This is a genomic window from Thermus tengchongensis (assembly GCF_021462405.1).
In the GTDB taxonomy this organism is placed as follows: domain Bacteria; phylum Deinococcota; class Deinococci; order Deinococcales; family Thermaceae; genus Thermus; species Thermus tengchongensis.
Window position 1 is genome coordinate 160780 of the sequence record NZ_JAKEDU010000003.1, and the last position, 53101, is coordinate 213880.

The following is a 53101-nucleotide window of genomic DNA, read 5'->3' on the forward strand; positions in this document are numbered from 1 at the left end:
GAGGGCCGGCCCCATGCTTTTTGACAGGGTAGTGGCCATGGAAACCGTTCCCCACGGGGGAAGGGTGTACGACCTCTCCATGGACCATGAGGGGCATAACTTCGTCGCCGAAGGGTTTGTGGTCTCCAACTGCGGGGTACGCCTCCTCGCCTCCCACCTCACCCTCGAGGACCTCCTTCCCCGCCAACGGGAGCTGGCCGATACTCTCTACCGCCTCATCCCCTCGGGGGTGGGGAGCGAGCGCAAGGACGTGCGCTTCAGCAAAAAGGAGCTCAAGGAAATCCTCAAGGAAGGGGCGGGCTGGCTCATCCGCAGGGGCTTCGGTTACCCGGAGGACCTGCGCTTCATCGAGTCCGAGGGGCGCCTTCCCTGGGCTAACCCCGACAAGGTTTCGGACCGGGCCTTTGAGCGGGGGGCCCCCCAGATCGGCACCCTGGGAAGCGGGAACCATTTCCTCGAGGTGCAGTACGTGGACGAGATCTACGATGGCGAGGTGGCGGAAGCCTTTGGGCTTTTCCCAAACCAGATCACCGTCCTCATCCACACGGGAAGCCGGGGCCTGGGCCACCAGGTCTGCCAGGATTATGTGGAAAAATTTCTAAAAGTAGCTCCCCGCTACGGGATCGAGCTTGTGGACAAGCAGCTGGCCGCGGCCCCCATCAGGAGCCCCGAGGGGGAGGACTACCTCCAGGCCATGGCCGCCGCCGCCAACTTCGCCTTCGCCAACCGCCAGCTCATCGCCCACTTTGTGCGGGAGGCCTTCGAGGCGGTGGGCTACGCCCCCAGGGACCACGGCCTAAGGGTGCTTTACGACCTGGCCCACAACAACGCCAAGTTTGAGGAGCACGGGGGAAAGAGGGTCCTGGTGCACCGCAAAGGAGCCACCCGGGCCTTCGGCCCCGGAAACTCCGAAATCCCCCTGGAGTACCAGCATGTGGGCCAGCCCGTGCTGGTGCCCGGGGACATGGGCCGCTATTCCTACGTGCTGGTGGGAACGGAAAAGGCCATGGCGGTTTCCTTCGGCTCCAGTTGCCACGGGGCCGGGCGCAAGATGAGCCGCCACCAGGCCAAGCGGGTGGCCCGGGAGCGGAACCTGGTGAAGGAGCTGGCGGAAAGGGGCATCCTGGTGCGGGCAGCCACCCGGGCCACCGTGGACGAGGAGATGCCCGAGGCTTACAAGGATGTTTCTGTGGTAGTGGAGGCGGTCCAGGGAGCGGGGATCGGAAGGAAGGTGGCCCGCCTCAGGCCCCTCATCGTGGTCAAAGGCTGAAGGGGTATCAGCTTCCTCTCACCCCCTTCTGCTTTCATGGGGAGATGAGGCGCCTTCTCCTCCTCAGCTTCCTGGCCTTTCTCCCTTTGGGCCTTGGCCAGAACCTTCTGCCCGCTGGGGTCTTCGGCTTGACCTTTCGCGAGGAAGGAGGAGCTTGGGTGTATGAGGGGGCAGGCGTACGGCTGGCGTACGCGCTGGGGGTGGGATGGGCGGAGCCTGCCGATCCCTCCCTACCGCCCCCTAGCGGAGAGCTCCTGCCCCTGCAAGCCCTGAAGGCCCTGGGGTACTTCCAGGTCCCAGAAGCCGGGACCCGCTTTGGGACCCAGGGCCGGGCCTTCCGGGTGGTCCTGGACCTTCCCACCCCCTACCCAGGTCCCCCCCAGGAAGCGCAGGGGCAGGAACGCCTCACCCTCCTCCTCCCCTACCTGGCCCCGGGGGTCCTCCAGGCCCCCTGGCCCCAGGGCCTGCGGGCAGGGGTGCGCCTCCTCCCCCAGGGGACTGAGCTTCGCCTCGAGGCCCCAGGCCGGCTCCTCCGCCACCGCCTCTTCCCCCTCCAGGACCCCCCCAGGCTGGTCCTGGACCTCTACCTCCTGGCTCCCGAGGTGGAGGAGGCCCTGGCTCCCGGGGTGCGCTACAAGGAGGTCTGGGCCTTCGCCCCCGAGCCCCTCAGGCTCCACCTGGTGGAGGCCACCGGGGGCCGCCTCCTGCCCGTGGGGAAGCCCGGGGTGCGGGACCTGCCCAAGAACCTGGCCCCGGGGGCCCTGGCGGTCCTCAACGGGGGCTACTTCGACCCGGCCAGCGGCGCCCCCATCGGGCTTTGGGTGCAGGACGGGGTCACGATCTCTTACCCCTTCGGCCGGGTGGCCCTCCTGTGGGAGGGCTTTCGCTTCTTCCTGGACTTCCCCCGCTTTGAGGCGGTGGTGCGGGGGCCCCAGGGGGAACGGGTGCGGGTGGGGGTGAACGCCTCCCGTGCCCGCTTCACCGCCTACACCGTCCCCGGTCCTGTGGGGCGGGAGGGGGAGGAGGTGGCCCTGGTACGGGGGGACCGGGTGGAGGCCATCCTGCCCGCCCCCCAGGAGCTCTCCCCGGGGGCCTGGGCCCTCAGCTTCCCCCGGGGAGGGCCTCCCTTCCCCATGAAACCCGGGGACCCCCTAAGCCTCTACGGCCGCCTGGACCCTCCCTTCGCCTACGCCCTGGAGGGGGGGCCCCTCCTGGTACGGGAGGGCCAGTACGCCTTCGACCCTTCCCGGGAGAACTTCCGCGACCCCCGGCCCCTCCAGGCGGTGGCCCCCCAGGCGGCGGTGGCCTGGACCCGGGAGGGCAGGCTTTGGCTTTTGGTCTCCGAGCCCACCACCCCCGGGGTTTTGGCCCGGGCCCTCCTCTCCTTGGGGGCCTGGAACGCCCTCAGGATGGACGGGGGAGGCTCGGCCCAGCTTTGGGTTCAGGGGAGGCTGCGAAGCCCGTACCAAGGCCCCCCCAGGCCGGTGGTGAGCGCCTTGGCCCTTTACGCCCCCTAAAGGGCGCCTCCTCCCGCGGGAGGGCTCACGCCGAAATTGGGCTTGCAAAAAGGCATTACCGGGGCCCCCACCCTGGCAGGGCCAGGGTGGGGTAGCATCAGCTCACCCGCTCCACCCGGATGAGGTTGGTGGTCCCCCGCACCCCAAAGGGTACTCCCGCGGCGATCACCACCCTCTCCCCCACCTGGGCCAGCCCGCAGGCCTTGGCCTCCTCCAGGGCGATGCGCACCATGTCGTCGGTGTCCTGGGGGTCGGGGGCCAGGTGAGGGAGAACGCCCCAGACCAAGGCCAGCTGCCGCTCCACCTCGGGGTTGGGGGTGAGGGCCAGGATGGGTACCCGGGGCCGGGTACGAGCGATGCGCCTGGCGGAGCTTCCCGTGGCGGTGAAGACCACAATGGCCTTGGCCTCCACCGCCTCCACGATGTCCTCCGCCGCCTGGGCGATGGCGTCTTGGGTGGTGGGGGTGGGGGCCGGGCGTAGGACGTTGAGCTTTTGCAAGAACTCGGGGGAGGACTCCACCACCCAGGCGATCCGGGCCACGGTGGCCACCGCCTCCACCGGGTAGGCCCCGGCGGCGGTTTCCGCGGAAAGCATGACGGCATCCGTACCGTCGAAGATAGCGTTGGCCACGTCGGAGGCTTCGGCCCGGGTGGGGCTCGGGTTCTGCACCATGGACTCCAGCATCTGGGTGGCGGTGATCACCGGCTTCCCGGCGGCGATGGCGCGGAGGATGAGGCGCTTTTGCACGATGGGCACCTCCTCCAAGGGCATCTCCACCCCCAGGTCTCCCCGGGCCACCATAATGCCGTCGGCTTCTTCCAGGATCTCCTCAAAACGGTAGACGGCGGAAGGCTTCTCGATCTTGGCCATGAGCCGGGCCCGGGAACCATACCGGGCCAGGTAGTGCCGGGCCAGGAGGAGGTCGTCCCGGGTGCGCACGAAGGACACCGCCACCCAGTCCACCCCCAGCTCCGCCCCCAGGGCCAGGTCCTGGATGTCCTTTTCCGAAAGGGCGGGGAGGGAGAGATCCGAGCCGGGGACGTTAATCCCCTTGCTGTCGGAAAGCACCCCACCCAGTTCTACCACGGTGTGGATCTCATCCCCCTGGATCCTTTCCACCCGAAGGCGTAGGCGGCCGTCATCCAAGAGGAGCGCCTGACCGGGAGCCACGTCCTCCGGAAGCCCCTTGTAGGTGATGGAAACCCGGGTCTCGTCCCCCTCCACGGGAGCCCGGGTGAGAATGAAGGGTTGGCCCACCTTAAGCTCCACCCGGCCCTCCTTGAGCCGGCCGATGCGGATCTTAGGGCCCTGGAGGTCCTGGAGGATGGCCAGGGTTTTGCCCAGTTCCTTCTCCACCTCCCGCACCCAGGCCACCCGCCTCCGGTGCTCCTCGTGGGTGCCGTGGCTGAAGTTCAAGCGAAAGACATCCGCCCCCGCCTCCGCCAGGGCCCGGATGGCTTCCTTGGAGTCCGAAGCGGGCCCCAGCGTGGCCACGATCTTGGTGCGCTTAAAAGGCCTCATACCCTAAAAAGCGCGCCGCACGCCCCAGCTCCTCCTCGATGCGCAAAAGCTGGTTGTACTTGGAAAGGCGGTCGGATCGGGAGAGGGAACCGGTCTTGATCTGCCCGGCGTTCACCGCCACCGCAAGGTCGGCGATGAAGCTATCCTCGGTTTCCCCAGAGCGGTGGCTGATCACTGCCCGGTAGCCGGAGCGCTGGGCTAGGCGGATGGCCTCGAGGGTCTCCGAAAGGGTGCCGATCTGGTTCACCTTCACCAGGATGGCGTTGGCCACGCCCCGCTCAATGCCCTGGCGAAGCCTTTCCGGGTTGGTGACGAAGAGGTCGTCCCCCACCAGCTGCACCTTCTCCCCAAGCTCTTGGGTGAGGAGCCGCCAACCTTCCCAGTCGTCCTCCGCCAGGCCGTCCTCAATGGAGCGGATGGGGTATGTGTCCACCCACTTGGCCCAGAACTCCACCATCTCCTCCGAGGAAAGGACCCGCCCTTCCCCTTCCAGGTGGTACCTGCCGTCCCGGTAAAGCTCGCTGGCCGCCGGGTCCAGGGCCAGGGAAACCTCTTGCCCTGGGGTGTACCCCGCCCGCTCAATGGCGAGGAGGAGGAGCTCGATGGCCTCCTCGTTGCTCCTCAAGTCCGGGGCGAACCCTCCCTCGTCCCCCACGTTGGTGCTGTAGCCCTTCTCCTTCAAGACCCCTTTGAGGGTGTGAAAGACCTCAGCGCCGATGCGCAAGGCCTCCGAGAAGCTCTCCGCCCCCGCGGGCACCAGCATGAACTCCTGGAAATCCACCCGGTTGTCCGCGTGCTTTCCCCCGTTGATCACGTTCATAAGGGGAACCGGCAAAGTAACCGCCTGAACCCCCCCCAAATAACGGTATAAAGGCAGACCTAAGGCCTCCGCCGCCGCCCGGGCCGTGGCCAGGGAAACCGCCAGGAGGGCATTGGCCCCCAGGTTGGACTTGTTGGGGGTTCCATCCAGCTCCAGCATGGCCCGGTCCACCCCCTCTTGGTCCAGGGCATCCCGGCCGATGAGCTCGGGGGCGATGCGCTCCAGGATGTGGGCCACCGCCCGGCGCACCCCCTTCCCCAGGTAACGCTTGCCCCCATCCCGTAGCTCCAAGGCCTCATGGGTGCCGGTGGAGGCTCCGGAGGGCACCATGGCCCTGCCCTTGGCACCTCCTTCCAGCTCCACCTCGGCCTCCACCGTGGGAAAGCCCCTAGAGTCTAAAACCTCCCTGGCTTTCACGTTCACGATCGTGGTCATGGACTCCTCCCCTAAGGGTTTCTGGAAGCGCTTCCCGCCCCCCAGTCAAAGCTTACACCCGCAGGGGGACCACCACTGCCTGGTACCCCTCCCCTATCTCCGCTGGGGAAGCCTCTCCTGGACGCACCAGGCTAGGGCTGGTGGGCCCGGAAAGCAACAACAGCGCCTGGCCGGATAGGGGGGAAAGGGCCTCCAGAAGGTAGCGGGCATTGTAGGCCACCGCCAGGGGCACGCCCTCGAGGTGCACGGGAACCTCCTCCTGCCCCTTGCCGTAATCCCCCTCAGCGGAGAACAACACCCGCCCCTCCTCAAAAAGAAGGTCTACCCTATGGTTTTGCCGGTCAGAAAGGACGCTCACCCGGCGCAGGGCCTCCCGGAAGGCCTCCACCTCGAAGGCTGCCTTCAGGGGGAACTCCTTGGGGATCACCCGCTCATAATCGGGGAACTCCCCTTCCATAAGCCGGACAGCCATGCGCAGCTGTCCCTTTCCGGTGGCGGCAGCGCCTTGCGAACCGCTGGTGGCGAGGCCCAGAACCCCCGGGCCCAGGGCCAGGGCTACCTCCCCCTCGCCCATACCCTTCAGAACCCTCACCATCTCGTCTACACTGCGGGCAGGCACCACCACCTTCTTGGCAAAGGGTTGCGGCCTGGCCAGCCTGTAAAGGGCTAGGCGGTACCCGTCGGAGGCCACGGAGCGAAGCCCTCCCTCGGAAAACTCCAGCTGCACACCCCGGAAGATCGCTCGGTACTCCTCGTTGCTGGCCGCATAGCGCACGTAGGATAGCGCCTTAAGAAGCTCCTCCACCGGCAAAAGGGTTTGCAGGGGATAGGGTTCTGCAGGGCCCTCCAGGCTGGGAAAGAAGAGCTCCGGGTAGCCTTCGTCGGGGGCGAGGCTCAGCCGGGTGCTGAAGGAACCCGAGGAGAGGGAAAGCTCCGCACCGAAGTCCAGCTCCACCTGATCCCCGGGAAGGCTGCGCACCAGCTGGAAGAAAGGCTGGGCGGGAACCAAAAAACGCCCCTCCCCCTCCGTGGGAAGCTTCAGGCATACTTCCAGGTCCACCTCGCCGTTGGTTCCGAACAACACCAGGGTATCTGGGGTAAGGGCTAGGCCCAGGTAGGTAAAAAGGGGGTTGGAGCTTCGCGTGGGAATGACCCGTTCCAGCAAGGCCACGTGTTCGGTCAACAGGGTTTTTGGAACTTTCACCTTCACGGGGTTTGCCTCCTCTCTACTGCTATTACTACGGGTTTTTTAAGATCTTAAAAGGATAGCAGTCGTAGTAGTAGGAGCTGTGGATATGTGGATAAGGGGTAGAAAATACCGTGTGGGAGCAAAAAGGGCTTGTGGAAAACTTCTGTGGATAACTGGCCTTGGGTTGTGGATAAGCTGTGGATAACTGACCAGTTATCCACAGGCTCCGAAGGGGGGTCACTTTTCCACAGGTTGTCCACAAGGTTATCCACAGGAAAGCCGGGGTTATCCACAGGGTTATCCACAGGTTATCCACAGGGATCATGTCAGGGCCTCTTTCAAGCTGCGTAGGAGCTTTTGCACCTCACGGTCGCTTTCCGAAAGCTCCTGAACCTTTTGGATGGCATAGAGGACGGTGGTATGGTCCCGTCCTCCGAAGAGCTGGCCGATTTCCGGGAGGGAGGAGCGGGTGAGTTCCCGCACCAGGAACATGGCGATCTGACGGGGTAAAACCACCTCCTTCCGTCGGCCACCGCCCACCAGGTCCTCCGGGCGCAGGGCAAAGTACTCCGCCACCTTGCGCACGATCTCGTGGGGATCCACCTCCACTTCCCTGGGGGCGAAGATGTCGGAAAGCGCCTTGGCGGCCACGGCGCGGGTGAGTTCCACCCCGTTTAAGGAAGCGTAGGCGATGGTGCGCATCAGGGCTCCCTCCAGTTCGCGGATGTTGGAGGTTACTTGCCGGGCTATGTACTCCAGCACCTCCTCGCTGATTCGCAAGCCCCGTTGTTCGGCGTTCATTTTCAGGATGGCGATGCGGGTTTCCAGGTCGGGGGGCTGGATGTCGGTGATGAGGCCCCATTCGAACCGGCTTCGCAGGCGGGCCTCGAGGGTCAGGATATCCTTGGGAGGCCGGTCGGAGGAGAGGATGATCTGCTTGTGGGCCTCGTAAAGGGCGTTGAAGGTGTGGAAGAACTCCTCCTGGGTGCGCTCCTTGCCGGCGATGAACTGGATGTCGTCCACCAAGAGAAGGTCCACGGAGCGGTAGCGCTCGCGGAACTCCGTCATGCGGTCCTCGCGGATGGCGTTGATGAGCTCGTTGGTGAAGGTCTCCGTGGAGACGTACTCGATTTTAAGGTGGGGAAAACGCTTGGCCACGGAGTGCCCCACGGCGTGCATGAGGTGGGTCTTGCCCAGGCCCACGCCCCCGTAGATGAAAAGGGGATTGTAGGCCCGCCCCGGGGACTCGGCCACCGCCACCGCCGCCGCATGGGCCATGGAGTTGTTGGGCCCCACCACGAAGTTTTCAAAGGTGTACTTGGGGTTGAGGTTGGGCTTGGCTGTTTCGGAAGGGGTAGGGGTGTGGAAGATGTCCTCCTGTACGGCCACGCTGGGGACCACCTTGAGCTCAAACCGGGGCGGCTGGGCTCCCAGGAGGCCCAGAGCTTCCTGGATTAGCTCGGCGTAGTGGCGCTTGATCCAGTCCAGGGCGAAGGAGGTGGGCACCGCCAGCTGAAGTACCCCATCCTGGATGCCCAAGGGGCGGATGCGCTCGAACCAGGTGTGGAACTCCACCTCGGTGATGTTGCGGCGGATGTGTTCCAGGATGTGTTGCCAGACGGCCTCGTGGGTCAAGGCTACCCCCCCGCGTTTCCGGAGGAACATTCTACGCCAAGGCCTTGGGTAAAGTGGAGGGTGGGATGCGTTACGACGTGGTGGTGGTGGGAGGGGGACATGCGGGGCTGGAAGCGGCTTGGGCAGCTGCGGCCCTCGGGGTGCGGGTGGCCCTGGTCACGATTAATCCCGAGCGCATAGGCATGATGCCCTGCAACCCGGCGGTGGGCGGACCCGGAAAGAGCCAGCTGGTGGCGGAACTCACCGCCCTGGGGGGGCTTATGGGCCGGGCGGCGGACGCCACCGCCATCCACACCCGGGTGCTGAACTGCTCCAAGGGACCGGCGGTGCAAAGCCTGAGGGTCCAGGTGGACCGGGATCTCTACGCCCTTAAGGCCCAGGAAATCCTGGCGGAAAGGCCCATTGAAGTGATCCGGGGGGAGGTGGCGGGCCTCGTCGTAGAGGGAGGAAGGCTTTTGGGGGTGCGCACCGTGGATGGCCGGGAGATCCCCGCCAAGGCGGTGGTGGTGGCGGGGGGAACCTTCCTGGGTGGGGTGGTCTGGTACGGAAGGCGTTCCCGGCCGGCGGGGCGGCAGGGGGAGCCTCCTGCGCGTTTCCTCTCCCAGAGCCTGAGGGCGGTAGGCCATACCCTGCGGCGCTTTAAAACCGGCACCCCGCCCAGGATCCGGGCGGATTCCGTAGAGTTTACCGAGTTGGAGGTGGTGCCCCCGGAGGTGCCCCCGGGAAGCTTTACGGGAAGCCCAGGACCCCATGCCGCCAAGCTTCCCACCTGGCAGACCCGTACCACATCGCGCACCCACCGCCTGATCCTGGAGAACCTGCACCTGTCTCCCCTCTATGCGGGGGACATCGTGGGCATCGGTCCCCGTTACTGCCCCTCCATCGAGGACAAGGTGGTGCGCTTTTCCGACAAGGAGAGCCACCTCCTTTTCGTGGAGCCCGACGGGCTCGCCACCAGCGAGGTGTACCTGCAGGGGTTCTCCTCCAGCCTGCCTCCAGAGCTCCAGGAGGAGATGGTGAAAAGCCTGCCGGGGTTTGGGCGGGCGGTGATCCAGCGCTATGCCTATGCGGTGGAGTACGACAGCCTGGATCCCAGGGAGCTCACCCGCGGGCTCCAGTCCCGCTTCCTCCCCGGACTGTTCGCCGCCGGGCAGGTGAACGGCACCTCGGGGTACGAGGAGGCAGCGGCCCAAGGCCTCCTAGCAGGGCTGAACGCTGCCCGGTATGCCCTGGGCCTTCCTGAGGTTCATCTCCCCCGGGAAAGCGGCTACATGGGGGTGATGGTGGACGACCTGGTGGGCCGGGGCACAGACGAGCCCTACCGGATGATGACCTCGAGGGTGGAGCTCCGCCTCCTCTGCCGGGCGGACAACGCGGACGAACGCCTGGTGCCCTTGGCGGTGGAGTGGGGCCTGAGGCCCAGGGAGGACCTGGAAGCGGTGAGGGAGAAGTACCGACGGGTGGAGGAGGAGCTGAGGCGCCTCGAGGCCTTGCGGGTGGAGGGGGTGAGCGGCCTGGTGTGGCTTAGGCGTCCAGAAAACACCTACCAAGTCTTGGCGGAACGTTTTCCCCCGCCCATCCCCTTGGGTCCCGAAGAGGCCTACCAGGTGGAGGTGCGGGCCAAGTACGCGGGGTACATCGAGCGACAGGAGCGGCTACGGGAGAAGCTGAGGGACCTGGAGGCCTTTCGCATACCCGAGGGTTTGGAGTTCCCCCGGGTCCCAGGCCTTTCCCGGGAGGCGGTGGAAAAGCTTTCCCGGGTGAGGCCCCGAACCGTGGCAGAGGCCGCCCGGGTCCCTGGGATACGGGACTCAGATCTCACGGCCTTGCTGGTGCACCTCAGGGTGCTTTCCCGGTGAGAGGGGATGTTTCCCGTGAAACATCGGGGGTGGGGGTGGGTCTAAGCCCAAAGGGCGTTCAGCTTCTTCTGGAGGGTGGAAAGGCCTTGGGGCTGGACCTCGAGGCCCACCTTTCCGCCTTTTCCCGCTTTTACGACCTCCTCATGGAGGCCAACCGGCGCACCAACCTCACGGCCTTGCGCACGGAGGAGGAGGTGGTGGTCAAGCATTTCCTGGACTCCCTCACCCTCCTCACCCTGCCCCTCTTCCAGGGGTCATGGCGGGTGCTGGACCTGGGCACGGGGGCGGGGTTTCCCGGGCTTCCCCTGAAGATCGTGCGCCCGGAGCTGGAGATCACCCTCCTGGACGCCACCAAGAAGAAGGTGGCCTTCGTGGTGGAGGCGGTGGAGGCTCTGGGACTGAAGGGGGCCTATCCCCTTTGGGGCCGGGCGGAGGAGCTGGCCCATCGCCCCGAGTACCGGGAGGCCTACGGACGGGTGGTGGCCCGGGCGGTGGCGCCCCTTTGCGTTTTGGCGGAACTGGGCCTGCCCTTCGTGGCCCTGGGGGGGTACATGGTGGCCCAAAAGGGGCCAAGGGTGGCGGAGGAGTTGGAGGCCCTGCCTAAGGCCCTGGCCCTCCTTGGAGGAGGCTCGGTTACCCTCCATACCTTGCTTCTTCCCGTGGTCCAGGAGGAACGGAACCTGGTGGTGGTGGCCAAGGAGGCCTCTACCCCGGCCAAGTATCCCCGGCGACCGGGGGTGCCCGAGAAAAATCCTTTATGCTAGGGTCCAAGGTGTTGCGGCGGATCGCCCTGGTGAACCAGAAGGGGGGGGTGGGCAAGACCACCACCGCCATCAACCTGGCCGCCTACCTGGCCCGCATGGGGAAGAGGGTGCTCCTGGTGGACCTGGATCCCCAAATGAACGCCACCAGCGGTCTGGGGCTTAGGCCGGAGCGAGGGGTGTACCAGCTCTTGCAGGGGGAGCCCCTGGAGACCTTGGTGCAGACCGTGGACGGTTTTTCTCTCCTGCCGGCCACCCCGGAGCTGGTGGGGGCCACGGTGGAACTCCTGGAAAGGCCCACGGCCCTAGGGGAAGCCTTACGGGACGAGGGGTACGAGATCACCCTTCTGGACGTGCCCCCCAGCCTCTCCGCCCTCACCCTAAGCGCCCTGGCGGCGGCGCACGGGGTGGTGGTCCCAGTGCAGGCGGAGTACTACGCCCTGGAGGGGGTGGCGGGGTTGCTCTCCACCCTGGACGAGGTGCGGAGCCGCCTCAACCCCCGCCTGCGGCTTCTCGGCATCCTCATCACCATGTACGACGGCAGGACCCTGCTTTCCCAGCAGGTGGAGGCCCAGCTGAGGGCCCACTTCGGGGAGAAGGTGTTCTGGACGGTGGTGCCCCGCAACGTGCGCCTGGCGGAGGCCCCCAGCTTTGGCAGGACGATCGCCCAGCATGCCCCCACCTCCCCTGGGGCCCACGCCTACCGCCGTCTGGCTGAGGAGGTGATCGCCCGTGTCCAAGAAGGCTAGCGGCTTAGGGAGGGGCCTCGAGGCCCTCCTGCCCAAGGGCGGCGGAGGGGTGGTCCGGCTTCCCCTGTCCGCCATCCGGCCCAATCCCCATCAGCCCCGCCGGAGGTTCTCCCAGGAGGGTCTGGAGGAGCTTGCCGCTTCCATCCGGGAGAAAGGCTTGCTTCAACCCTTGGTGGTCCGTCCCAAGGGGGAGGGGTACGAGCTGGTGGCCGGGGAGAGGCGCCTTAGAGCCGCGGAGATGGCGGGCCTGAAGGAGGTTCCCGCCCTCATCCGCGACCTCACGGACCAGGAGGCCATGGAGGTGGCCCTGGTGGAGAACCTCCAGCGGGAGGACCTCACCCCGTTGGAGGAGGCCCGGGGTTACCAGGCGCTGTTGGGTTTGGGCCTCACCCAGGAGGAGGTGGCCAAGCGGGTGGGTAAGGCCCGTTCCACGGTGGCCAACGCCCTGAGGCTTTTGCAGCTTCCCGCGGAGGTTTTGGAGGCCTTGGAACAGGGGCTCATCAGCGCGGGCCACGCCCGGGCCCTTTTGATGCTGGAGCCTGAGGACCGGCTTTGGGGCCTGAGGGAGATCCTGGAAAAAGGGCTTTCCGTGCGCCAGGCAGAGGCCTTGCGGGAGCGCTTGGTGCGGGAACGAGAGCGAAAAACCCAGGAACCCTCGCCCCTTTCCCTGGAGCTTTCCCGGCACCTGGGCCTGCCGGTGAGGGTGGTGGGGGGAAGGAGGGGGAAGGTGGTCATCCACTACCGCTCCCTGGAAGAGCTGGAGGCCCTTTTGGAGCGGCTGGGCTACCAGGCGTAGCCGAAGAGGACCCGCACCGCCCCGTGTTGGTCGGTGCGGTAGACCCTTATTCCGCGGCGGGCCAGGCGCTCCAAGACCTCGGGGTGGGGGTGGCCGTGGGGGTTCCTTCCCACGCCTATCAGGGCCACCTGGGACCGGATGCGTTCCAGGAGGTCCTCGTCCGTGCCCGTGCGGGAGCCGTGGTGGCTTACCTTGAGGACGTCCACCCCCTCCACCGCTAGGCGGCGCTCCACCCTTTGCGGCACGTCCGCCAGGAGGAGGGCCCTGGCCCGGCCGAAGTCCAGGAGGAGGACGAGTCCGTCCTCGTCGGCGTCCCCGCTTAGATGGGGGGGCCAGAGCACCTCCAGGTTTCCCCGCCCCACCTGAAGGCGGGTTCCTGCGCCCGGGAAGAGGAGGGGCACGCCCCGGGCCTCCAGGGTCCGCACCAGGGGATGGTCCCGGGGGAAGGCGGGGGAGAGGAGGGCGAGGCCGATGGGAACCTCCTCGGCCACCTTGAGGAGGCCCCCATAGTGGTCGGCGTCGGGGTGGGTGGCCACCAGGACCTCGAGGGCCACCACCCCTAGGGCCCGCAGGGCCCGCACCACCTTCTCCCCCTGCTCGGGCCGGCCCCCGTCCACCAGCACCGCGGCCCCGCCCAGCCGGGCCAGGAGGGCATCCCCCTGGCCCACGTCCAGGGCAAAGAGGTCCAAGGGCTTGGGCCAGGCGGCGAGGAGGCTGGCCAGAAGGGGAAGACTGGAGAGGAGAAAGGCTTTTCGCCAGGGGAGATGCCGGTGCAGGGCCAGGGCCAAGGGGAAAAGCCCAAGGTAGTAGAGGGCGAAACCCACGGGGGAGATTTCCCCCCAGCTTAGGAGTGGGCCGTGGCTTGCGGCCTGGGCCAGGAGAAGGAGGGCCCGGGCCAGGGGCTCCAGAAGGGGTGCCAGAAGACCCCCAAGGAAGAGCTTGAGGAATCCCAGGGGTACCAGGAGAGAGACCAGGGGGAGGGCTAGGAGGTTGCTGAGGGGAGAGAGGAGGGGTAGGAAGCCGAAGCGGTGAAGGAGAAGGGGAACCAGGGGAACCTGGGCAGCCAGGCTGGTGAGAAGGGCTCCGGCCAAGTACCCCCGTGCTCCCTGGGGTTGAGGCAGGGCGGGAAGGAGGAGGGTGATCCCCGCAACCGCCAGGTGGGAGAGCTGGAAGGATAGGCTTAGCAGGCTTTCGGGCCACCACAGGAGCTGGAGAAAGAGGGCGAGGCCCAGGGCCTGGAGTACCCCGGCGGCTCCAAGGCCGAGGAAGAGGCCCAGGAGGGATAACCCAGCCATGAGGCTGGCCCGCACCAAGGAGGGGCTTGGCCCTGCCAGCCAGAGGTAAAAGGGTAGAGCGAGGAGGGCCAGGAGGTAGCGCCATCGGCCCAAAGGGGTGAGAAGGAAAACCAGGCTCGCCACCAGAAAGCCCACGTGGAGGCCGGAGAGGGCCAGCAGATGGGCGAGCCCTGCCTTTTGAAACTGGGCGTAGGTGTCCTCGAGTCCCCTCTTGTCCCCCAGGACCAGCCCCTCCAGGACCTCGAGGGCAGGGGTCGAGAGTCCCTGCGCCAGGCGGGCACGGAAGGGAGCCCGAGGGTCGGGAAGCGGAGCCAAGGGTTCCGCCCGTTCCACGTGAAACACGCCCTTTATCCCCCGGGAGAGGAGCCAGGTGCGCTGGTCAAAACCCCCGGGGTTGCGCTTGCCCTGGGGTGGAGCCAAGTACCCCCGTAGCCGGTAACGGCCATCCTCCAGGCCCGGGTAGTGCTGCACCCAAAGCCTGTGCCCCTGCCAAAGGATGGTGTCTTGGTGAAGGGTGAAGACACCCTCGAGGCGGGTGCCGTAAGGAGGTTCTGGTACGGGGAAGAGGCAGCCCCGGAGGAGGACAACAACGAGCCCAAGGGCGAAGGGAAGCCGTAGGAGGGGGAGGAGGAAGGGCACCAGGAGAAGGAGCCAGGGATGGAAAAGCCCCCAGGCTCCCAGGAGCCCGCCCAGACCCAGGCCCACCCCTGGACCCCAGGTGGAGGGGAGAGGCTTGGGGAAGACTGTCCTAGGGTCGGACATAGGGCCTAAGGCGTTCCAGGGTGGCGGGGCCGATGCCCTTGACCCTCAGGAGGTCCTCCACCCGGGCGTAGGGCCTTCCCTCCACGATCCTCTGGGCCAGCACAGGCCCAATCCCAGGGAGGGTCATGAGCTCCTCGAGGCTGGCTTGGTTCAAGCTGATGGGCTCAGGGGTTGGGGGGTGAAAGCTGGCCTCCGCCAGGGTTTCCACCCGCACCGGCTGGGGTTTCGGCACCAGCTTGGGCCAGAGGCTGGAAAGACCCAGGAGGGCTACCGCGAGGAGGTAGAGGAGGTAGAAGAGGACCACTCCGTCAAGGCCAGACCCAGCCCGCCCAGGAGGACGCCGGCCAGCACCCAGGGATCCGCTCCCGGGTTCAGGACCACGAAGGCCACGGTGTAGGCCAGGGTGAGGAGGGAGAGCACCTTTAAGGGGAGGGCCAAAGGGTTTCTCCCTCCCTGGGCCTTGGGCGTGGGGGCTTGGGGAGGGGACTCCGGCTCCGGGGCCAGCTCCACCGAGTCCCGCTTGGGAGGGGGTTCCTCCTCCCACACCGGAGCCTTCGGGGGCTCGGGAGGAGGGGGTGGGGGAGGGGCTTCCTGGGTCAGGGGAGCCTTGGGGGCGGGGGCAGGAGTTGAGGTGGCCTTGCGGGCCCGGGCCACGTGGGGTTTCAACCCTTCCAGAAAGGCCTTGAGCTCCTCCAGGGGAAAGGCCTTCAGGGGAAGGACCAGGGCATCCTCCTCCCCTTGCACCAGGAGGGTGCCAGCCTCTCCCTTACCTACCCGGCGGATCCTGGCCAGCTCCAGGCGCTTTACCCCGGCGTCGTCCACGAAGACCAGGTGGGCCTCGGTGACGGCCAGAAAGCCACCCGGCCCTTCCAGCTTGACCAGGGCTTCCTCGCCTAGGCGAGAAAAGGCCGCTTCATACTTGCCCATGGCCCCATTGTATACTTCCCCTCGTGCCCTTGCGCTTGGGACACCGCGGCGCCCCTCGCCTGGCGGAAGGCGAGGCCCAGGCCTATGTGGAAAATACCCTGGAGGCATTCCGCCAAGCCTTGGAGGCTGGGCTGGATGGATTCGAGCTGGACGTGCACCTAACCCGGGACGGGGTCTTGGTGGTGCACCACGACTTCACCCTGGGAGGAATCCCCTTAAGTGGGCTTAGCTCTCGGGAGCTTCCGGCGTATGTGCCCACCCTCGAGGAGGTGCTGAGAACCTTTCCCGAAGCCTGGATTAACGTGGAGCTGAAAAGCCTTCCCCCGGAAACCGACGGCCGGGAGCAGGCCTTGGCCAGGCTCCTGGACCGTTACCCCTCGGACAGGATCTGGGTGAGCTCCTTTGATCCCTTGGCCCTGGTGCGCCTTAAACGGCTTGGGGTGGGACCTCTGGGCCTTCTCTATGAACACGAGGAGGCGGAGGCCCTGGCCCCCTGCCTGGGGGTGGAATGGGTGCATCCCGAAGCCTCTTTGCTCAGCGAGGCCAAGGTGAGGGAGCTAAGGACCCGCTACCGGGTACTGGCCTGGACGGTGAACCGCCGCCAGCAAGCCCAGGAGCTGGCCGCCTGGGGGGTGGATGCCCTGGTCACCGATTTCCCGGGGGTCCTCGTATAATGGGGGGGCTATGGCGAACCTGAAGAGCCTTCCCGCGGGTAAGGGTGCCCCCGAGGTGGTGAACATGGTCATCGAGGTGCCCAAGGGTTCCGGAAACAAGTACGAGTACGATCCGGATCTTGGGGTTATCAAGCTGGACCGGGTCCTTCCCGGAGCCCAGTTCTATCCCGGGGACTACGGGTTCATTCCCTCCACCCTGGCCGAGGATGGGGATCCCCTGGACGGCCTGGTTCTCTCCACCTACCCCCTCTTGCCCGGGGTGGTGGTGGAGGTGCGGGTGGTGGGCCTTCTGCTCATGGAGGACGAGAAGGGCGGGGACGCCAAGGTCATCGGGGTGGTGGCGGAGGACCAGCGCCTGGACCACATCCGGGATATCACCGATGTGCCCGAGGGGGTTAAGCAGGAGATCCAGCACTTCTTTGAAACCTACAAAGCCCTCGAGGCCAAGAAGGGCAAGTGGGTGAAGGTCACGGGCTGGCGGGACCGGCAGGCGGCCCTGGAGGAGGTGAGGGCCTGCATCGCCCGCTACGGAGCCCACTGAGGCCAGTTCTCTGGGAAAGGGCGGGGCCTGGCCGAGGGGCCAGGCCCTTTTTAAGCGGCTTACAATGGGGTTGGAGGGGATTTATGGTCTGCCCGGCGTGCGGGGAAACCCTGGAGCTGGAGGGGTACAAGGCGGGGGACCTCGTGGACTGCGAGGCCTGTGGGGCGGTCCTGCGCCTGCTTTCCGACGGCACCCTGGAGCTGGTGGAGGCCCCCCCCGAGGAGGAAGGGGAGGCCCTTTGGGGGCTTACCGCCTATGGGGAAGGGGAGGAGGCGGTTCTGGTCTTTTCCGACGGCACCTTGGAGGAGGAGGTGCGGACCCTCAAGGCCGACCTCCTGGAAGCCCTTCGCCGCTTGGAGGAGGGGGTGGGGGAGGAACCCCCCAAGGAGGCCGAGGACGAACCCAACCTGGAGCCCGACTACCTGACGGCCCATGTGGAAACCGACCAGGGCCCCATGGCCCTGCGCCGCATCCTTTTCCCGGGAAGCCCGGACCTTTTGGAGTTCACCCTGCCCTCGGGCTCGGTGTACCAGTTCACCTTCCGCGAGGTCCAGGAGCTTCTCAAGCCCATCCTCCTCTAAGGTGCGCCTGGTCCTGGTCCCCACCCCCATCGGCAACCTGGAGGACATCACCCTAAGGGCCCTAAGAGTTCTAAGGGAGGTGGAGGTGGTGGCCTGTGAGGACACCCGGCGTACCGGGCTTCTCCTCCGCCACTACGGCATCCCTACCCCCACCCTGCGCCTGGACCAGCACACGATGGGAAAGGCCAGGGAGCTCCTTTCCCCTTACGCTTACGTGGCCTACGCCACGGACGCCGGTACCCCGGGCATCTCCGATCCCGGGGCGGAGCTGGTGCGGCTGGCGTTAGAATGGGGCTGGCGGGTGGAAGCGCTTCCGGGTCCCACCGCCCTCATCCCTGCCCTGGTGGCCTCGGGCCTGCCCACCCACCGCTTCACCTTTGAGGGGTTTCTACCTAAGGGGGGCAAGGAGCGCAAGGAACGGCTTTGGGCTCTGGCCCGGGAAGGGAGGACCGCGGTGCTGTACGAAAGCCCCCATCGCCTGCAAAAAACCCTGGAGGACCTCATGGGGGTCTACGGCCCTGGGCATCCCGTGGCCGTGGCCCGAGAGATCAGCAAGGTGCACGAGGAGATTTTCCGGGGAACCCTGGAGGAGGCCTGGAGGCACTTTCAAAACCCCAGGGGCGAGGTCGTTTTGGTGCTGGGACCCAAAGAGGCGCCGCCTGTGGAGGCCAACCAGCTCTTGGAGGAGCTAAAAGCCCAGGGCCTTAAGGGTAAGGCGCTTTTCTGGGCCCTTTTGCAAAGAGGGGTTCCCAGGAACGAGGCTTACCGCTTGGCCCTTTCAGGGGAGCAGGAACCAGGGGAGGAGGAATGAAACGCATAGGGGTCTTTACTTCCGGTGGCGATGCTCCTGGGATGAACGCAGCCATCAGGGCGGTGGTGCGCCAGGCCTATGCCTTGGGCCTCGAGGTGATCGGCATCCGCCGGGGCTATGCGGGCATGATCCTGGGGGAGATGGTGCCCTTGGGGGTGCGGGATGTGGCCAACATCCTTCAGCGGGGAGGAACCATCCTCCTCACCGCAAGAAGCCAGGAGTTCCTCACGGAAGAGGGCCGGGCCAAGGCGGCGGAGAAGCTCAAAGAGGCGGGCATCGAGGGCCTGGTGGCCATCGGAGGGGATGGAACCTTTCGCGGGGCCATGCGCCTTTTGGAGGAGCATAAAGTCCCCGTGGTGGGGGTGCCTGGCACCATCGACAACGACCTTTACGGCACCGATTACACCATTGGCTTTGACACTGCGGTGAACACGGCCCTCGAGGCCATAGACCGCATCCGCGACACCGCCGCCAGCCACGAGCGGGTCTTCTTCATCGAGGTCATGGGGCGGGATTCCGGGTTCATCGCCCTGGATGTGGGGCTGGCCGGGGGGGCTGAGGTGATCGCCGTGCCCGAGGAGCCCGTGGACCCCAGGGCCATCGCCGAGGGGCTTTTGGAATCCCTGCGCCGGGGCAAGTCCAGCTCCATCGTGGTGGTGGCGGAGGGGGCCTACCCCGGGGGAGCAGCGGGGCTTCTTGCCGCCATACGGGAGCACGTGCCGGTGGAGGCCCGGGTCACGGTCCTGGGCCATATCCAGCGGGGGGGAAGCCCCACGGCCAAGGACCGCATCCTGGCAAGCCGCTTGGGGGCAGCGGCGGTGCAGGCCCTGGCCGGGGGGACCAGCGGGGTCATGGTGGGGGAGGTGGAGGGGGAGGTGGAGCTCACCCCTCTCAAGGAGGCGGTGGAGCGCAAGAAGGACATCAACCGCGCCCTTCTAGCCCTATCGCGGGTTCTTGCCCTCTAGATAGCCTTACGGCTGACCTAGATAGCCTTACGGCTGACCTAGGCCCAGGGCCCGCCTGAGCCAGGGGGAGGACCAGGCCAGACGGAAGGCCTCCCGGGTGAAGGGGCTTTGGCTCACCCCGTCGTAGACCGGAGTGGGAAGGTTTAGGGAGGGGTAGCGTAGGCTCCCGGCGGCGGTTTTTTCCCAGGGATAGCCGGTCCAGATGGCCAGGGCCACGAGGAGGCCTAAAAGGAACCCTCCCAGGGAGCCCAGAAGGACCTCGAGGCCCTGGGAAAGGGAGGGAAGGGGGAGGTTTTTGGCCAGAAGCCCCAGGAGAAGCCCCAGGCCCAGACCCCACCAGGGGCCGGCAAGCCCCACCTGGGCCAGCAGGAGGTAGAGCGCCACCCCAAGCCCGGCGAAGGCCCCTTGGAGGCCGCTCCGGTAGCCCCAGGCCAGGGCCACGGCCAGGCCTAGCAGGGCCAGGAGGTCCACCCAGGTGAGCATGGTCTCAGTTTACCGCTTAGCCCCGTATATTCCAGCCCCGGGTTCTTAAGGCCGCCACGAGGCGGGCCATGGCCTCCTCCACCTCCTCGTCCTTGAGGGTGCGCTCGGGGTGGCGGAAGCGCAGGTGGAAGGCCAGGCTCTTCTCCCCCTCCCTGAGGGGTGGGCCCTGGTAAAGGTCAAAGAGCCGAAGGCTTTCCAGATAGGGTCCCGCCGCCTGGCGAAGAAGGGCCTCCACCTCCCCGTAGGGCACCTCCTCGGGGACCACCACCGCCAGGTCCCTGAGGGCCAAGGGATAGCGGGAGGGGTCCTGGAGGCGGAAGGGCTTTTCGGGAAGGGGGAGGTGGAGCTCAAAGATGTAAACCGGGGGAAGCTCGAGGGCCTTGAGGATCTCCGGGTGCACCTGGCCCAGGAATCCCTTTTCCTCCCCGGCCACCCGCACCTTCCCCGAAACGCCGGGATGGAGGAAGGGGTAGGGATGGGCCTCCACCCTGAGGTCCAGGCCCAGCCGGTTCAAAAAGGCCTCCAGAAGCCCCTTGAGGAGGGGGTAGCCGGAAAGCCTTTCCCCATGGGGAAGCCCCAGGCCTTCCCCAAAGAGGAGGCCTGCCAGATGGGTTTCCTCCCTCACCCAAGCCCCTTCTTTCCCGAAAACCCTGCCCACCTCAAAGAGGAGGGCTCTTTCCGGGCGGTCCAGGGCCAGGTTTTCCTTGAGGAGCCTGAGGAGGCCGGGGAAGAGGTGGGTCCTCAGGGCGGCCTTTTCCGGACTCAAGGGATTTTTGAGGTGCCAGGGGGGCGAGGGAAGGCGGAAGAGGGCGGCCTCCTCGGGGTCCATGAAGCTATAGGTGTAAACCTCCTGAAAACCGAGGCCCGAAAGGAGTTCCCGCAGGCGGCGTTCCCTTTGGTAGGGCCTCTCCACCCCCCGGTTGTCGGGGGCGGGGAAGAAGGCGGGAAGGTCCAGGGGGATGCTTTCGTAACCCTGGATTCGGGCGATCTCCTCCACCAGGTCCTCTTCCAGCTCGAGGTCTAGGCGGCGGCTAGGGGGTGTGACCCAGTAGGGACCTTCCCCCTCTACCCGGCAGCCCAGGCGCCTTAGGATGCCAAGCTGGACCTCCTCCGGGTACTGGGTCCCGAGGAGCTGGTTGGCGTACGCGGGGCGGAAGGGAATGGGCTTGGGCGCCTGGGGGGTTCCTTCCTCCAGGATGGTCTCCGCCACCCGGGCCCCTGCCAGGGTCTGGAGGAGGCTTAGGGCCCTTTGGGCGGCGGGTACCTGACCCAAGGGGTCCACCCCTCGCTCGAAGCGGTAGCTGGCCTCGGTGCGCAAGGCCTGCCGCCTGGCGGTCTTGCGGATGGAAACGGGGTCAAACTGGGCCACCTCCAGGGCGATGGCCCGGGTGTCTTCCCGCACCTCGCTTTCCGCGCCCCCCATGACCCCGGCGAGGCCAATGGGGAAGCTTTCCTCTCCCCGGTAACCGGCGATCACCAGGTCCTCGGGGTGAAGCTCCCGCTCCACCCCGTCCAGGGTGCGGAGCCTTTCCCCGGGGCGTGCCCGGCGCACCCGGATGCCCTCCCCGATGAAGCGCAGGTCGAAGGCGTGCATGGGCTGGGCCCGTTCCAGCATCACGTAGTTGGTGATGTCCACCACGTTGCTTATGGGCCTCATCCCGCAGGCGAAAAGGATGCGTTGGAGCCATAGGGGGCTTGGCCCCACCTGGAGGCCAAAGGCGTAGGAAAGGGTGAAGTGGGGCGCCCCCTTGGGGTCCTCCACCCGGAGGCCAAAGGGGATGGGTACGTTTTCCGTTTCCAGCCGCACCTCGGGCAGGACCAGGCTGTAGCCCAAGGCGTGGAGGTCAAGGGCTAAACCCAGGATCCCCAGGGCATCTGGGCGGTTGGGGGTGACCTCGATGTCCAGCACCACCTCCTCGGGCCAGGCCTCGGCCAGGGGGGTGCCGGGGGGGAGGGCCTCCGGGGGGAACTCCAGAAGCCCGCCGCCGTACTCCCCCACCCCCAGCTCCTTGGGGGAGAGGGCCATCCCGTGGGAGACCACCCCCTGGATGGTCCTTTCCCCGATTTTGAGCCCATTCACCTCGGTGCCGGGAAGGGCCAGGGCCACCCCGATGCCTGCCCGAGCGTTTCCCGCCCCCGAGACCACCTCCACCACCTTCCCCGCGTCCAACAGGAGGCGCTTGAGGCCGGTGCCGGGGATGGGGTGGGCCTCGAGGACCCGGGCGAAGACCACGCCGCCGGGGATCTGGAAGACCTTTTCCATGCGGTCGGTCTCAAACCCCAGCCCCGCCAGGCGCTCCTCCAGCACCTCGGGGCTTTCCAGCTCGGGCACGTACTCCTTAAGCCAGGAGAAAGGCACCCTCATAGAACCCCCCGGAACTGTTCCAGGAACTTAAGCCTTCCCCCGAAGAAGTAGCGGATGTCGGGGATGCCGTAGCGGAGCATGGCCAGCCGCTCCACCCCCAGGCCGAAGGCGAAGCCCGTGACCCCTTCATAGGCCGGGGGGAGGCCTAGGGTCTTGCGGTACGCGTCCACCGCCTGGAAGACCTTGGGATGGACCATGCCGGCTCCTCCCAGCTCCAGCCACTTCCCGCCCTCCGGCCACCAGATGGCGAACTGGGCTCCCGGCTCCACGAAGGGGAAGTAGACGGGTTGGAAGCGCACCCGGGACTCCGGCCCGTAAAGGGCCTGGGCCAGCTCGTAGATGGCCCCCTTCAGGTGGGCCATGGTGATCCCCTCCCCCACCACCAAGCCTTCCAGCTGGTGGAAGACCGCCTCGTGGGTGGCGTCCGTCTGCTCGAAGCGGAAAACCCGCCCCGGCACCACGATGCGGAAGGGAGGGGTGTGGGCCACCATGTAGCGCACCTGCATGGGGGAGGTGTGGGTGCGAAGAAGGAGCCTGCCCCTAACCTCTTCTCCCAAGGGGCCGGGAAGGCTATGCTCCTCCCCTTCCAGCCAGAAGGTGTCCCACATGTCCCGGGCCGGGTGGTGTTCCGGGATGTTCAGGGCGTCAAAGTTGAAGAACTCGCTCTCCACCTCGGGGCCTTCCACCGCCTGGTAGCCCAGGGAGCGAAAGATCTCCACTAGCTCCCGCTCCATGAGGGTGATGGGGTGGAGTCCCCCGGTGAAAACCTCCACCCCTGGCAGGGAGACATCCTGGCGCTCCCTTTCCAAAGCCCTTTGCAGGGCCTCTTCCACCAGCGCTTTTTCCCGCTCCTCCAAGGCCCGTTCGATGGCCTCCTTGAGGGCGTTTAGGGCCTGGCCCTTCGCTTTCCTTTCCTCCAGGGGAAGGCTGGCAAGGGCCTTCATCTCCTGGGTGAGGAGGCCCTTCTTGCCCAGGTAGCGGGCCTTCAGGGTTTTTAAGGCCTCGAGGTCCTGGGCTTCGCGGATGGCGGCTAGGGCTTCTTGCTCGAGCTCCCGCATCCTTTAGAGAATACCTTGCCCCGTCCCGGGCGTGGGGAGGGTGGGGCAAGGAGATGGGTGGCGCCTCCTTGCGTTCCGTCCCTGGACAGCTCGAGGAGCCCGTTTCCACCCGCTTAAGTACCCCGTCGTGGCTTGCGCCACGACGGGGCCCCAAAGAGGCCATGAGCAGGGCCCTTTGGCTTTGGCCAATGGGGCAACCTTTGCGTGTGGGTGCTTAGTCCAAGCGAGGACCCAAATCCCCTAACTAAAGCGCCTCGGCGAGCCTTCGAAAGGCCTCTGGAGGCTCTGGGGCCCTGCCCCCATCCGCCCAGGAGAAGCGAAGGTCCTTGAGAGGACCCTCGCCCACCCCCATCCCCTGGGGGAAGAGGGGGCGCAGGTCCATTGGCCCCGCCTCCTCCCCGCCGAAGGCCTCCCGGAAGCGGACCACCTCCTTTTCGTGGCCGAAGTGGTACGCATAAAGCCACCCCGCTCCCCCTTCCTCCAGGGCGAAGAGGAAGCGGGGGGCAGGGGAGAGGGCGGGGAACTCGCCGGAAAAAGGTCGCCTGAGGAAGGCGGATGCCCGGCCAGGCCGCAAGCGGAAGACCACCTCCAAAGCCTCGCCCAAAAGCCCAAAGCTCCCCACGAAGGGCCGCACCAGGTCGTAGCCCTGGACGTTCTTCACCACCACGCCCCCCGCCCGCACCACCCGGCCCTTGGGGGTCTTGAAGGTGAGGCCCAGGACCTCCGCGGGGAAGAAGAAGGCCTGGGCGAAGCCACCCCGCGCCACCAGCCCCCCTACCCCTCCTGGGAGCTCCACCGGGGGGAAGGGGGGGAAGAGCCCGGTGCCGGAAAGCCTTGCATAAACCTCCAAAAGGCCAGCCTCCGCGGGGGCCACCAGGTACTGGTCGGCGGCGTGAAGCTCCACGGGGTTATCCTAACCCCCTCATACCCCTTGCTGTTGAAACCTTCCCTCCCTTCGCCTAGCGGGGGCCTTGGATACCCTTTCACCGGGGCCCCCACGCGGACTTTGTCCCCGTGGGGTGGTATCACCTCACGGGGGCCAGGAGGAGGGCCCAAAGGGCCAGGCCCATCCCCAGCGCCACCGCCAGGGGGAAGCTGTGGAGGAAGAGGGGGTAGAGGAGGCCCGCCAAGGTGCCCCCCAGGTAGAAGCTGGCCACGTAGGCCCCGCTCACCCCCGCTCCCCTCCGGCCCGCCGCCCCCGAGGCCAGGCTTTGGGCGGTGAAGAGGGCGGCCATCATCAGGACGAAGCCCAGGACCAGGTAAGGGGGTGGGAGGAGGAGAAGCCCAAGGCCCAGGAGGACCAGGGCGAAGGCCAGGCGGAAGGTGGCCACCGCCCCCAGGCTCCGGGCCAGGGGCCCGGAGAGGGCGCTTCCCGGGATGCCGAAGAGGTAGGCCAGGTAGACCAGGCCCACCTCCCCCGGGCGGAAGCCCAGCTCCAGGAGGCGGTAGGGGAGGAGGTTGGCCAGGAAGAGGTTCAGGAAGAGGAGGATGGCTCCCACCCCGTAGAGGGGAAGGGCGCTAAAGTCGTACCGGGGCCGCCCCAAAGGGGGGAGGCCGCCGGGGGCCCGCAGGAGCAAAAGGCTCAGGAGAAGGGCGGGGAGGGAGAGGAGGAAAAGCGCTCCCCGCACCCCAACGCCCTCCGCCAGAAGCCCCGCCAGCACCCGGCCCAACCCGCCGCCCAGGACGTTCCCCGCCATGTAGACCCCGGCCATCTCCAGGGCCCTTTGGGGGTAGAGGGAAGGGATGAGGGCGATGGCCAAAGCCGGCACCAGGGCGGCCCCCACCCCTTGGAGCAAGCGGGCCAGGGTCCAAAGGGCCAGGCTGGGGCTAAGGGCCCCGAGGATGCCCCCCAGGCCCACCAGGAGGAGGCCCGCCCCCAAGATCCTCCCGGCGGGAAGGGAAAGCCGGGGCACCAGGGGGGAGAGGAGGACGAGGAGCAAAAGGGGTAGCCCCATTCCCGGCCCCGCCGCCCCTGGGGGGGCCCGGAAGAGGGCTTCCAGGAGGGGAAGCAGGGGCACCACCGCGTAAAGGGCGCTGTAGAGGGCCACCCCGGAGAGGACCACCGCCAGGCGCATCCCCCTTATCCTAGGGCTACCATGCGGGTGCTCCAGGTGGCCCTGCCCCTGCCCCTTCCCCCCATGAGCTACCTGCCCCCCTTGGGCCAGGAAGGGGAGGAGGCCTTGGGCCGGAGGGTGGCCGTCCCCTGGCGGGGGGAGGTGCGGGTAGGGGTGGTGGTGGGGGAAGGGGGAAGGCCCTCCCATGCCCTGCGCCACGCCATCGCCTACCTGGACGGGGCGCCCTACCTGCGGGCGGAGGAGGTCCTCTTCTTGGAGGAGGCTGCCCGTTACCTGTTCGCTCCCCTGGGCCAGGTGCTGGCGGACTTCCTGCCCCCTTTTCCCGAGCTCCGCCACCGGGTGCGCCTCTACCCAGGGGCCGATCCCAAGGTGCTGCCCAAGGGCCTCGAGGGCCTGACCGCCTGGCAGGAGGCCAAGGGGTTTGACCCCAAGCTGCTGGACTTCTTGCGGGAGGCGGGGGTCTTGGAGGAGGAGGTGGCCTTCAAGGAGGGCAAGCGGGTCCTCCTCCCCTTGAAGGAGGCCCATCCCGACCCCGCTTTGGACAGCATCCTGCAAACCCTTAAGGCCATGGGCCAGGCGGAAAGCCTCGCCGCCCTGGCCCGGGCCGCGGGGGTAGGAGTCGCCCGGGTGAAGCGGCTTTTGCAAGAGGGCTACATCGGCTACGGGGAGCCCCTCCCTCCTTCGCCTTCGGGGGAGCCCCTGGAGCCTCTCCTTCTCCCCGAGCGTCCCGAGCGGCTGAACGGGGGCAGGTTCCTGGAAAGGATGCGCCTCCTGGCGGGGCTGGTGGCGGAAGGGGACCACCTGGTCCTCTTCCCCGAGGTGAGCCTCTTGGAGCGCTTCCTCCAGCACTTTCCCCAGGCCAGGCCCTACCACGGGGGGCTTTCCCCTAAGGAGCGGGAGGCCCTTTTCCGCAACCCCAAGGGCCTGGTCTTCGCCACCTACGGGGGGCTGCTCCTTCCCTTCACCCCCAGGTCCTTGGTGGTGGTGGAAGAGGGAAGCGAGAGCTACAAGCTCTCCTCGGGAAGCCGGGCCTTCGTGCCCCCCTTGGCGGAGATGCGGGCCAGGCTTCTCGGCATCCCCCTCACCTTCCTCTCCCTGGTGCCCGCGGTGGAGGTCCTAGAGCGGCCGGGCCTCACCTTTCCCGTGCCCAAACCGAGGCTTTTCCTCATCGACCTGAAGCGGGAGCGGGGCCACCCCCTCACCGGGCGCGCCCTAGCCCTCCTCCGCCAGGTGGAGGAAAAGGGCCGCCAGGCGGTGGTCCTCTCCCCCCGCCTGGGCTACAGCGCCCTCCTCCTCTGCGCTGACTGCGGCTATAAGCCCACCTGCCCGGACTGCGCCCTTCCCTTGCGCTACCACAAGGAGGCCAAGGCCCTCCTCTGCCACCAGTGCGGCCACCGGGAGGCCCCTCCCGCCCTCTGCCCGGTTTGCGGCTCCCCCCTCCTGGAGCCCCGGGGGCCGGGGCTGGAGTGGCTTTGGGAGGAGCTCCGGAAGGCCACGGCCTTGCCCCTCTACCGCTACACCAAGGAGGCCAAGGACGACCTCAGCCCCCTGCTGGCCGGGGAGCCGGGGGTGGTGGTGGGGACCACCGCCCTTCTGCGGGCCCCGGTCCTGCCCGAGCTGGCCTTGGTCCTCCTGCCCTATGCCGACGGCTTCCTCTACGACGCGGACTTCCGGGCCGCGGAGCGCTACCACCGCCTGCTTTGGGCCCTCACGGAGCTGCGGCCCGGCCGGAGGCCCCTTCTGGCCCTCCAGACCTACACCCCGGACCACCCCGCCCACCTGGCCCTGTTGGAGGGGAGCGTGGAGGCCTTCCCCTGGGCGGAGAAGGCGTTGCGGGAGCTTTTGGACTACCCCCCTAAGGTGCGCATGGTGAAGCTGGAGGTGGCCCACCGCCTGGAGGCGCGGGCCCTCGAGGCCGCCTTCGCCCTGGTGGAGGCCCTCAAGGGGGTGGCGAAGGAGGGGGAGGTGCTGGGGCCGGCCCCCGCCCCTCTCCCCCGGGTGAAGGGGCAGTACGTCTTCCACCTCCTGCTGAAGGGGACCACGGAGCGGCTTGGGGAGCTTCTTTCCCGCCTGGACCGCCGTCGCTTTAAGCTGGACCCCGACCCCCACCGCTTCGTGGGGCTTTTGGAGGACTGAGGCCGCCCCGCCTTGGCCTGGGGTACCATACCCCTCGTGGAAGCCCGCGCCTGGCTGGAGGTGGACCTCCTGGCCCTTAGGGCCAACTGGAACCTGCTCCGGGCCCGGGCCAGGGGGGAGGTGATCCCCGTGCTGAAGGCGGACGCCTACGGGCACGGGGCCCTGCCCCTGGCCCGCTTCCTAGGGTCCCTGGGGGCGAAGCGGGTGGCGGTGGCCACGGTGGGGGAGGGGCGGGCCCTGAGGCAAGGCGGGGTGGAAGGGGAGGTGCTCCTTTTGGGAAGCCTCCACCCCCTGGAAGCGGAGGAGGCCTTGCGCTGGAACCTGGTGCCCAGCCTCTCCACCCTCGAGGCGGCCAGGGCCCTGGCGGAAAGGGCCCGGGCCCTGGGCCTCACCCCCAGGGCCCACCTCAAGGTGGACACGGGGATGCGCCGGGTGGGCTTTCCCTGGGAGGAGGCGAGGGAGGCCCTTCAGGCGGTGGAGGCCTTGGGGGTAAGGGTGGAGGGGGTCTACAGCCACCTGGCCACCGCCGGGGAGGACGCGGCCTTTGTGGAGGTGCAGAGGGCGCGCTTCCAGAAGGTTCGCGAGGCCCTGGGGGAGGGGTACTTCTACCACCTGGAGAACTCCTACGGCCTCCTCCTCCACGGGGGGGAGAACGTGCGGGTGGGCCTGGCCCTCTATGGCCTCGTCCCCGGCTTTGGCCTCAAGCCCATCCTGCGCCTCCTGGCCAGACCCACCCTGGTGAAGCGCCTTAGGGCGGGGGACCGGGTGGGCTACGGTGGGGAATACCTGGCCCAAGGCGGGGAGTGGCTGGCCACCCTGCCCGTGGGCTACGCCGATGGGCTTCCAAGGGGGGCGGTGCGCTTCGTGCGGGGGCCAGGGGGGGAGCTTCTTCCCGTGGCGGGCCGTATCTCCATGGACCAAACCACGGTCCTCCTTCCGGAACCGCTTCCCTTGGAAGCGGTCTTCGAAGTTCTCTCCCCCGACTTTGGCCCCACGGGCCTCCTGGCCTGGGCCGAGGCCCGGGGCACCATCCCCTACGAGGTGGCGGTGCACCTCTCCAGGAGGCTCCCCCGGGTCTACCGCCACGGCGAGGAGGTGCGGGAGGTTCTAGACTAGCCCCATGCAGGCGGTGCGCCTCTTCCAGGGCTACCTCTGGCACCCCAAGGAGCTTCCCCTAGACCCCAAGGCCCTCCTGCCCGGGGAGGTGGAGGGGGCGAGGCTCCTCCTGGACGAGGTTCCTCCCCCCACCCCCTTCTTCCAGGACGGCACCCCCACCCACACCCAGCGCTTCTACCAGCTCACCCTCCTGGTGCTCACGGAAAAGCCCCCGGAGGCCCTGGAGCCGTTGGCGGAGCGGGTAGCGAAAGGCGTGGAGCCCCTCCTCCAGGCCCTTCCCCCCGGGGTGGGCTGGCTCCTCCTGGAGGACCTCCGCCCCCTTTAGGGGCCTCGGCACCCCGTCGCGGCCCAAACTAGGATGGGGGCTTCGGGAAGAAGCGCGGGCCTTCAGCGCTTGCGCAGGAGGAAAGCAAGCAGCAGGGAAACCCCACCCAGGCCAAAGGCCAAGAGGCTTTCCCGCCGCAGGGTGAGGCCGGGTTTCCTCAGGGGCCGCAAAACCCCTTCCTGGTAGGCCCGAACCTGGTCCAGGGGGTCTGCCGCCAGCAGGTCCACCAAGGGAGGGCTTCCCGGAGGGGCTCCTAGGGTCCAGGGGCCCCCTTCCACGCTTGTAGGCCGCAGGTACCAGGGGGCGAAGGGGTCGAAGAGCCCCACCCCAGCGTAGTAGCCGTAGGGCCCTGGGGGCAGGCCGGTGTCCAGGAGCACCCACTCCCCCTCCCGCCAGGCCCGCACGGGCTCCCGCGCCCCTTCCGGGGTTCTCTTCTCCGCCCCGAAGCCCGTGAGGACGTAGGCCACCTCCCAGCTCTGGCCCTTCGGGGTGTGGAGGCCAGGAAGGAGCTCTTCCTCGCCTTCCTCTTCAGTATCCACCCAGAGGACCACCGTGGCCAGGCTGAAGCCCAGGGGCCCCCCCAGGGGGTTGGGGTAGCGGGCCAGCCGCACCTTCAGGACCAGGCGGCCTTCCCGTTCCTCCCCCGCCAGGGCCAGGAGGTCGGCGTAGCCTTCCCCCGCCTCCCGGTAAAGGGCCGCCTGGGGGTAGAGGTAGGCTAGGCCCTTATCGTCGCCCAGGGGGTCTTGGAAGAGGAAGAGCACGCCCACCTTTATACCAGGCTGAGGAGGGCCCGCACCACCTTGGCGGGGTCGTGCTGGGCCAAAGGGCCCTCCTCCCGGAAGTCCCCGGCCATCACCCGCACCCCGTCCACGGCGAAGGGCCTGGGGTCAAAAGGGACGGGGAAACGCCCTTCGGCCGCATACCGCCTTTGGACCTCCTCCGGGATGGGGGCGGTGTGCACCAGGACCACCTCGGGCCTCCGGCCCAGGTGGTAGGCCACGGCCTTGTAGTGGTCGTAAGCGGTGTAGCCGTCGGTTTCCCCCGGCTCGGTCATGAGGTTGACCACGTAGACCAGGGGTGCCTTGGCCTTGGCCAGGGCCTCCAGGAGGGGCTTGGGGAGGAAGCTGGGGATGACGCTGGTGTAGAGGCTTCCCGGGCCCAAAACCAGGAGGTCTGCCCGGCGGATGGCCTTAAGGGCTTCCTCCATGACCCGCTCGGGTTCGGGTTCCAGGAAGACCTCCTGGATCCGCCCCCTTTTTTCCCGGATGGCCACCTCGCCCACCACCTCTGAGCCATCGCGCAAGCGGGCCTTAAGCCGCACGGCCTCGGGGGTGGCGGGAAAGACCTGGCCCCTAAGCTGCAGAATGGCGTTGGCCTCGAGGATGGCCTGGGCGAAGTCCTTGGCCTCCTGGTTCAGGGTCAAGAGGAAGAGGTTGCCGAAGGTGTGGCCCTTAAACTCCCCCTCCTGGAAGCGGTGGTGCAGGAGCTTGGGAAGGGCAGGGTGGTCGGAAAGCGCCGCCAGGCAGTCCACTAGATCCCCCACCGCCGGCAGGCCAAAGGCAGCCCTAAGCCGGCCCGTGGAGCCCCCGTCATCGGTTACGGCCACGATGGCGGTGGAGTTGGCGGTGTGCTCCTTGAGGCCCCGAAGCACCCGGGAAAGCCCGGTCCCGCCGCCAAAGGCCACCACCTTGGGCCCCTGCTCCAGCCGCCTGCGCACGTAGACCCTTTCCGGCACCGCCTCGGGCTCGGTGAAGGCGGAGAGCATGCTCCGGTTCATGCTCCTTATCCCTCCCACCAGGAGGGCGAGGCCCAAGAGGACGAAGCCCAAGGCCCAGGGTTCCGGGGGTGGGGGAGGGAGGAAGCGGGCGAGGCCGTAAGCCATAAGAAGAACCCCAAGGCCCGCCAAGGCGGCGTAGCGCTTGACCCGCATCCCCGGGTAAAGCCAGCGGAGCGGGGGAAAGCGCCGGGCAAGGCCTTTGGCTGCCAGGTAAAACCCCAGGGGCTTACTCCTCCTTGTCCACATCCCGGTGGCTCACCTCCACCCGGAAGCGGCCCGCGAGTTCCTCGGCGAGCCTTTCCGCCACGGCCACGCTCCGGTGTCTTCCCCCGGTGCACCCGATGGCGGCGGTGTAGAAAGCCCTTCCCTCCCTTTGCGCCCCTTCTGCCGCCAGCCCCACCACGCTCAACAGGGCCCGGTAGTAGGGCTCCCCCTCCTCCCGGAAGACGTAGGCCTTCACCTCTGGGTCCAGCCCGGTCCTGGGCTTGAGGGCGGGGTCGTAGTGGGGGTTGGGCAAGGGGCGCACGTCCAGGACCAGATCGGCTTCCTGGGGCGGGCCCCACTTGAAGCCGAAGGAGAGGAGGCGCAAGAGGAAGCCCGTTTCCTCTCCCAGAAAGCGCGCCAAAGCCTCCTTTAGCGCCCTCGGGGAGAGCTCCGAGGTGTCCAGGATGAGGTGGGCCCTGGCCCGCAAGGGCCCCAGGATGCGGCGCTCCTCCCCGATTTCCCGCATGAGGTTTCCTGCCCCCAGGGGGTGGACCCTGCGGGTCAGGTTGTAGCGGCGGAGGAGGACCTCGGGGCGGGCCTCGAGGTAGACCACCGTGGGCCTCAGTTCGTCCAGAGCCCTTTCCAAATCCCCGAAGAAGGCCAGGGCCCGGGCGTCCAGCACCACCCCCGCCCGCTTCACGCCCCGGCCTTCCAGCTCCTGCAAGAGGGGCTTCCAGAGGCTTGGGGGAAGGTTGTCCACCATGAAGTAGCCCAGGTCCTCCAGGAAGCCCTTGGCCGTGGTCTTGCCCGCCCCGGAAAGCCCGGAAAGCACCAAAAAGCGCATCCCCTTGACTATACCCGCCTCCGGAGCCAGAGGTTGAAAAGGGCCAGGAGGAAGAGCCCAGGAAGCCCCACCACCCCGATGAGGAGGTCGTGGGTGCGCTCCACCAAAAGGAGGGAGAGGCCCGCCACCGCGTTCAGGGTGCCGTGGAGGAGGGCTGCGGCCAGCAGCGAGCCCCCCTTCTCCCGCACGTAGAGGAGGGCGGGGGTGAGGAGGAGGGCGAAGAGGACCATCATGGGCACCCCCAAGAGGGGCTCATGGGGGTAGTTGTGGCCGGAGAGGACCAAAGGAGCGTGCCAAAGCCCCCAGTAAAAGCCGATCTCCAGGCTGGCGGGCCAGAAGCCCCGGTCCCGAAGCCTTTCCCATAGGTACCCCCGCCACATGAGCTCTTCCCCTAAGGCGGCCACCAGGTTCACCGTGGCCCCCGCCAGGAGGCCCGTGAGGAGGAGGATGAGGGGTATGAGGCGGAAAAAGCCCTGCGGGAGCAGGGCGAGGTCCTCCGGGGGAATCCCTCCGTAAAGGGCGGCGAAGCCCCGCCAGGGGGCGAAGGGCAGGCTCAAGGGGAGGGAGAGAAGGCTGAGGGCCACGGGGAAGAGCCAGGCAAAGAGCCAGTAGCGGTTGGGTCGTAAAGCGAGGGGAAGGCGCACCCCTTCCTTACGGGCGAAGTAGAGGGCCACCAGGCCGGGGATCCACATGTAGAGGAAGCCGAAGGCCGTGAGGAGGAGGGCGGTTTCGGGGTTCGCCTCTTCCGGGGCAGGGTTCCAGCGCCCGCCCAGGAGGTAAAAGAGCAGGTAAACCCCCCACGAAAGGCCGAAGGTCCAGTAAAGGGCGCTCATCGTCTCCCGTCCGGGGCCATTCCCGCCGCCTTGGCCCGCACCCCCACCTCATCATAAGTACCCGCACGCAAAGGCCGCCCCACCGACCAAAGCCAAAGCGGCGTGCTCAAGCCCCCTTTGGGGCCCCGTCGTGGCCCAAGCCACGACGGGGTACTTAGTCCCGGACCCGGTTAGGGCCCATAATGGTCCTGATGAAGGCCATGACCTTCTGGGTCAAGCCGCAGAGCTCCCTCGAGGCCCTGCCTGAGGCCAGGGACCTGGTCCAGGACCTCCTGGAGCTTTTCTACGAGTATTTCCCCGAGTACGAGGGGTGCCTGGGCTTCTCCCAGTCCCCCAGAAGGCCGCGCTACCTCTTCCTCTACATGGAAGGCCCTTGTGGCGGGCTTCTGCCCTCGGCGGCGCTCTTTCTAAAGGACCTCTTGGAAACCGCCTTCCCTGGGGCGGAGGTGCGGGTCTACGGCAAGCCCTGGCCCTAGCGGCGTTTCTTCACCAACCATTCCTCTTCCCGCACCCCTTGGCGGGCGTTCACCACCCGGGCCAGGACGAAGAGGAGATCGGAAAGGCGGTTTAGGTAGCGGATGGCCTCGGGGTTCACGGGCTCTTCCCGGCTTAAGGCCACCACCTTGCGCTCCGCCCGGCGCACCACGGTGCGGGCCAGGTGCAAGGCCGCCGCCGCCGGGTGCCCCCCGGGCAGGACGAAGCCCCTAAAAGGGGGGCTTTCCTCCATGTAGCGGTCAATGGCCCGCTCCAAGCCCTCCACGTCCTCAGCGTCCATGCGGGCGATGTTCCGCTCGTAGGGGCTTCCCATACGGGTGGCCAGGTCGGCCCCCAGGTCAAAGAGGGCGTTTTGGATGCGCTCCAAGAGGTCATGGAGGTCCAGGTGCTCCTTGGGCAGGAGGCTTCGGGCCAGGCCGATGGCGGAGTTGGCCTCGTCCACGGTGCCGTAGGCTTCCACCCGGGGGTGGGCCTTCACCACCCGCTCGGCTCCGTAGAGGCCGGTTTCCCCTGCGTCCCCCGTCTTGGTGTAGATCTTCATGGCCCCATTGTAGGGAGTTTGCCGGGGAAAGGAGACTCTGGGGACCCAAAGGCAGTAAAAAGCCACTTCCGGGGTTGCCACCAACCCCGGAAGCTTTGCCTTCTGGACTTGGCGGGCCCGAGAGGATTCGAACCCCTGACCTGCTGATCCGTAGTCAGCCGCTCTATCCAACTGAGCTACGGGCCCAAGCCGACCCTCAAGGTAGCACGGGAAAGCCCCCCTTGTCAATAATGGGCAAGGTGCGGGAGCGGCGTCTGGAAGGCCACATCCTTAGCCTGCTTCAGGAGGCGCTTTCCCTGGAGGAGCTCCACGCCCGCCTGCAACCCCTTTACCCGGGCCTCAAAAAGGCCACCCTCTTCGCCCTTCTGGTGCGGCTCAGGCGGGAGGGGAAGGTGGCCTTCCGGGAAGGGCGCTTCCTAGCGGGCAAACCGCAGGATGCGGACCTCTAGCCCGTCGGACACCTGGACTTCCCACTGGCCGCCCGGGGGCAGGCCCTCGAGGGCAAAGGCCACCTCCCCCGCCCGGTGCCAGAGGCCCAGGGTGGTGCGGGAGCCGTCTTCGGCCACGTGGAAGAGGGAGAAGAAGGGGTAGCCCTGGACGCGCACGCGGAGCCAGCCCTCATCCTCCCGCAGGTTCACTTGGGACGCGGCTTGGGGGAGCAGGGGGCGGTGGCTTCTTAGAGCAAGGTGGTGCCTAGGTAGAGCCTCACTTATAGAGTGGCCGGTTGGGGGAGATTGGTTGACAGGAAGCCGGCAAGACCAGGGTTAATGCGAAAAGGCTGGCTGTTCGGGCTATCCCTCCCACCCCAGCCCGCTCCCTCGGGGGTGCGGATGAGAGGTGCTATCCTGGGCCTTAATGCGGCCTGGGCTTGCGGCGAGGAGGCTGGTCCTGAAGGTGGGGAGCGCGGTCTTGGCTGGGCCTTCCGGCCTGGACTTTCCCGCCATGCGGGAGATCGCCCGCCAGGTGCTGGTCCTGCGGGAGGAGGGGCGGGAGGTGGTGCTGGTGTCCTCGGGGGCGGTGGCGGCGGGAATGGCGGCCACCGGCCTTCCCCGGCCCCAGGACATGCCCCTGAAGCAAGCCTTGGCGGCGGTCGGCCAGCCCCTCCTCATGGCCGCTTGGCGGGAGGCCTTTGCCCCCATCCCCGTGGCCCAGGTCCTCCTCACCGCCGAGGACCTGGCCTCCCGGGAGCGCTACCTGAACGCCAAGGCCACCCTGCAGGCCCTTTTGCGCCTCGAGGCCCTCCCCATCATCAACGAGAACGACACCGTGGCCTTCCAGGAGATCCGCTTTGGGGACAACGACCAGCTCTCCGCCCGGGTGGCGGCCTTGGTGGAGGCAGGGCTCTTGGTGCTCCTTTCCGACGTGGACGCCCTCTATGAGGATGACCCGAAGAAAAACCCCAGCGCCCGCCCCATCCCGGAGGTGGAGCGGGTGGAGGCTGTGCTGGCCCATGCCGGGGAGGGGAATCCCCTGGGAAGCGGGGGTATGCGCTCCAAGCTCCTTGCCGCCCGCATTGCCGGAAGGGTGGGGATACCTACCCTCCTTCTCCCGGGAAGAAGGCCCGGGGTGATCCTCGAGGCGCTGGCGGGAGCTCCCTTGGGTACGTACTTCCATGCCCGTAGGCGGTACCGGGGGCAGAGGGCTTGGCTCTATGGTCTTCTTAAGCCCAAGGGGGAGCTCGTTCTGGACGCCGGGGCGGTGCGGGCCCTGAAGGAGCGGGGGGCAAGCCTCCTGCCCGCGGGGGTGAAGGCGGTGCGGGGGCGGTTCGGCCGGGGAGAGGCGGTGCGCCTCCTTTCGGAGGCGGGGGAGGAGGTGGGGGTGGGCCTCGCCAACTACGCCGCCGAGGAGATCGAGCGCATCCGGGGGCACAAAAGCGCCGAGATCGAGGCCCTTTTGGGCTACCGCTACACCGAGGAGGTGGTCCACCGGGACCACCTGGTCCTGAAGGAGGAAGCATGAGGGTTGAGGATCTTGAGGCTACCCTGAGGGGCATGGCGGAGGCGGCCCGGGCCAAGCTTCCCGCCCTCGCCAAGGGGAACCGGGATGCGGCCCTCCTGGCCATGGCCCAGCTTTTGCAGGCGCGCTGGCAGGAGGTGCTGGAGGCAAACAGGGAAGACCTAAAGGAGGCGGAGGCCGCTGGGCTTCCCAAGGCCAAGCTGGACCGGCTCGCCCTGCGGGAAAAGGACCTAATGGCCCTCACCGAGGGCCTCCGCCAGATCGCCGCCTTGCCGGACCCCTTGGGGCGGATCGAAGGGCTTAGCAAGAGGCCCAACGGCCTCCGGGTGGGCCGGATGCGGGTGCCCTTGGGCCTCATCGGCTTCGTCTACGAGGCCCGCCCCGGGGCCACGGTGGAGGCGGTCTCCGTGGCCCTGAAGGCGGGGAACGCCATGCTCCTCAGGGGGGGCAAGGAAGCCTTCCGCTCCAACCGGGCCCTGGTGGCCCTCTGGCACGAGGCCCTGGAGGCGGCGGGCCTGCCCAAGGAGGCGGTCAGCCTGGTGCCCACCACGGACCGGGAGGCCATCCTGGCCCTGTGCCGCTTAGAGCTTCTGGACCTCCTCATCCCCCGGGGGGGCGAGGAGCTCATCCGCCTGGTGCAACGGGAGGCCCGGGTGCCGGTTTTGGCCCACGCCAAGGGGGTGAACCACCTCTACGTGGACGAGCGGGCGGATCTTTCCATGGCCCTCCGCCTGGCCCTGAACGGCAAGACCCAGCGGCCTGCGGTGTGCAACGCCCTCGAGGCCGTCCTGGTCCACGAGGGGGTGGCCGAAGCCTTCCTTCCCCTGCTGGAGAAGGCCATGCGGGAGCGGGGGGTGGAGCTCAGGGCCTGCCCCAAGGCCCTTCCCCTCCTAAAGGAGGCCGTCCCCGCCTCCGAGGAGGAGTGGGACCGGGAGTACCTGGACTTGATTCTCCGGGTGAAGGTGGTCTCGGGGCTGGAGGAGGCCCTGGCCCACATCGCCCGCTTCGGCTCCCGCCACACGGAGGCCATCTGCACGGAAGACCCCAGGGCCGCCTGGCGCTTTTTGGAAGAGGTGGACGCGAGCCTCGTCCTCTGGAACGCCTCCACCCGCTTCAACGACGGCTTCCAGCTGGGCCTGGGGGCGGAGATCGGCATCAGCACCTCCAAGCTCCACGCCTACGGCCCCATGGGGCCCCTGGAGCTCACCACCACCAAGTGGGTGGCCCTGGGGGAGGGGCAGGAGCGGGAGTAGGGTGCTGCGAAGGCTCCTCGCCCTCTACCAAGAGGCTCACGTCCCCTTCTTCGCCGCCGCCCTGGCCTACTACGCCCTCCTTTCCCTCATGCCCCTCCTCTTCCTCCTGGTGGGGGTCTTCGGCCTCCTCCTCTCGGGAAGCCCCTCCTTGCGGGCGGAGTTCCTGGAGGGGGTGGCGACCTTGGCGCAAAGCCTTTTTCCTGCCAGGCCCGAGCTGGCCCAAGACCTTCTGGGTTTCCTCACCCGGAGCGCCTTCCCCCTGACCCTGGCCAGCGGGCTTCTCCTGCTCTGGTCGGGGAGCAACTTCTTTGCCGCCCTGAGCTACGCCCTGGGGCTTATCTTCGGCAGCCCCCCGGGGCTTCGCCACCGGCTTTTGGGCCTGGTCATGCCCTTCTTGCTGGGCCTGGGCCTCATCCTCCTCGCCCTCTTCGGCCTGGCCGTGGGCTTCCTCCTCCGCTTCCTGCCCCCGGAGTGGCGGGGGGTTTGGGGGCCTTTCCAGGCCCTTTTTCCCCTGGTGGCCGCCTTCTCCCTCTTCCTCTTCACCTACGCCTTCTTCCGGGGGCTTAGGGGCTTCCGCGAGCTTCTCCCTTTGAGCGTGGGGGCAGGGGCCGCCACCCTCCTCTTCGAGGCGGTGCGGCTGGGCCTTCCCCGGCTCCTCCCCCGCTCCCAGTACGAGCTCCTCTACGGCCCCTTGGCGGGCTTCGTCCTGGCCCTCATCGGGCTTTACCTGGTCCTCTGGGTCTTCCTCCTGGGGGCCCTCCTCGCCCGGGCGCTGGAAGAGGCCTAAGGGATTTTGGCGGGGGAGTATGATGGTCCTATGCGCCGGGCCAGGCTAACCCCCTAGGGCGGGAAGGGGCCTGGCCTTCCCTTCCCCTTGGGGAAGGGTTTTTTTGAGGGAGGAGGAGATGGAGAAGTACAACCCCCACGCCATAGAGCCCAAGTGGCAGCGCTTCTGGAAGGAAAAGGGCTTCATGAAGGCCAAGGAGGCGCCCGGGAAGCGGGGCAAGCAGTACGTGCTGGTCATGTTCCCCTACCCCTCTGGGGACCTGCACATGGGCCACCTGAAGAACTACACCATGGGGGACGTCCTGGCCCGCTTCCGCCGGGTGCAGGGCTATGAGGTCCTCCACCCCATGGGCTGGGACGCCTTCGGCCTGCCCGCGGAGAACGCCGCCCTTAAGTTCGGCCTCCACCCCCGGGACTGGACCTACCAAAACATCCGCCAGGCCAAGGAGAGCCTCGAGCTCATGGGCATCCTCTACGACTGGGACCGGGAGGTGACCACCTGCGAGCCCGACTACTACCGCTGGAACCAGTGGATTTTCATAAAAATGTGGGAAAAGGGCCTGGCCTACCGGGCGGGGGGCTTGGTGAACTGGTGCCCCAAGTGCCAGACCGTTTTGGCCAACGAGCAGGTGGTGGAGGGCCGTTGCTGGCGCCACGAGGACACCCCGGTGGAGAAGCGGGAGCTGGAGCAATGGTACCTGCGCATCACCGCTTATGCCGATAGGCTCCTGGAGGACCTCGAGGGCCTGGATTGGCCGGAGAAGGTGAAGGCCATGCAAAGGGCCTGGATCGGCCGCTCCGAGGGGGCGGAGATCCACTTCCCCGTGGAGGGCTCCGAGGAAAGGATCACCGTCTTCACCACCCGGCCCGACACCCTTTTCGGGGCCACCTTCCTGGTCCTGGCCCCGGAGCACCCCTTGACCCTCAAGCTGGCTTCCCCGGAGAGGCGGGCCGAGGTGGAGGCCTACGTGGAGGCTGCTAAGCGCAAGACGGAGATCGAGCGCCAGGCGGAAGGGCGGGAGAAAACGGGGGTTTTTCTGGGGGCCTACGCCATAAACCCCGCCACCGGGGAGCGGATCCCCATCTGGACCGCGGATTACGTGCTTTACGGCTACGGCACCGGGGCCATCATGGCCGTGCCTGGGCACGACGGGAGGGACTTTGAGTTCGCCAAAAAGTTCGGCCTGCCCATCCGCAAGGTGATCGAGCGCCCGGGTAAGCCCCTGCCCGAGCCCCTCGAGGCCGCCTACGAGGAGCCTGGCATCATGGTGAACTCCGGGCCCTTTGACGGCACGGAAAGCGAGGAAGGCAAGAAGAAGGTCATCGCCTGGCTGGAGGAGAAGGGTTTGGGGAAGGCCAGGGTCACCTACCGCCTCCGGGACTGGCTGATTAGCCGCCAGCGCTACTGGGGCACCCCCATCCCCATGGTCCACTGCGAAACTTGCGGGGTGGTGCCCGTGCCCGAGGAGGAGCTTCCCGTCCTCCTCCCCGACCTCAAGGACGTGGAGGACATCCGCCCCAAGGGGAAAAGCCCCCTGGAGGCCCACCCCGAGTTCTACGAGACCACCTGCCCCAGGTGCGGCGGCCCCGCCCGGCGGGACACCGACACCATGGACACCTTCTTTGACTCCAGCTGGTACTACCTGCGCTACGCCGATCCCAAAAACGAGCAGCTTCCCTTTGACCCCGAGAAGGCCAACTTCTGGATGCCGGTGGACCAGTACATCGGCGGGGTGGAGCACGCCGTCTTGCACCTCCTCTACAGCCGCTTCTTCACCAAGTTCCTCCACGACCTGGGGATGGTGAAGGTGGAGGAGCCTTTTACGGGCCTCTTCACCCAGGGCATGGTCCTGGCCTGGACGGACTTCGGCCCCGTGGAGGTGGAAGGGGAGAGGGTGCGCCTCCCCGAGCCCACCCGCATCCGGCTGGAGATCCCCGAGAGGGAGCTTTCCCTGGAGGAGGTGCGGAAGATGGGGGCGGAGCTCAGGCCCCACGAGGACGGCACCCTTCACTTCTGGAAGCCCGCGGTGATGAGCAAGTCCAAGGGCAACGGGGTGATGGTGGGCCCCTTCGTGAAGGAGGAGGGGGCGGATATCGCCCGCATCACCATCCTCTTCGCCGCACCCCCGGAGAACGAGATGGTCTGGACGGAGGAGGGGGTGCAGGGGGCCTGGCGCTTCCTGAACCGCATCTGGCGCCGGGTGGCCGAGGACAAGGAGGCCCTCCTGGCCACCAGCGGGAAGTTCCAGGCGGAGGCCCTGGAGGGGGCGGACCGGGAGCTTTACCGGAAGCTCCACGCCACCTTGAAGAAGGTGACGGAGGACCTGGAGCACTTGCGCTTCAACACCGCCATCGCCGCCCTCATGGAGTTCCTGAACGCCCTCTACGACTACCGCAAGGAGCGCCCGGTGACCCCGGTGTACCGCACCGCCATCCGCTACTACCTGCAGATGCTCTTCCCCTTCGCTCCCCACATCGCCGAGGAGCTATGGCACTGGTTCTGGCCGGATAGCCTTTTTGAAGCGGGCTGGCCCGAGCTGGACGAGAAGGCTTTGGAGCGGGACGTGGTGGAGGTGGCGGTGCAGGTGAACGGGAGGGTGCGGGGAACCATCCGGATTCCCAAGGACGCCCCCCTGGAGGTGGCCAGGGCCGAGGCCCTCAGGGTGAGAAACGTCCAGGCCCATGTGGAGGGCAAGGCCATCGTGAGGGAAATCTATGTCCCCGGCAAGATCCTTAACCTGGTAGTGCGGGGATAGGGAAAAGAAGCCGGGTGGGTACCACCCTGGCCACCTCCTCCTCCACGGGGGTGAGGAAGAGCCCTTCGTCTCCTGCCCAGGCCAGAAGCCGTCCGTAGCCCAGGAGGAACCCTTCCTCGTCCAGGAGCCCATAAAGCCGGTGGGGTTCGGGGGGTTCCATAAGGTACGCGGGCACGCGACCGAGGGGAAGGGGTCGGGGCCTGGCTTCCTGGAAGTGGGCAAAAAGCCTTTCCAGGCGGTTTTTCCGCCTCTCGGCTGGGGTTTTCCTGCGGACCCCCTGAAGGGGCGGGGCCAGGCGTGCCCTTAGGTCCTTGCGCCAGGAAAGGGCTTGGTAAAGTTCCTCCCACCCCAGGATCAGGACCTCGGCGGGTACCAGGGCTTCGATCTGTAAGAGTCGGAACCCGGGGTCCAGGTAGCCATCCGTGTCGGCCATGGCGGGGCTTCCTTTGGGGATGAGACGGGCTAGGCGCAAGGCCCCCACCACCGCTTGCGCCTCCATCCCTCTCGGGGACAGGGCTCCCAGAAGGTAGCGGCGTAGGGGGGTGAGGGTGCCTTCCCGGTAGTGGAAGAGGGTGAAGGCCCCAGGCAGGGCCCCCTGCCCCGGGTCCAGGTCCAAGAGGTAGGCCTCCCCGGCCTTCTCCAGAAGCCTTAGGGCCAGGGTGGACTTGCCGGTATCCGTAGGGCCGGCCAGGAGGAGCATCCCCCTTGAAACTACCCCATGCCCCGGGATTTCGGGGGTCTGTTGAATAACGTATTTTTGCCGTATCGCAAGAAAGTGTTATAATGTGCCCACCATGGGGCTCTGGTTTGAGGAAAGCAGCGAGGAGCGGGCGGTCTTGGGGCCCTTCCGCGAGTTTCTCAAGGCGGAGGTGGCCCCAGGGGCGGCGGAAAGGGACCGCACCGGGGCCTTCCCCTGGGACCTGGTGCGGAAGTTGGCCCAGTTCGGCGTCTTTGGGGCCACGGTGCCCGAGGCCTACGGGGGGGCGGGGCTTACGAGCCGGATTTTCGCCCGCATGGTGGAGGAGGTGGCCTATTATGACGGCGCCCTGGCCCTCACCGTAGCCAGCCACAATTCCTTGGCCACGGGGCACATCCTCCTGGCGGGGAACGAAAGGCAGAAGGAGGCCTTCCTGCCCAAGCTGGCCTCGGGGGAGGTTTTGGGGGCCTGGGGGCTCACGGAGCCGGGGTCGGGCTCGGACGCCGCCGCCCTTAAAACCCGGGCCGAGCCGGTGTCCGGGGGATATGTGCTCAATGGCACCAAGCAGTTCATCACCCAGGGGAGCGTGGCCGGGGTCTACGTGATCGTGGCCCGCACCGACCCTGCCCCAAGCCCGGAGAAGAAGCACCTGGGCCTCTCCGCCTTCGCCTTCTTCCGCCCCGAGCGGGGGCTGAGGGTGGGCCGCAAGGAGGAGAAGCTGGGCCTAAATGCCTCCGACACCGCCCAGCTCCTCCTCGAGGACCTCTTCGTGCCCGAGGAGGGCCTTCTGGGGGAGCGGGGTAAGGGCTTTTACGACGTATTGCGGGTGCTGGATGGGGGCCGGATCGGCATCGCCGCCATGGCCGTGGGCCTGGGACGGGCGGCCTTGGACTTCGCCCTGCGCTACGCCAAGGAGCGGGAGGCCTTTGGCAGGCCCATCGCCGAGTACCAGGGGGTTTCCTTCAAGCTGGCGGAGGCGGCCACGGAGTTGGAGGCGGCGAGGCTCCTCTACCTCAAGGCGGCGGAGCTCAAGGACGCGGGCAGGCCCCACACCCTCGAGGCCGCCCAGGCCAAGCTCTTCGCCAGCGAGGCGGCGGTGAGGGCCTGCGACGAGGCCATCCAGGTCCTGGGGGGGTACGGCTACATCAAGGACTACCCGGTGGAGCGCTACTGGCGGGACGCCCGCCTCACCCGCATCGGGGAGGGGACGAGCGAGATTTTGAAGCTCATCATCGCCCGGCGTCTTCTAGAAGCGGTGTGAAGGTGAGGGGGGTGGGGGTCTTGAGGGCCAGCTGGCCGCAGGCCGCCCCCACGTCCCGCCCTCGGCTCCAGCGGATGGAGGTGGGCACCCCCAGGCGCTTCAGCTCCTCGGCAAAGGCCAGGATGCCCGCCTTGGGGGTGCCCGCCACCGGGGCGCCTTCCCAGGGGTTGAAGGGGATGAGGTTCACGTGGGCGCTTAGGCCCTTGAGGAGCTTGGCCAAAAGCCTGGCCTGCCAGGGATGGTCGTTCAGGCCTTTGAGGAGGGTGTACTCAAAGGTGACCCGCCGCTTGGTCTTTGCGTAGTAGTGGCGCACCGCCTCCAGGATCTCCGCCACGGGGTAGCGCTGGGCGGTGGGGATGATCTTCCTGCGGGTCTCGTCGTCGGGGGCGTGGAGGGAAAGGGCCAGGCGCACCCCCAGATCCTCTTCCGCCAACCGGTAGATCCCCTTGGGGATGCCCACCGTGGAGAGGGTGATGCGCCTGGGGCTCATGGCCAGGCCCTTGGGATGGAGCATGGTGCGGATGGCCTTAAGCACGTTACCCAGGTTCAAAAGGGGCTCCCCCATGCCCATCAAGACCACGTTGCGGATCTCCCTGGGGGAGATGCCCTGGTGGTGGGCGATGGCCAGGATCTGGGCGAGGATCTCCGCCGCGGTGAGGTTGCGGCCGAAGCCCAAGGCCCCGGTGGCGCAGAAGGTGCACCCGGCGGGGCAGCCCACCATGCTGGAGAGGCAGACGGTCTTGCGGTTAGGGTAGGGCATGTAGACCGCCTCGGTCTTCTTGCCGTCCAGGAGGGTGAAGAGGTACTTGACGCTGCCGTCGCGGCTGGGGTAGGCCTCCACCAGGGCGAACTCGGAGATGCGCCATTCCTTGCTCAGGGCTTCCCTCATGCCCTTGGGCAGGTCGGTCATCTCCGCAAAGTCCAGGGCCCCACGGGCGTAGAGCCAGTGGGCGATCTGCGCCCTGCGGTAGCCCTCGCCGGGGAGTTCTTCGGGTGGGAGTTCCAAGATGGGCCTCATGCCACGCCCTCGTAGAGGTCCGCGAGGCTAAGCCTTCCCCCCAGGCAGGGCAGGGCGAAGCTTTCCTCCAGGGGTTCTTCCACGAAGCCCTCCGCCGTCCTGCGGTACAGGGTGCCGCCCCGCCCCTCGCTTTCCAGGAGGAGGTAGCCCTCGAGGCTCGGCAGGTGCAGGTAGCGGGCCAGCTTCTCCCGCCGGTCCTGGGCCTCGGTGCTCAGGGAGAGCACCTCCACCACCAAACAGGGAGCGGTCTCATAGAGGGGATGGGCCTTGGGGCCGCAGACCACCATGACATCCGGGTAGTAGAAGGTGTCCTCCGCGAGCCTGAGCTTCACGGTTTCGCTGTAGACCCGGCACCCCTTGGCCCGGGCCAGGGGCTTGAGGAGGGCCACCAGGTTGGTCACCAGGAGGTTGTGGTCCAGGCTGGCCCCAGCCATGGCGTAGGGAATGCCCCCCACCAGCTCGTGGCGCAGGGGGCTTTCCCTCTCCAGGGCCAGGTACTCCTCCTCCGTTAGGGGGCGCAGGGCCTGCTCGGTCATCGCTCCATTATAGCCCCTCCAGGGGCTTCCCACCGCACTTCCGCTTGGTTCCCAGCGCCATGCCCCTGGCCTGGGCCCCCACGCGGACGCAGTCCGCGTGGGGTGGCCTTAGCGCAGGCGCCCGTACCCTAGGCCCAGGCCCAGGAGGAGGAGGAGAAGCCCCAAGGGCCTGGGCCGGGCCAGGAGCCCCAGGAAGCCCCCAAAGAGGAGAAGGCCCAGGCCCACCCTGGTGCGCCCATGCCGGTAGGCCCGGCCCGAGAGGAAGCCGAGAAGAAGGGGCAGGGCCCAAAGGACCAGGAGAAGAAGACCTGCGATGAGGGAGAAGGAGGCCACGTCAGAGGCGGTGCCCTTCCGGGGCGAACCCCTCCACCCAGAAGCTCCCGTCCGGGCGGTGCTCCTTTTTCCACACGGGGAGGATCTGCTTCACCCGGTCGATGGCGTACTCGCAGGCGGCGAAGGCCTCCTTGCGGTGCCGGGCGGAGACCACGATGGCGATGGAGGCCTCGCCGGGGTCCACCCGGCCCAGGCGGTGCCAGAGGGCGATGCGGCCTAGGGGCCAGCGGGAGCGCATCTCTCCGATGATCTCCGCCATGACCTTTTCCGCCATACCGGGGTAGGCCTCGTACTCCAAAAAGGCCACCTCCTCCCCCCGGTTGGGGCTACGGGTGGTGCCCAAAAAGCTCACCACCGCCCCGTACTCGGGGGCGGTGGCCCAGTCCACCAGGGCCTTCAGGTCCAGGGGGTTTTCCGTGAGGCCGTAGGAGTCCTGCCCCCCCGAGACCGGGGGCAGAAAGGCCACCTCGTCCCCTTCCTTTAAGGGGGTGTCGCTTTGGGCCAGGGCCTGGTTCACCGCCGCCATGCCCCCTTCTAGCCTAAGGCTGGGAAAGCGCGCTTCCAGGACCTCCTTGGCGTGGCGCACCCGGGCGTCTTCGGGGAGCTCCAGGAAAAGCCGGTCGGTGCCGGCCTGCTCCCGGTAGAGGGCGAAGAGCCTCACCTCAACCCGCATGCTGACCAGTATAGACCTGGCTAAGGCTCAAGGCCACGGAGAGGGCCTCGAGGTAGCGCATGCGCATGGGGCCCAGTAGGACCAGCTCCCCCAGCCACTCCCCCTTGGCGAAGCCCGCCTGCACCTGGGAGAGGCCCTCCACCTCCCCCACCCGCACGTCCACCCGGCCGGGGGGCGTGAGGACCTCCTCCCCCTCGCCCTCGTACAGGCCCACCAGGCGCTCCAGGAAGCCCCGGTCTTTGGCCTCGGGCTCCTTCAGGGCTTCCGAGAGCCCCTCCCGGTAGGTGAGGGAAAGCCCGGCGGAAAGGGCCCGGGAGAGGTGGGCGAAGAGCTCCTCCAGGCCCCTTGGGGCCTCGGGGAGGGCGAGGAAGGGGCCGGAGAGGGCCTCCTCCGCCTGCCTAAGCCGCTCTGCAGGTAGGGTCAGGGGCAGCCTGGCCTCCTTTACCCGCCCCCCTTCCAGGACGAAGACCGCCAGGGTGCCCCCCTCGAGGGGGGAGAGGTGTACCTGGAGCACCCTGGGGGACCGCCGGGGCCTGAGGCGCAGGAGGGCGGGGTAGCCGGAAAGCCCCACCGCCATCTTCACCAAGAAGGCCTCAGGTTCCCTGGCCCCCTCCAGGGCCCGCTGGAGCCGCTCCCGGGTAGCCTCGGGAAGGGGTTTTGGGGGGAGGAGGGAAAGGGAGTACTGGCGGAAGCCCTGGCGGGTGGGCACCCGTCCGGCGGAGGCGTGGGGCTTCTGCAGGTAGCCCATCTCCTCGAGGGCGATGAGCTCGTAGCGGCAGAGGGCAGGGGAAAGGCCGAGCCCCTCGGCGAGCCTCGCCGAGGGAACCGGCGCTTGGGTCCTGATGTACTCCTCCACCAGAAGGTGGAGGATGGCCCGCTGCCTCCCCGTCACACCCCTATTGTACCGGGGTCACGGCGGCCTCGTCCTCCTCCCCGGTGCGGATGCGGTAGACCTTCTCCACCGGCAGGACGAAGACCTTCCCGTCCCCCACCTCCCCGGTGCGGGCGGCTTTCAGGATGGCCTCCACCGTGGGCCGCACGAAGGGCTCGGACACCCCGATCTCCAGGCGCACCTTCTCGTGGAGCTCCATCTTCACCGTGGTGCCCCGGTAGGTCTGCACCGCCTCCTGCTCCCCCCCGTGGCCCTGGACCCGGCTCAGGGTGAGCCCCCGCACCTCAGCCCGGAAGAGGGCCTCCAGGACCTCGTTCACCTTCTCCGGGCGGACGATGGCCACGATGAGCTTCATGCCTTACCTCCCATGGGCTTGAGGGCGGGGGGAGCGCTTTCCGAAAGGACCAGCACCGCCCCCTCGCCCGCGGCGTAGGCCTCCTCCCCGTGCTGGGTCACGTCCAGGCCCAGCCCCTCCTCCTTGGGGCTGGCCCGCAGGGGCGTGAAGAGGCCCACTAGCTTAAGGAGGAAGAAGGTGCCCAAGGCGGAGTAGGCCACAGCGGCCGCCACCGCCAAGGCCTGGACACCAAGCTGTGCGGCGTTGCCAAAAAGGAGCCCGTCCGCCACCCCGTTCCAGGCCTTTTCCGCCAGGAAGCCGGTGAGGAGGGCCCCGGTGATGCCGGCGATCCCGTGGGCCCCGAAGACATCCAGGCTGTCGTCCAGCTTGGTCTTGGGCCGCCAGAGGAGGAAGAAGTAGCTGGGGAAGGCGCTCACCGCCCCCAGCACCAGAGCGGACAGAGGGGAGACGAACCCCGCCGCCGGGGTGATGGCCACCAGGCCCACCACGATGGCCGTGGCCAGGCCCACCGCCGTGACCTTGCCCGTGCGCAGGAGGTCTAGAAGGGCCCAGGCCACCAGGGTGGCGGCGGGGGCCAGCATGGTGTTGACGAAGGCCAAGGCGGCCAGCTCCCCCGAGGCCAAGGCGCTACCCCCGTTGAAGCCGAACCAGCCGAACCAGAGGAGGGCCGCCCCCAGGAGGGTAAAGGGGACGTGGTGGGGCAAGAGGGCCTGGCGGCCGTAGTCCTTCCGGGCCCCAAGGACCAAAGCCCCCACCAGGGCCGCTACCCCGGCGTTGATGTGCACCACCGTGCCCCCGGCGAAGTCCAGGGCGCCCAAAGCGCCCAAGAAGCCCCCGCCCCAGACCCAGTGGGCCAGGGGAGCGTAGACCAGGACGCCCCACAGGGTGAGGAAGAGGAGAAGGGCGGGAAAGCGCATCCTCTCCACCATGCCTCCCGTGAGGAGGGCCGCGGTGATGATGGCGAAGGTGCCCTGGAAGGCCATGAAGAGGAGGTGGGGGATCTCCCCCTTGGCCTCGAGGCCCACCCCCTTCAGCAGGGCATGCCCCAAGCCCCCCAGCCAGAGGCCTCCCTCACCGAAGGCCAGGCTGTAGCCCAAAAGGGCCCAGCCCACCCCCACGAAGCCCAGGGCGGCGAAGCTCATCATCATGGTGTTCAAGGCGTTCTTGCTCCGCACCAGCCCGCCGTAGAAGAAGGCCAAAGCCGGGGTCATGAGGAGGACCAGGGCCGTGGAGACCAGCATCCAGGCCGTGGCCGCCCCGTCCACCCCCTCCGCTAAGGCCGCTCCCGAAAGCCCGATTGCCGTCAGCATCCACAGGGTTTTGTGTGCCCTCATGGCCACCCCCTTGGGCGTAGCGTAGCACCGCTGCTGTCAAGTGTCAAGTAAAAGGGTGTCAATGGGCAAATACTACCAGAACAAATAACGCCTAAAGTGGCCAAAAGGTGCATATTGTGCCTGGGTAAATAAGCATATGTCAGCAAGTAGTGGAACACTCCGTCATCAGGATTGCCCCCTCGGCTCCGTAAACTGGAACCCGTGACGTGGGAGGAACTCCAAGCCCGCCTTCGCGCAGGCCAGGACGAGCGCACCCTTTTCCTGCCCCAGGACCTCTCTCCGGAGGAGCTGGCCCGCCACGCCGCGGGCCTGGCCAACCACAAGGGGGGCACCCTCTTCCTGGGGGTGAGTCCCGAGGGCAGGGTGCTGGGGGCCTCGGAGATCCACCCCCTGCAGATCACCCACGCCCTCTTCCAGCTCACCCAGGGCCTCCTCCTGCCCTACGTGGAGGGGGTGGAGGGGCCGGAGGGGAGGGTGCTGGTCCTCCATGTGCCCCAAAGCCCCTCGGCCATCGCCGTGGGGGCGGGGCGGGTGCCTTTTTGGGACGGCAAGCGGCTCACGGAGCTCAAGCTGGGCCAGGCCCTCCCCGAGCCCGACTTCACCGCCCAGGTCCTGCCCGCGGCCAGCCTTTCCGACCTGGACCCGGTGGAGGTGTTGCGCCTGAGGCGCATCTTGGAGGAGCGGGGAAGCAACCTTGCCGCCCTTCCTGACCTGGAGCTCCTCTTTGCCCTGGGGCTTTTGGAGCGGGTGGAAGGGGAGGAGAGGCCCACGGTGGCGGGGCTTTTGCTGGCGGGTACCCCCTTGGCCCTGAGGCGGCTTCTTCCCCAGGCGGAGGTGAGCTACTACTTCCACGAGGCCGAGGAGGGGTATGCCTTCCGGGAGGACATCCTCAGGCCCATCCCCGCCCTTCTGGAGAGGCTACGCGACCTCATCCAGGCCAGAAACCGGGTGCGCTACCTCACGGTGGGGCTTTTCCGCCTCGAGGTCTGGGACTTTGACCAGGAGGTCTACCGGGAGGCCCTCCTCAACGCCCTGGTCCACCGGGACTGGCAGAGCCAGGACGCCATCCAGGTGCACCACTACCCCGACCGCCTGGAGGTTTCCAACCCCGGGGGCTTTCCCCCAGGCATCACCCCGGAGAACGTCCTCCGCCACCCCCCGAAAAGGCGCAACCCCCGCCTGGCCGAGGCCCTCTACCGGCTGGGTTATGTGGAGCGGGCGGGAAGCGGGGTGGACAAGATGTACCGCCTCCTCCTCAAGTACGGCAAGGAGCCCCCGGAGTACCGCCTCTTCCCCGAGGCCCTCACCCTGGTCCTCTACAACCCCGAGCTGGACGAGGCCTTCGTGCGGGAGCTGGCCGAGGCCCAGGAGCGGTTTGGGGGCTTCAGCCTGGACCACCTCATCGCCGTGGGGCACCTGCGCCGGGTGGGGGAGGCCACCCTCGAGGAGTTGGCCCGGGCCCTCCAGCTTCCCGAGGAGGCCGCCAGGCGGGTCCTCGTCCGCATGGAGCGCATGGGCCTCCTGCGCCGGGAGGGGGGGAGGTACCACCTGGCCCGGAAGGACCCCTTGGCGGAAAGGCTTCTTGCCCTCTTGGACAGGCCCCGCCCCCGCCGGGAGCTGGAAGCCCCTTTGGGCCTTTCCCCGCGGGAGGCCTTGGCCCTTCTGAACCGCCTCATCCGGGAGGGCCGGGTGGAGCGGGTGGGCCGGGGGGCGGCCACCCGCTACCGCAGGAAGGGGTAGGCGGTGGTGCACCTGGTCCTTTTCCAGCCGGAGATCCCGCAGAACACTGGGAACGTTGCCCGCACCGCCGCCGCTTTGGGCTTCCCCTTGCACCTCATCCGTCCCTTGGGCTTCCGCCTGGGGGATAAGCGGCTTTTAAGGGCGGGGTTGGACTACTGGCCCCACGTGGACCTCAGGGTGCACGATACCTGGGAGGCCTTTTTAGGAGCGCTTCCACCAGAAGCCAGGGTGTGGGCCTTCAGTGCCCGGGCCGAGCAAAGCCTCTACGAGGCGCGCTTCCAGGAGGGGGACTACCTCCTCTTCGGCCCCGAGACCCGGGGGCTTCCCCCGGAGGTCCTCGCCCGCTTTCCCGGGGTGAGGATCCCCATGCCGGGGCCGGTGCGTTCCCTGAACCTGGCGGTGGCGGTGGGGGTGGCGGCCTACGAGGCCTACCGCCAGCTCAGAGGCTGAGGAGGGCGTAACCCTGGACGTGGACCACCTCCACCCCCAAAGGGGTGCGGTGGCGGCGGAAGGAGGGGGCCCCGAGGAGGGGGGTGTGGCCGTGCACGTGGAGCCGGGGGCGGAGGAGGCGGTGGAAGAGGAGGAAGGCGGGGCTTCCCCGGTGGGGGAAGCCCTCCCCGGCGGTGGGCCCTGGGGGCGGGGCGTGGGTGAGGAGGACGTCCACCCCGTGCCCCCGGAGGAGCCTGCGGGGCAGGAGGAAGAGGGGCTTCAGGGCCAGGGCCAGCAGCTCCCCCTCGGAGAGCTGCCCCTCCCCCTCCCGGTAGCGGGGCACCCCCCCCACCCCGTAGAGGAGGAGGCCCCGGTAGGGGAAGAGCCTGCCGTGGAGGTTCACCGCTCCCCCCGGCCGCTGCCTCTTTGGCCCCTCCCCCACCCACTCCTCCCCGTGGTTCCCGGGCACGTAGAGGACGGGCACCGTCACCTTGCTGGCCACGTACTCCAGGTACTCCCCCGGGAGGTCCCCCGCCCCCAGGACCAGGTCGAAGGGGCCCAGGTTCTCCGGGAAGCGGGGGGAGTGGACGTGGGGGTGGGCCTGGTCGGCGAGGACAAGGAGGCGCAAGCTCCACTCCATTCTGCCCCAATGGGGCAGGATGGAAGGCGTGCGGGCTTACGCCACCGCCCACCTGGCCTTCCCCCTCCCCGAGGGCCACCCCTTTCCCCTCTACAAGTACCGGGGGGTGGCGGAGGCCCTTAGGGGCCTCCTTCCCATCCTTCCGGCTCCCGAGGTGCCCCGGGAGGCCCTCTACCTGGCCCACGAGGCGGCGTACTTGGAAAGGCTTTTCACCGAGGGGCTTTCCCGGGAGGAGTCCTTGCGCCTGGGCCTTCCCTTCAGCCCAAGCCTCCTAAGGCGGGCCCTCCACGCCGCCGGGGGCACCCTGGCCGCGGCCCTGGACGCCCTGGAGGGGGGTCTAGGCCTCAACCTCTCCGGGGGCACCCACCACGCCTTCCCCAATCGGGCCGAGGGGTACAGCCTCTTCAACGACGTGGCCGTGGCCGTGGCCTGGCTCAGGCGGGAGGGCTTCAGGGGCCGGGTCTTGGTGTTGGACCTGGACGCCCACCAGGGGAACGGCACCGCGGTGTTCTTCCAGAATGACCCTTCGGTCTATACCCTCTCTCTCCACGGGGAGCGCAACTACCCCCTGAAGAAGGAGCGGAGCGACCTGGACGTGGGCCTGCCGGACGGCACCGGGGACGAGGCCTACCTCCTGGCCCTGGAGGGGGCCTTGGAGCGGGCTTGGGATTTTCGGCCGGAGTTCGTCTTCTACAACGCTGGGGTGGACGTCCTTAAGGGCGACCGCTTCGGCCGCCTGGCCCTAAGCCTGGAGGGGGTCAGGCGCAGGGACGAGAGGGTCTTCCGCTTCGTGAAGGCCCTCGGGGTGCCCTTGGTGGTGGTCATGGGCGGGGGGTACAACCGCGACCCCAGGCTTACGGTGGAGGCCCATGCAGGGACCTACCGCCTGGCCCTAAGCTCCTTGGCGTAGGTAGTCACGGCCTCCTCGAGGCTGAAGCCCAGGTTGCGGTAAAGCTCCAGGGCCCCGGTCTCGTGGTCGTGGGCCCGGACCCTGAGGAGGGTAGCACCCTTCTTCGTGGCCAGCCTCGCCGCTTCCGCCAAGAGGGCCCGCCCGATGCCCTGGCCCCGGGCCTTGGGCACCACGCCGATATAGGCCACGCTGGCCTCCTTATCCTCCAGTTCCACCTCGGCCATACCCACGGGTTCGTCCCCCCGGTAGGCCACCAGGAGGTGGACATGGGGATCCTGGAAATGTTCCCAAAGCTCCTCGTCCGTCCACTTGAGGCGCAAGGCCCAGCCCTCCTCGCTCTCCCGGTAAAGCTCCCGGTAGACCCCGGGGCCGGGGAAGCCCCTTCGTATGACCACGCCCTCAGGGGGTGGGTAGTCCAGGCCCTCCGGGTTTTTCACGAAGAAGTAGGTGAGGTGCAAAAGGCCGAAGTCGGCCTCCTCCAGCACCTTTCGCAGGGTGTGGTTTTCCTCCCGGGGGAAGGCGTAAAGCCGGTCCAGGTGAAGCTCATTGGCCCGCTTTTCTGCGGCCTGAAGAAGGGGGGGAAGGTCCTCCTCCCGGTAGGCCAGGGGCCCCTCGAGGGCCGCTCCATCCCAAAAGGCGTAAAGGCCCACGTACCCCGCCACCTCCCCATCCCGCAAGAGGACCAGGCCGTCTTCCAGCTCCTCGGCCAGGCCCTCGAGGTCCCGGGCCTCAGGGGCGAGCACCCCCCTTTGGGGGCTTTCGTCCATCCAGCGGAGGAGCTTTAGGAGCCCAGGAAGGTCCTGGCGGGCCACGGGCCGGATCATGCTCCTAGTTTACTCCCCCCACTCCGGGACAAGGGTCCAGGTTCAAGGCCTTCACCACCCCCTCCTCCCCGTAGAACTCCACCACGGAAAGCCGGGCGTAGTCCTGCTCCAGCCTTAGGCCCTCCTCCGGGGGAAGGGGCAGGGCCAGGGAAAGGGCCGCCCGGTTGAGGGTGCAGTTCCCCACCAGGAGAAGGGCCTGGCCCCGGTGCTGGGCCAGCAGCGCCTCTATTGCCCTCCTGCCCCGCTCCCAGGCCGCCCGCACGCTTTCCCCCCCAGGGGGGGCAAAGCCCGCCTCGTCCTGAAGCCAGGCCGCCACCGCCTCAGGGTAGTGCTCCCGGACCTCGGCGAAGCTCAAGCCTTCCCATTCCCCCCAGGCCCGCTCCCGCAGCTCGGGGAGGAGGGTAAAGGGCACCCCCAAGGCCTCCGCCAGGAGCTCTGCCGCCTCGGCTTCCGCCAGGCTGTCGGCGGAGTAGACCCGGACCACGGGGTAGCGCCGGGCCAGCCCGGCCAGGGAGCGGAGGGCCTGCTTGCCCTGTTCCGAAAGGGGAAGGCCCGGATGGCTGTAAAGGACGTGTTCGGGGTTTTTCACCGGCCCGGCCCGGGTGAGGAGCAGGGTGGTTTTGGGGTGGGGCCCCTTGAGGAAGTGGCTGAGGAGACCCATGGCCCTAGAATACGGGGGTGGAAAGGTGGGTCATCGTAAACCCGGCGGCGGGCCGGGGCAAGGTGGGGAGGCTCTCCGGGGCCATCCTCAAAGCGGCGCGGGAGCGGGGGGCCAGGGCCTTCCTCACCGAGGGGCCGGGCCACGCCACCGAGCTTTCCCGGAATGCCCCCGAAGGGGCCAGGGTGGTGGCCGTGGGAGGAGATGGCACGGTGCACGAGGTGTTGAGGGGCCTGGCGGGCACGGAAAAGGTGCTTGGGGTAGTGCCCATCGGCAGCGGCAACGACTTTGCCCGCATGCTGGGCCTGAAGGGGCTTCCCTGGCGGGAGGCTTTAGAGCTGGCCCTCTTCGGCCCTGAGGAGGCCATAGATCTCGGCCAGGTCAACGGAGAGCCCTTTGGGGCCTCCTTGGGCATCGGCTTTGACGCCCTGGTGGCCAAGAAGGCCCTCACCGCTCCCTCTTTCCTCCGGGGCATGCCCCGCTACCTTTACGCCCTCTTCGGGGTGCTCAAGGACCTCCGCCTGCCCGAGGGACGGGTCATGGTGGACGGGGTGGAGGTCCACCGGGGCCCCTTGCTCCTCCTGGCCGCCATGAACGGCCCGGCCTACGGCGGGGGCATTCCCATCGCCCCCATGGCCGACCCCAGGGACGGCCTCCTCTCCGTGGTCCTGGCCCGAAGCTTCACCCGG

The 53101-nt window shown here is 67.7% G+C and carries 54 protein-coding genes and 1 tRNA gene (1 of these 55 cut by a window edge); 25 read left to right on the forward strand and 30 right to left on the reverse strand.

The window, feature by feature from the left end; translation table 11 throughout:
* The first annotated feature begins 37 nt into the window (after positions 1–37).
* Together L1087_RS13305 and L1087_RS05420 are read left to right on the forward strand one after the other, a co-directional pair.
* Positions 38–1270 (forward strand): RtcB family protein, encoded by a 1233-nt coding sequence (locus L1087_RS13305; protein ID WP_326490704.1) that lies wholly within the window; start codon positions 38–40, stop codon positions 1268–1270.
* 44 nt (positions 1271–1314) lie between these two features.
* Positions 1315–2787, forward strand: a complete 1473-nt coding sequence (locus L1087_RS05420) for a phosphodiester glycosidase family protein (protein ID WP_234557978.1) — start codon at positions 1315–1317, stop codon at positions 2785–2787.
* Between the two features lie 97 nt (positions 2788–2884).
* Here the strand turns inward: L1087_RS05420 and pyk are convergent, their stop codons facing one another.
* From pyk to dnaA, 4 genes are all read right to left on the reverse strand, one after another.
* A complete protein-coding gene (gene pyk, locus L1087_RS05425) occupies positions 2885–4309 on the reverse strand; it encodes a pyruvate kinase (RefSeq protein WP_234557979.1) in 1425 nt (474 codons plus the stop codon).
* Positions 4296–5564, reverse strand: a complete 1269-nt coding sequence (eno, locus tag L1087_RS05430) for a phosphopyruvate hydratase (RefSeq protein WP_038041056.1) — start codon at positions 5562–5564, stop codon at positions 4296–4298. Before eno ends, pyk begins: the two co-directional genes overlap by 14 nt.
* A gap of 52 nt (positions 5565–5616) precedes the next feature.
* Entirely contained in the window at positions 5617–6774 is a 1158-nt protein-coding gene (dnaN, locus tag L1087_RS05435) for a DNA polymerase III subunit beta (RefSeq protein WP_038041055.1), read from the reverse strand.
* A gap of 300 nt (positions 6775–7074) precedes the next feature.
* Positions 7075–8388, reverse strand: a complete 1314-nt coding sequence (gene dnaA, locus L1087_RS05440) for a chromosomal replication initiator protein DnaA (RefSeq protein ID WP_135259246.1) — start codon at positions 8386–8388, stop codon at positions 7075–7077.
* Positions 8389–8432: 44 nt separating this feature from the next.
* On the opposite strand from dnaA, the gene mnmG reads away from it, so the two are divergent.
* Genes mnmG through L1087_RS05460 form a run of 4 tightly spaced genes read left to right on the forward strand, consistent with a single transcriptional unit; the run spans position 8433 to position 12553 of the window.
* Entirely contained in the window at positions 8433–10247 is a 1815-nt protein-coding gene (gene mnmG, locus L1087_RS05445; RefSeq protein WP_267964718.1) for a tRNA uridine-5-carboxymethylaminomethyl(34) synthesis enzyme MnmG, read from the forward strand.
* Positions 10248–10282: 35 nt separating this feature from the next.
* Positions 10283–11011: a 16S rRNA (guanine(527)-N(7))-methyltransferase RsmG gene (rsmG, locus tag L1087_RS05450; protein ID WP_038043323.1), complete on the forward strand. Its 729-nt coding sequence runs from the start codon at positions 10283–10285 to the stop codon at positions 11009–11011.
* Positions 11005–11757, forward strand: coding sequence for a chromosome-partitioning ATPase Soj (gene soj, locus L1087_RS05455; RefSeq protein ID WP_038041052.1), 753 nt, complete (start codon positions 11005–11007; stop codon positions 11755–11757). Before rsmG ends, soj begins: the two co-directional genes overlap by 7 nt.
* The gene (locus L1087_RS05460; RefSeq protein ID WP_038041051.1) at positions 11741–12553 is read left to right on the forward strand and encodes a ParB/RepB/Spo0J family partition protein; all 813 of its coding nucleotides are present in this window, start codon (positions 11741–11743) and stop codon (positions 12551–12553) included. The genes soj and L1087_RS05460 overlap by 17 nt, the downstream gene beginning before the upstream one ends.
* Here the strand turns inward: L1087_RS05460 and L1087_RS05465 are convergent.
* The 3 genes from L1087_RS05465 to L1087_RS05475 are packed head-to-tail and all read right to left on the reverse strand — an operon-like array spanning position 12541 to position 15537.
* Positions 12541–14610, reverse strand: a complete 2070-nt coding sequence (locus L1087_RS05465) for a DNA internalization-related competence protein ComEC/Rec2 (RefSeq protein WP_234557981.1) — start codon at positions 14608–14610, stop codon at positions 12541–12543. The two genes, L1087_RS05460 and L1087_RS05465, sit on opposite strands and share 13 nt — an antisense overlap.
* Complete coding sequence (locus L1087_RS05470) at positions 14597–14914, reverse strand: ComEA family DNA-binding protein (RefSeq protein ID WP_038041049.1); 318 nt, start codon at positions 14912–14914, stop codon at positions 14597–14599. Before L1087_RS05470 ends, L1087_RS05465 begins: the two co-directional genes overlap by 14 nt.
* Positions 14878–15537: a YcxB family protein gene (locus L1087_RS05475; protein ID WP_234557982.1), complete on the reverse strand. Its 660-nt coding sequence runs from the start codon at positions 15535–15537 to the stop codon at positions 14878–14880. The genes L1087_RS05470 and L1087_RS05475 overlap by 37 nt, the downstream gene beginning before the upstream one ends.
* A gap of 23 nt (positions 15538–15560) precedes the next feature.
* Here L1087_RS05475 and L1087_RS05480 point away from each other — a divergent pair, with 23 nt between their 5' ends.
* From L1087_RS05480 to pfkA, 5 genes are all read left to right on the forward strand, one after another.
* Complete coding sequence (locus L1087_RS05480; RefSeq protein ID WP_234557983.1) at positions 15561–16211, forward strand: glycerophosphodiester phosphodiesterase; 651 nt, start codon at positions 15561–15563, stop codon at positions 16209–16211.
* A gap of 10 nt (positions 16212–16221) precedes the next feature.
* Complete coding sequence (locus L1087_RS05485; protein ID WP_038041046.1) at positions 16222–16752, forward strand: inorganic diphosphatase; 531 nt, start codon at positions 16222–16224, stop codon at positions 16750–16752.
* 83 nt (positions 16753–16835) lie between these two features.
* Positions 16836–17333, forward strand: coding sequence for a TFIIB-type zinc ribbon-containing protein (locus tag L1087_RS05490; protein WP_015718352.1), 498 nt, complete (start codon positions 16836–16838; stop codon positions 17331–17333).
* A gap of 1 nt (position 17334) precedes the next feature.
* Positions 17335–18144 carry a 16S rRNA (cytidine(1402)-2'-O)-methyltransferase gene (rsmI, locus tag L1087_RS05495; protein WP_234557984.1) on the forward strand — a complete coding sequence of 270 codons (810 nt, stop codon included), beginning with the start codon at positions 17335–17337 and terminating at the stop codon, positions 18142–18144.
* Positions 18141–19109: a 6-phosphofructokinase gene (gene pfkA / locus L1087_RS05500; protein ID WP_038041044.1), complete on the forward strand. Its 969-nt coding sequence runs from the start codon at positions 18141–18143 to the stop codon at positions 19107–19109. Before rsmI ends, pfkA begins: the two co-directional genes overlap by 4 nt.
* A gap of 27 nt (positions 19110–19136) precedes the next feature.
* Here the strand turns inward: pfkA and L1087_RS05505 are convergent, their stop codons facing one another.
* From L1087_RS05505 to L1087_RS05525, 5 genes are all read right to left on the reverse strand, one after another.
* On the reverse strand, positions 19137–19592 hold the full coding sequence (locus L1087_RS05505; RefSeq protein ID WP_135259238.1) for a hypothetical protein: 456 nt from the start codon (positions 19590–19592) through the stop codon (positions 19137–19139).
* A gap of 16 nt (positions 19593–19608) precedes the next feature.
* Positions 19609–21957, reverse strand: coding sequence for a phenylalanine--tRNA ligase subunit beta (gene pheT, locus L1087_RS05510; protein ID WP_234557985.1), 2349 nt, complete (start codon positions 21955–21957; stop codon positions 19609–19611).
* Positions 21954–23015, reverse strand: coding sequence for a phenylalanine--tRNA ligase subunit alpha (gene pheS / locus L1087_RS05515; protein WP_234557986.1), 1062 nt, complete (start codon positions 23013–23015; stop codon positions 21954–21956). Before pheS ends, pheT begins: the two co-directional genes overlap by 4 nt.
* Positions 23016–23259: 244 nt before the next feature.
* Complete coding sequence (locus L1087_RS05520) at positions 23260–23919, reverse strand: DUF5639 domain-containing protein (RefSeq protein ID WP_234557987.1); 660 nt, start codon at positions 23917–23919, stop codon at positions 23260–23262.
* A 121-nt stretch (positions 23920–24040) separates the two neighbouring features.
* Positions 24041–25090, reverse strand: a complete 1050-nt coding sequence (locus L1087_RS05525; protein ID WP_234557989.1) for an MFS transporter — start codon at positions 25088–25090, stop codon at positions 24041–24043.
* Between the two features lie 21 nt (positions 25091–25111).
* On the opposite strand from L1087_RS05525, the gene L1087_RS05530 reads away from it, so the two are divergent.
* Genes L1087_RS05530 through L1087_RS05540 form a run of 3 tightly spaced genes read left to right on the forward strand, consistent with a single transcriptional unit; the run spans position 25112 to position 28667 of the window.
* Entirely contained in the window at positions 25112–27226 is a 2115-nt protein-coding gene (locus L1087_RS05530; RefSeq protein WP_234557991.1) for a primosomal protein N' family DNA-binding protein, read from the forward strand.
* A gap of 36 nt (positions 27227–27262) precedes the next feature.
* Entirely contained in the window at positions 27263–28342 is a 1080-nt protein-coding gene (gene alr / locus L1087_RS05535) for an alanine racemase (protein ID WP_234557993.1), read from the forward strand.
* Positions 28343–28346: 4 nt separating this feature from the next.
* Positions 28347–28667 carry a DUF3208 domain-containing protein gene (locus L1087_RS05540; protein WP_234557994.1) on the forward strand — a complete coding sequence of 107 codons (321 nt, stop codon included), beginning with the start codon at positions 28347–28349 and terminating at the stop codon, positions 28665–28667.
* A 62-nt stretch (positions 28668–28729) separates the two neighbouring features.
* Here the strand turns inward: L1087_RS05540 and L1087_RS05545 are convergent, their stop codons facing one another.
* The 4 genes from L1087_RS05545 to L1087_RS05560 are packed head-to-tail and all read right to left on the reverse strand — an operon-like array spanning position 28730 to position 32325.
* Complete coding sequence (locus L1087_RS05545; protein ID WP_234557995.1) at positions 28730–29428, reverse strand: glucodextranase DOMON-like domain-containing protein; 699 nt, start codon at positions 29426–29428, stop codon at positions 28730–28732.
* A gap of 8 nt (positions 29429–29436) precedes the next feature.
* A complete protein-coding gene (locus L1087_RS05550) occupies positions 29437–30690 on the reverse strand; it encodes a gluconeogenesis factor YvcK family protein (protein WP_386083492.1) in 1254 nt (417 codons plus the stop codon).
* Positions 30671–31492: an RNase adapter RapZ gene (rapZ, locus tag L1087_RS05555; protein WP_234557996.1), complete on the reverse strand. Its 822-nt coding sequence runs from the start codon at positions 31490–31492 to the stop codon at positions 30671–30673. Before rapZ ends, L1087_RS05550 begins: the two co-directional genes overlap by 20 nt.
* An 8-nt stretch (positions 31493–31500) precedes the next feature.
* On the reverse strand, positions 31501–32325 hold the full coding sequence (locus L1087_RS05560) for a CPBP family intramembrane glutamic endopeptidase (protein WP_234557997.1): 825 nt from the start codon (positions 32323–32325) through the stop codon (positions 31501–31503).
* Positions 32326–32516: 191 nt separating this feature from the next.
* On the opposite strand from L1087_RS05560, the gene L1087_RS05565 reads away from it, so the two are divergent.
* Complete coding sequence (locus L1087_RS05565; protein ID WP_130840729.1) at positions 32517–32801, forward strand: hypothetical protein; 285 nt, start codon at positions 32517–32519, stop codon at positions 32799–32801.
* Here the strand turns inward: L1087_RS05565 and L1087_RS05570 are convergent.
* Positions 32798–33361, reverse strand: coding sequence for a cob(I)yrinic acid a,c-diamide adenosyltransferase (locus L1087_RS05570; RefSeq protein WP_038048496.1), 564 nt, complete (start codon positions 33359–33361; stop codon positions 32798–32800). The genes L1087_RS05565 and L1087_RS05570 overlap by 4 nt on opposite strands.
* A 109-nt stretch (positions 33362–33470) precedes the next feature.
* Positions 33471–33547, reverse strand: a tRNA-Arg gene (locus tag L1087_RS05575).
* A 53-nt stretch (positions 33548–33600) separates the two neighbouring features.
* Between L1087_RS05575 and L1087_RS05580 the strand changes: the two genes are divergently transcribed.
* Entirely contained in the window at positions 33601–33810 is a 210-nt protein-coding gene (locus L1087_RS05580) for a hypothetical protein (RefSeq protein ID WP_234557998.1), read from the forward strand.
* Here L1087_RS05580 and L1087_RS05585 read toward each other — a convergent pair.
* Positions 33778–33999, reverse strand: coding sequence for a hypothetical protein (locus L1087_RS05585; protein WP_234557999.1), 222 nt, complete (start codon positions 33997–33999; stop codon positions 33778–33780). The two genes, L1087_RS05580 and L1087_RS05585, sit on opposite strands and share 33 nt — an antisense overlap.
* Before the next feature lie 217 nt (positions 34000–34216).
* On the opposite strand from L1087_RS05585, the gene proB reads away from it, so the two are divergent.
* From proB to leuS, 4 genes are all read left to right on the forward strand, one after another.
* Positions 34217–35320 (forward strand): glutamate 5-kinase, encoded by a 1104-nt coding sequence (gene proB / locus L1087_RS05590; RefSeq protein ID WP_234558000.1) that lies wholly within the window; start codon positions 34217–34219, stop codon positions 35318–35320.
* A complete protein-coding gene (locus L1087_RS05595; protein WP_234558001.1) occupies positions 35317–36570 on the forward strand; it encodes a glutamate-5-semialdehyde dehydrogenase in 1254 nt (417 codons plus the stop codon). Before proB ends, L1087_RS05595 begins: the two co-directional genes overlap by 4 nt.
* A gap of 1 nt (position 36571) precedes the next feature.
* Positions 36572–37357, forward strand: a complete 786-nt coding sequence (locus tag L1087_RS05600) for a YhjD/YihY/BrkB family envelope integrity protein (protein ID WP_038041025.1) — start codon at positions 36572–36574, stop codon at positions 37355–37357.
* 118 nt (positions 37358–37475) lie between these two features.
* Complete coding sequence (gene leuS / locus L1087_RS05605; RefSeq protein ID WP_234558089.1) at positions 37476–40112, forward strand: leucine--tRNA ligase; 2637 nt, start codon at positions 37476–37478, stop codon at positions 40110–40112.
* On the opposite strand, the gene L1087_RS05610 is transcribed toward leuS, so the two are convergent.
* Positions 40090–40812, reverse strand: a complete 723-nt coding sequence (locus L1087_RS05610) for a Clp1/GlmU family protein (protein ID WP_234558002.1) — start codon at positions 40810–40812, stop codon at positions 40090–40092. The genes leuS and L1087_RS05610 overlap by 23 nt on opposite strands.
* Before the next feature lie 94 nt (positions 40813–40906).
* On the opposite strand from L1087_RS05610, the gene L1087_RS05615 reads away from it, so the two are divergent.
* Entirely contained in the window at positions 40907–42070 is a 1164-nt protein-coding gene (locus tag L1087_RS05615; protein WP_234558003.1) for an acyl-CoA dehydrogenase family protein, read from the forward strand.
* On the opposite strand, the gene rlmN is transcribed toward L1087_RS05615, so the two are convergent.
* From rlmN to L1087_RS05650, 7 genes are all read right to left on the reverse strand, one after another.
* Complete coding sequence (gene rlmN / locus L1087_RS05620; protein ID WP_234558005.1) at positions 42039–43088, reverse strand: 23S rRNA (adenine(2503)-C(2))-methyltransferase RlmN; 1050 nt, start codon at positions 43086–43088, stop codon at positions 42039–42041. The genes L1087_RS05615 and rlmN overlap by 32 nt on opposite strands.
* The gene (locus L1087_RS05625) at positions 43085–43624 is read right to left on the reverse strand and encodes a Uma2 family endonuclease (RefSeq protein ID WP_234558006.1); all 540 of its coding nucleotides are present in this window, start codon (positions 43622–43624) and stop codon (positions 43085–43087) included. The genes rlmN and L1087_RS05625 overlap by 4 nt, the downstream gene beginning before the upstream one ends.
* Positions 43625–43732: 108 nt before the next feature.
* Positions 43733–43957, reverse strand: coding sequence for a hypothetical protein (locus tag L1087_RS05630; protein ID WP_038041020.1), 225 nt, complete (start codon positions 43955–43957; stop codon positions 43733–43735).
* Between the two features lies 1 nt (position 43958).
* Positions 43959–44630: a molybdenum cofactor biosynthesis protein gene (locus L1087_RS05635; RefSeq protein ID WP_038041019.1), complete on the reverse strand. Its 672-nt coding sequence runs from the start codon at positions 44628–44630 to the stop codon at positions 43959–43961.
* Positions 44620–45522 (reverse strand): HrcA family transcriptional regulator, encoded by a 903-nt coding sequence (locus L1087_RS05640; protein ID WP_234558007.1) that lies wholly within the window; start codon positions 45520–45522, stop codon positions 44620–44622. Before L1087_RS05640 ends, L1087_RS05635 begins: the two co-directional genes overlap by 11 nt.
* Positions 45523–45526: 4 nt before the next feature.
* Positions 45527–45877, reverse strand: coding sequence for a P-II family nitrogen regulator (locus tag L1087_RS05645; protein WP_135259216.1), 351 nt, complete (start codon positions 45875–45877; stop codon positions 45527–45529).
* Entirely contained in the window at positions 45874–47187 is a 1314-nt protein-coding gene (locus tag L1087_RS05650) for an ammonium transporter (protein WP_407702040.1), read from the reverse strand. The genes L1087_RS05645 and L1087_RS05650 overlap by 4 nt, the downstream gene beginning before the upstream one ends.
* 225 nt (positions 47188–47412) lie before the next feature.
* On the opposite strand from L1087_RS05650, the gene L1087_RS05655 reads away from it, so the two are divergent.
* Both L1087_RS05655 and L1087_RS05660 read left to right on the forward strand, forming a co-directional pair.
* Entirely contained in the window at positions 47413–48951 is a 1539-nt protein-coding gene (locus L1087_RS05655; RefSeq protein WP_234558009.1) for an ATP-binding protein, read from the forward strand.
* A 3-nt stretch (positions 48952–48954) separates the two neighbouring features.
* Positions 48955–49401, forward strand: coding sequence for a tRNA (cytidine(34)-2'-O)-methyltransferase (locus L1087_RS05660; protein WP_234558010.1), 447 nt, complete (start codon positions 48955–48957; stop codon positions 49399–49401).
* On the opposite strand, the gene L1087_RS05665 is transcribed toward L1087_RS05660, so the two are convergent.
* Positions 49391–50020, reverse strand: a complete 630-nt coding sequence (locus L1087_RS05665; RefSeq protein ID WP_234558011.1) for a metallophosphoesterase — start codon at positions 50018–50020, stop codon at positions 49391–49393. The genes L1087_RS05660 and L1087_RS05665 overlap by 11 nt on opposite strands.
* A 28-nt stretch (positions 50021–50048) precedes the next feature.
* Between L1087_RS05665 and L1087_RS05670 the strand changes: the two genes are divergently transcribed.
* Positions 50049–50930 (forward strand): histone deacetylase family protein, encoded by an 882-nt coding sequence (locus tag L1087_RS05670; protein ID WP_234558090.1) that lies wholly within the window; start codon positions 50049–50051, stop codon positions 50928–50930.
* Here the strand turns inward: L1087_RS05670 and L1087_RS05675 are convergent.
* Both L1087_RS05675 and L1087_RS05680 read right to left on the reverse strand, forming a co-directional pair.
* Complete coding sequence (locus L1087_RS05675; RefSeq protein WP_234558012.1) at positions 50900–51754, reverse strand: GNAT family N-acetyltransferase; 855 nt, start codon at positions 51752–51754, stop codon at positions 50900–50902. The genes L1087_RS05670 and L1087_RS05675 overlap by 31 nt on opposite strands.
* A 4-nt stretch (positions 51755–51758) precedes the next feature.
* Positions 51759–52415: a histidine phosphatase family protein gene (locus L1087_RS05680; RefSeq protein ID WP_234558014.1), complete on the reverse strand. Its 657-nt coding sequence runs from the start codon at positions 52413–52415 to the stop codon at positions 51759–51761.
* Between the two features lie 17 nt (positions 52416–52432).
* On the opposite strand from L1087_RS05680, the gene L1087_RS05685 reads away from it, so the two are divergent.
* A protein-coding gene (locus L1087_RS05685; protein WP_234558016.1) for a diacylglycerol/lipid kinase family protein crosses the window boundary here: on the forward strand, positions 52433–53101 show its 5' portion. 252 nt of this gene lie beyond the right edge of the window; only the first 669 of its 921 coding nucleotides appear in the window; its start codon is at positions 52433–52435; its stop codon lies beyond the right edge, outside the window.

Excerpts from the sequence above, each read along its gene's own strand:
- rlmN (WP_234558005.1), bottom strand. The coding sequence starts at position 43,088 with ATGAGGCCCATCTTGGAACTCCCACCCGAAGAACTCCCCGGCGAGGGC.
- eno (WP_038041056.1), bottom strand. The coding sequence starts at position 5,564 with ATGACCACGATCGTGAACGTGAAAGCCAGGGAGGTTTTAGACTCTAGG.
- L1087_RS05665 (WP_234558011.1), bottom strand. The coding sequence starts at position 50,020 with ATGGAGTGGAGCTTGCGCCTCCTTGTCCTCGCCGACCAGGCCCACCCC.
- pheT (WP_234557985.1), bottom strand. The coding sequence starts at position 21,957 with ATGAGGGTGCCTTTCTCCTGGCTTAAGGAGTACGTGCCCGAGCTGGAA.
- rapZ (WP_234557996.1), bottom strand. The coding sequence starts at position 31,492 with ATGCGCTTTTTGGTGCTTTCCGGGCTTTCCGGGGCGGGCAAGACCACG.
- L1087_RS05550 (WP_386083492.1), bottom strand. The coding sequence starts at position 30,690 with ATGTGGACAAGGAGGAGTAAGCCCCTGGGGTTTTACCTGGCAGCCAAA.
- L1087_RS05560 (WP_234557997.1), bottom strand. The coding sequence starts at position 32,325 with ATGAGCGCCCTTTACTGGACCTTCGGCCTTTCGTGGGGGGTTTACCTG.
- L1087_RS05485 (WP_038041046.1), top strand. The coding sequence starts at position 16,222 with ATGGCGAACCTGAAGAGCCTTCCCGCGGGTAAGGGTGCCCCCGAGGTG.
- L1087_RS05645 (WP_135259216.1), bottom strand. The coding sequence starts at position 45,877 with ATGAAGCTCATCGTGGCCATCGTCCGCCCGGAGAAGGTGAACGAGGTC.
- proB (WP_234558000.1), top strand. The coding sequence starts at position 34,217 with ATGCGGCCTGGGCTTGCGGCGAGGAGGCTGGTCCTGAAGGTGGGGAGC.
- L1087_RS05650 (WP_407702040.1), bottom strand. The coding sequence starts at position 47,187 with ATGCTGACGGCAATCGGGCTTTCGGGAGCGGCCTTAGCGGAGGGGGTG.
- L1087_RS05625 (WP_234558006.1), bottom strand. The coding sequence starts at position 43,624 with ATGACCGAGCAGGCCCTGCGCCCCCTAACGGAGGAGGAGTACCTGGCC.
- L1087_RS05675 (WP_234558012.1), bottom strand. The coding sequence starts at position 51,754 with ATGATCCGGCCCGTGGCCCGCCAGGACCTTCCTGGGCTCCTAAAGCTC.
- pheS (WP_234557986.1), bottom strand. The coding sequence starts at position 23,015 with ATGCGGGAGCTCGAGCAAGAAGCCCTAGCCGCCATCCGCGAAGCCCAG.
- L1087_RS05490 (WP_015718352.1), top strand. The coding sequence starts at position 16,836 with ATGGTCTGCCCGGCGTGCGGGGAAACCCTGGAGCTGGAGGGGTACAAG.
- L1087_RS05505 (WP_135259238.1), bottom strand. The coding sequence starts at position 19,592 with ATGCTCACCTGGGTGGACCTCCTGGCCCTGCTAGGCCTGGCCGTGGCC.
- L1087_RS05465 (WP_234557981.1), bottom strand. The coding sequence starts at position 14,610 with ATGTCCGACCCTAGGACAGTCTTCCCCAAGCCTCTCCCCTCCACCTGG.
- L1087_RS05525 (WP_234557989.1), bottom strand. The coding sequence starts at position 25,090 with ATGCGCCTGGCGGTGGTCCTCTCCGGGGTGGCCCTCTACAGCGCCCTT.
- leuS (WP_234558089.1), top strand. The coding sequence starts at position 37,476 with ATGGAGAAGTACAACCCCCACGCCATAGAGCCCAAGTGGCAGCGCTTC.
- L1087_RS05530 (WP_234557991.1), top strand. The coding sequence starts at position 25,112 with ATGCGGGTGCTCCAGGTGGCCCTGCCCCTGCCCCTTCCCCCCATGAGC.
- L1087_RS05475 (WP_234557982.1), bottom strand. The coding sequence starts at position 15,537 with ATGGGCAAGTATGAAGCGGCCTTTTCTCGCCTAGGCGAGGAAGCCCTG.
- pfkA (WP_038041044.1), top strand. The coding sequence starts at position 18,141 with ATGAAACGCATAGGGGTCTTTACTTCCGGTGGCGATGCTCCTGGGATG.
- pyk (WP_234557979.1), bottom strand. The coding sequence starts at position 4,309 with ATGAGGCCTTTTAAGCGCACCAAGATCGTGGCCACGCTGGGGCCCGCT.
- L1087_RS05570 (WP_038048496.1), bottom strand. The coding sequence starts at position 33,361 with ATGAAGATCTACACCAAGACGGGGGACGCAGGGGAAACCGGCCTCTAC.
- L1087_RS13305 (WP_326490704.1), top strand. The coding sequence starts at position 38 with ATGGAAACCGTTCCCCACGGGGGAAGGGTGTACGACCTCTCCATGGAC.
- L1087_RS05615 (WP_234558003.1), top strand. The coding sequence starts at position 40,907 with ATGGGGCTCTGGTTTGAGGAAAGCAGCGAGGAGCGGGCGGTCTTGGGG.
- L1087_RS05635 (WP_038041019.1), bottom strand. The coding sequence starts at position 44,630 with ATGCGGGTTGAGGTGAGGCTCTTCGCCCTCTACCGGGAGCAGGCCGGC.
- L1087_RS05565 (WP_130840729.1), top strand. The coding sequence starts at position 32,517 with ATGAAGGCCATGACCTTCTGGGTCAAGCCGCAGAGCTCCCTCGAGGCC.
- L1087_RS05595 (WP_234558001.1), top strand. The coding sequence starts at position 35,317 with ATGAGGGTTGAGGATCTTGAGGCTACCCTGAGGGGCATGGCGGAGGCG.
- L1087_RS05610 (WP_234558002.1), bottom strand. The coding sequence starts at position 40,812 with ATGCTCCTCCTGGCCGGCCCTACGGATACCGGCAAGTCCACCCTGGCC.
- L1087_RS05540 (WP_234557994.1), top strand. The coding sequence starts at position 28,347 with ATGCAGGCGGTGCGCCTCTTCCAGGGCTACCTCTGGCACCCCAAGGAG.
- L1087_RS05680 (WP_234558014.1), bottom strand. The coding sequence starts at position 52,415 with ATGGGTCTCCTCAGCCACTTCCTCAAGGGGCCCCACCCCAAAACCACC.
- soj (WP_038041052.1), top strand. The coding sequence starts at position 11,005 with ATGCTAGGGTCCAAGGTGTTGCGGCGGATCGCCCTGGTGAACCAGAAG.
- L1087_RS05420 (WP_234557978.1), top strand. The coding sequence starts at position 1,315 with ATGAGGCGCCTTCTCCTCCTCAGCTTCCTGGCCTTTCTCCCTTTGGGC.